Genomic DNA, 57,671 nt, shown 5'->3' with positions numbered 1-57,671 from the left:
CCAAATCCACCTCAATAGGAAATTTCTGCCTGGAAGCCTTAGTATGCTTTGTTTTGTAAATAATTCTTTCTTCCATTCCAGATTTCCCGTTATATAAAGCAAACTAACGAATTTTCATCAAATCGGTGTACTTATTTCTTTCAACAATTCATCTGACCTGACTATAAATTTTTGCGCAGATTTGATTTCACATTCCCAGATCCTGATGATTTTCCAACCCTTGGAAAGAAGCGTTTCTTCCGCTTTAAGATCATTTGATGTATTTGTCATAATCTTTTTAAGCCACCAGTCTGTCCTGGTTTTGGGTACAACGTAGTATTTACACCCCTCATGACCATGCCAGAAGCAGCCGTGTATAAAAATGACACTTTTGTATTTAGGTAACACTATATCTGGTTTACCAGGCAGATTTTTTACATGCAAACGATAACGAAAGCCGTTTTTATGGAGAAACTTACGTACAAGCATCTCAGGCTTGGTATTCTTGCTTCGTATCCGACTCATATTATATGAGCGTATTTCTTTAGAATGTACGTCAGCCATTTATCATTTCTTAAACCTATTAGTAAAGCAATAATTTTGGGAAAACGTTTTAAATACTAATTTTATTAGCTATATTTATACATGAGTTTTTGGAAAACATCCGGTTACACATATCGCAGCTTTACTGATCTTCCAGAGGATAAAATCGTCCTCTTGATTAATGCTTTTTCGAGGGAAGATATCATTGAATGGCTTAGCTGGAATGATCATAACGGTATCTATACTGATGAACAATCTTTGAAAGAATTTGGAAATGTAATGTCGTTAGAAGAAGGTATTGAAATTATATTTCGCCAGATTGAAGAAAATAGAAGTCCTGCGCAATAATTTAACGAGCTTAATTAGAGAAAAAATTACCGATTAAATCATATTACACATTGTTGAGTGAGTAAATATACTCGTCTGCTATTACTTTATATGTAACTAAAAGACTTAAAAAACAGGTCTTATCATTACATGAAGAGTAATTAATTTAGTAGCGTGACACTCATCTAAAGTCACTTTTTAATCGGTTTTTGAAGCTTATTGCCTTTATTCTTGCTTCTTCTGTCTCCTGTTCCTTTTGCTTAACCGCCGCTTCCGCCTGTGCTATGGCTAATTGTTTTGCTTCCAGCTTCTCAGTAATCCGTTTAATGGATTCCGGATTTCTGTGGTAGACCGTATCCGCCCAATAGGCAACATCCGGATGGCTTTGCCTGATCATTCTGAATTTGACGGAATTCTCGTTCATGCGGCCATTATCTTTCCATATACTAATTGCTACACCTGCTGAAATTGAACTGACCAAAATCAGGATTACCGCCGCAATAATGATTCCTTTGGATTTTTCCTGGAAATGATGATGGTGCCGCACTTTTATAACCTCCGGTACTCTATGGCTTAAATTTTCTATGGTTTTGATCTGATCGTTAATTTTCTCAACCGGGTAACTATGATTTACACGACTCAGCTCTCTTTTGATCACCTCAAATTGGCCGGTATAGTCCGGGATCTGCATTTTAGGAAATTCAATTTTTCGGTTTTCCAATTCCTGTACCTTGTTTACTGTTCGCTGCACCACTTCTTCAAGTTCTTCCAGGCGCTGTTCGTTTTTGTTACTCATAAGGACTTCCCTTGTGATATATTATGCTTTGCTTTCTTTTTCTTGGTCAAATGAAAATCAGGGGACTCCTCATACTTCTCGGATTGCAGGAGGTCAGATAGAATATTTACCACCATGGTTCTATTCCTAAGCTCTTGTACTTCAGTTTCTTCTTCATGATGGGATTCAATACTCTGCGACTGCCCCTTTGTTTGGATATTATTTAATTCAATCTGCCGATTGAGATTATTATAACTCAAGCTCCGGTCGATTTCCGATCCTTTATATTTCAACTCACCTTTATTGAATGAAATTCCCTGTACCTGATCTGTGCCGCTTTTGTATTTGAATTGAATGCCGATACCCTGCTGTTTTAAGAGGATTTCCAGGTCCGTCCAATTCTTAGTCTTCTGCGCTGCTCTACTAATAGTGTCGTATAATTCATATTTGATCTTATCTGCTCCGGTTAATCTGTGCCTGTTTACCTGCCCTTTACCTTTGGCCAGATAATAGCCATGTTTTAAGGTAATCTGCTTACATACTTCTACATTCCGCTTTCGCTGGTATTGATCTGATATTGTTTTTGCTTCATTGTTGACCCGATTATACACGATGTGGATATGCGGATGTTCCCTGTCATGGTGCTGTACTACCAGGCATTGGGTATTAACGATCTTCATTTTCTCCAGGTATTCTTTCGCACAGTCTGCCATTATATTGGACGTAAGCATGTTTTTATCCTGAACGCTCCAGCTTAATACGATATGTCCGACTGCTTGTCCAAGCTCCGGATTCATCTTCCGCTGCATATTAAAATCCTCGATAGTGTGTCTGATGCTATCTGTTCTGATCCCGTCCGCATAAAGGATTGTTACCTGCTCCCGTTGAAGATTATAGCGGATACATCCGCCAAAGCTTTTACCCGTCTTAACTTTTCCGATCATCCTTGTTCAGGTATTTCAATGTGTCATCAATTTCAGTAAGAATTTCCCTGCAACGCTTTTGTACAGACAACAATCCTTCTCTATGTGCCAGGTGTGTGATCTGGTTCAGGTTGTTTGCCATTCCTGCCAGCATCCGTAGGATGCGCAAATCTTCCGGTGTGAGCCGTGATATGACCTTTGCCCGCTTAGCTGCCTGCCGGAACCATGTGCTAGGAAGCATACCCGCTTCCTTAGCTTTTTCTTCAATCAGGAAGCGTTCCGTATCCGTAAGTCTTACCCGGATGTCATTGGATCGCCTAATCTTTTTAGGCGGCCTCCCGCCTTTATGTCTTTTCCTGATTTCATTAGTCTCTTCCATAATCGCTTTTCAATGTCTTCTCCTTTTGCGACCATCGGGAGCAAAGGGCAAGTTGGTTCCGGCTACTGCCGGAAGAGTTTTTGTGGAACAAAAACACAAACTTGCTCCCTGCACAAAACCAAATACAGTGCTGCTCATATTGAGTGATTTTAAAAGCCCGTCAAAAAGACCTGGCTCCCTTTGTAGTGATTGTAGGACGGTTCATAATTGATATAGCCATAACTGACCAGTTCCTTTAAGCATTTGTGATAAGTAGCTGTTGAGGCAAGCTTACTTAAACGCATCAGCTCTTTCCGGGTGATCCGGAAAGGAATGCCGAACCTGTCTTGTTCCCACATTGACAGCATTGCTGTATAAAGACAGATATGGGCATGCAGTAACCGGCTGTCTTGGGCAGCTTTGCCCAGGAAGCGGGATAGGATATTAAACTGTTCCATTGCCTTCCAGAATTTTAGTAATGTCCTGAGCCTTGTAATAGAAAATGCCTCCGATCTTGGTAAATCGGAGAGTTCCATTAATGCGAAGGTTCTGCAAAGTGCCCGGTGAGATGTTTAACAGCTTTCGTACATCCTGGCTTTTTAACCATTGCTTCGCCTGGGGCTGATTTGGCTGCAATACCTTTAACAGATCTTCCAATAATTCTGATTTAAACTGCTCTAAGTCTTCTTTGGTGATGATTTCTACTGACATAATGCTTTTCATTTATTTGTTGGCCAATATTCCGGATACCAGAAATTTATATTTGACACCTTGTTACTGAGGTGTTATATTTTTTTCTTCGGTACGCATTTACAATGTCAAACTTCCACATATTGAAATTGTAAACTTCACACCTTGTACCTGAGGTGGGTGTTTTTTTCATACGGCTGGTCCATTACAGGTTGATGCTCAAAAATCAGTATTCACTAAGTTTTAAATGCGCAAGGATCACGGTAGGTACGTGATTTTTGCCAATGGAATAGGAGGAGAGTCGGATATAAGAATTATTAAATAAAACATACCACTTGTATCGGAGGTGTATTTTTTAACCCCGAGATTTATGTCTAAATATTTAATGTTTTATATATTAAACATTTTACTTATATTTGTATATTATATAAAACATTAATGAAACAGAAACTTGTTCTTCTGCCTAAAGCACAAAGGGTTTTAAATGACCTGGGTGAAAATATTAAGCTCGCACGGCTAAGAAGGAAGTTAGGTACTAGTCAGGTAGCGGAGCGAGCTGGTATCAGCCGGGCAACGCTCTGGCAAATTGAAAAAGGAATGCCTTCTGTAGCGATGGGTGCGTACTTTCAGGTACTGTTTGTACTGGGACTGGAAAAAGACTTCTTAAAGCTTGGGGCAGACGATGAATTAGGGCGTAAGTTACAGGATGCGGGGCTGCTGGTTAAAGAACGAGCTCCTAAAAAGTAAGATCATGACAAAAAAAATATTCGTTTATGCAGACTGGCATGATTTACAGGAAACGGCTTTAATCGGGCTGCTGACAGCCGAAGCTGTCAGGGGCAAAGAAATATTTTCATTTGAATATACCCGTGAATGGCTAGAATCCCCGCATAGTCAATATCTTGATCCTGATCTGCAATTGTTTCCAGGGCGGCAGTTCCTCCGGCATGAAAAGCCAAACTTCGGGATGTTCCTGGATTCTTCGCCGGATAGATGGGGAAGGGTTCTCATGAAAAGAAGAGAAGCAATTATAGCCAGGAAAGAAGGACGCAAAGCCGAAACTTTATATGAATCAGATTTCTTGCTTGGAGTTTTTGATGGTAGCAGAATGGGGGGGCTCAGATTTAAAACTGAAGAGGAAGGACATTTTCTAAGCTTTGAGGAGGGTTTGGCTGCTCCTCCATGGGTGAATCTAAGGGATCTGGAATATGCAAGTTTGCAACTGGAAAAAGACGACGCCGATAGTGATGAGGAAGATCTGAAATGGCTGAATATGTTGATCTCTCCCGGCTCATCGCTTGGAGGGGCCCGGCCAAAAGCCAATGTAAGAGATAAGGATGGAAATTTATGGATAGCTAAATTTCCAAGCAATAATGATGAACTTGACATAGGCGCGTGGGAAATGGTTGTTCATGAGCTTGCCGCCAGTTCCGGTATAACAGTCGCGCCTGCCATGCTTCAAAAATATACAGCGAAGCACCACACATTCTTAATTAAGAGGTTTGACCGGATCGACCTGACAAACAGAATTCATTTTGCATCCGCCATGACCCTTTTAGGTTATCGCGATGGAGCAGACCATCAAGAAGGTGTTAGCTATCTGGACTTAGCCGCTCTTATTCAGCAGAGATGCGAAAACATAAATGAAAACCTTAAAGAGCTTTGGAAACGGATAATATTTAATATCATGGTTAGGAATACCGACGATCATTTACGTAATCATGGATTTTTACTTTACCCCAATGGCTGGGGACTTTCTCCGGCATATGATATGAATGCTGTAAGTACTGGAACCGGTCTAACATTGAATATTTCTGAAAACGACAACTCCCTGAGCCTGGAGCTTGCGCTGGAAGTGGCTCGGCATTTTAGAATTAAGCCAAAGGAAGCATCAGCAATGATCGATGATATGAAGAAAAGTATCTCAAACTGGCGGCAGATTGCTTCTCAATATAAATTATCCGGCCGGGAGCTGGACGCAATGTCGGAAGCGTTTTATGCGGAATAGTACCAGGCTTCGGTTCAGCCTATTACCAAACTTCTTTCAAACCGGTTATTTCGGTGCGGCGGTGCGATGTAATTTTCCGTATTGCGAGGTTAGCAGCTGTATGGAATTACCCTGAACCGCTACGTTGAACACATAATCGTAAACATCATCACTCAAGGCCTCTATCGGGCGCTTGATCCCGAAGGCCTCCACAAGCTCCAGGACAGTATTCGAATGACCGACTATCAAAACCGCTCCTCCTTTATGCTGCCGGAGCACCGATGCTGCGAAAGCCTCAAGATCGGCCGGGTCATACGTTTGGACGGTAAGACCGCGCGCATAAGCCGTAGGTTGTGCGGTTTGCATGGTGCGTTTGAACGGGGTAGAGTAAACGGCGAGCAACCGTTTCGGTCTCAGCAGGGCGGCGAGTTCCTTCGCCCGCTCTTGTCCGTCAATTGACAGCGGCGGATCGGGATCGGAAGGATTCTTCATATCTTTCTCGGCGTGGCGCACGATCCACACGGACGTCTGGGCCCGTGCGCTCAGGGTCATGAACGCCGACACCAGCAGGCAGAACATAAAAACTCGACGTTTGATCATAGAGGTGGTGTTTCAATCGGTAATTTAAGATAAAATCAGGATCGGGCAAACTTTAAAGAAGAAATGTACTCGCTGTTCCCCCTCTATAAATTGGAACAGGATTTCCTGAAGCTTGCGGTCAATGACGAGCTTGGTCGCAAACTCCAGGATGCAGGGCTGCGGGTTAAAACAACGCGCTCCTAAAAAGATAAATGGGTTAACTCCAACCTGAATGTTATTTAAAGATAAGATAATCGATCTTTATTCGATTATCTTATAAAATTCATACATTTGCATATGGATTTATACCAGGCCATCCGTTCATATGCTTCCCAGCCTTTAACGCATCAGGTTGTTGTTTCCTTGTTAAAGGGTTACAAAAGACCTAATGACAAGGTGCATGCTTTACTTAATGAAGGTGTACTTGAATCGGTAAAGAAAGGATTATATATCGCGGGACCGGCAATCAAGATGGCTAAGCCTGAACCATTTTTATTAGCGAATCATATATTGGGGCCAAGTTATGTCTCGGTGGATACGGCGCTTTCTTATCATGGCTGGATACCGGAACGGGTTTATGAAGTGGCATCGATGACCACTAAGGCAAGCAGGAAATTTACAACACCTTTGGGAGTATTCACCTATACACATTTGTCGTTACCATATTATGCCTTTGGCATCCGGCAAATCCAATTAGCTGATGAACAATATTCAATGATGGCTTCACCTGAGAAGGCGCTGTTCGATAAGATAATTACAACTTCCGGTTTAATATTAAGGAGTCGCACGCAGGTATTAAAGTATTTGCTGGAAGATTTGCGGATAAATGAGGATCGTCTGCGGGAATGCGACTTGCAGAATATGTCCCAATGGGTGCAGGATGCTTCCAAAGCAGAGAGTTTATCTATACTCGTAAAAACACTTAAGGACTTATGATAAAGGAATGGCTGGACACTTATAAGCCGGGCAATAAGGATGAGGCTACCCAGGCGCTTCGGGAGATCATGCAGGAGATCGCATTAGCCGGGCTGCACCGTGCCGGATTCTTCGAAAAGGCGGCTTTTTATGGCGGAACGGCTCTGCGGATATTCTACGGCCTGGATCGCTTCTCAGAAGATCTGGATTTCTCGCTTCTTGAAGTAAATCCTCATTTCTCGCTAAATAAGTATCTGGATGCTGTGATTGCTGAATTTGAATCGTTAGGGATGCAGGTATCCGTCAGGGAAAAGCAAAAGACGAATCTAACAAACATAGAATCGGCGTTTCTGAAGTCGGAGACCATTTGGAAGGAATTGATCTTAGAAGATATTATTCCGCAAAGCGGGCTGAATCAGAAAGCCAACATCCTGATCAAACTTGAAGTGGACACGGAACCACCGCTGGGCTTTGAAACAGAAGAGCGGTTGCTCTTGAAGCCTTTTTCATTCTATGTGAAGTGCTTTACCATCTCTGATCTGTTTGCGGGTAAAATGCATGCGCTTCTTTTTCGCAAATGGGGAACGAACGTAAAAGGCCGCGACTGGTACGATATGGAATGGTATATTAAAAAAGGTATCCCCTTGAATTTAAATCACTTCATGCTAAGAGCACAGGATAGCGGGGATTGGAAGAAAAAAGCTATCACAGAAGAAGAATTCAGGGAATTGTTAAGCGCCAGGATTGATACTGTTGATATGGACAGGGTAAAGGCCGATATCCGCCGCTTTATTCCGGATCAGAAGGTATTGGACATCTGGTCGGCAAAGTATTTTCATGATCTTAGTAAACACTTAAATATTAGCTCCGGCGAGACATGAAATAGCAGTACAACATGCACTATTATTTCAAATAAAATTGCCTGAAAGCTGTCTTTTCCGTACCTTTATTATACCCATTTGCAGCCCCAAAACTGCTTTTTGGTGAACATTTGGTGAACAGGCCAAAAATCAGTTTTGCAATTTATTGATTTTCAGTATAGTAGGAGGCGGTTCGATTCCCCTACGCAAACTCAACGCAGAACAATTTCCAATCATTTTAAATAAGGAGAATTGGACGTTTTGCTATTTTTATCGTGCTTATTTGTCTCCTGGTAATTTATTTTTAAAACAGTTATTTCTAATCTTAATATTTATGGACAAAAATAAGCAGCTTAATCTAATAGCTAATTTTTTTAGATTTATATTTTTAGTTACTTTCCTGGCATTAATTACCCTGGGACTTTTTGACTAATCTAATTTCTTTCACCATGATAACCTTTGGAAAAGGCGCCCTTAAAATCTTGATTACAAGAACTTAGTATCAACTTAACCTTAGGGACTTTTAAGTCCCTCTTCAATTCGCTTTAATATTTCTAATTGCTTTGCCTGGCTCACAAACAGAGTTGCTATTTGTTCTTCAAGCAGCAAATCAATTTTCTGATGTAAACTTCGGACTTCCAATTCAGCTTTGAGGTTAATCAGATAATCGTTTTCACTCCTTTTCCTGTCTTTTTCTTCTTTTCTGTTCTGGCTCATCATAATAATAGGTGCCTGCAATGCAGCAATAGCAGACAAAACCAGGTTCATCAGGATAAAAGGATAGGGATCAAATTCGACTTTACCGGGTGAGAGTGTATTGAACAAAATCCAAACCGAAAGGATAACTGAAAAAGAAATGATAAACTTCCAGCTGCCACCGAAACTTGCAACCTTGTCAGAAATGTTTTGTCCTCTGCTTAAAATTTCCTTAGGTTGATGCAGGAGATTTTCAACGATGAGTTTTTCTTCTTCAAAGGCTTTTTGAACTATTTTTTGAAGCTTGGTTAATTGTTCGTCTTCTGACTTATGAAGATTTTCTATCTCTGAATCCATGGTTGAAGTTTTATTTTGTAAGGTTCAAGGTGATGAGTAAAATAATAATTAAAATTCCAATCAGGGAAACCATAAAAAAATAATCGGCAATCGTTTCGAACCGTTTTTCTTTAATTTCATTTTGTGTTCTAATTGAAATAAATGAAAAGATACAGGAGCACGTAAGCAAGACAGCAATAACAGAAGTCAATTCATCAATGATGTGTGTTTCTATTTGGTTGGTGATACGCAAGGAGGTAATAACGAAAAGGCAAAATCCCAGGAGATTTGCTGAAGTGTTTAAAATGTGTTGGGATGTATAGTTAGCCATTTTAACAAATATAAATAAGCAGGCTAATAGCTAGGCAGAATAAGTATTTTTTTTTAAGATTTTAGAAAAAGTACCCAATGCTACTTAAGCCTATTCCGTACATTGCCGGGGATTTCAGAGATGGTGTTAGGATTCTGAAGGTTTTGCGGAAGTGATCAGGATAAAAACTTTCTTTTCATTTTATGAATTAGTGAAAAAAAAGTCCGCCTAATTACTAGAAATTAGTCTTAAGATTCCAGGCCTTCAGAATAATTACATTTATAATGTATTCTTATGAGATATCTCAATTTCCTCACTCCTTTTATTCGTGAAAACAGTAAAATAATTGCAGGTTTTATTTTTACCCTTTTTTTTCTCGCCCTGGCAATCTGGTTTATCAGGCATGAACAAACGGAACTTCAGCATGTTAAAAAGCTATTATTTACTGCAAAGTGGCAATGGGTTACCCTGGGAATATTTTTGAGTTTTATTTATGTTTTGATTCATGGCATGATGTATAAGTCATCATTTGCGTCGATAGGCAGCGCCATCTCTGTAGGGGATGGAACACTATTATATCTCAAGAGGAACTTTATCAGTGTTTTTTTACCTGCCGGCGGAGTATCTTCCCTTGCATTTTTCAGCGGCGATATCGAAGAAAAAGGAATTGCAAAATCCCAGGTCAATTTTGCTTCTTCAATTTATGGTTTCGTGGGGATTCTTTCTGTTTTGGTTATTGCTATTCCTGTTTTTATCTACGCGCTTTTTGAAGGGAGTATCGGGTATGGAGAATGGGTGGGCTTAATAACTGCATTTAGTCTTATTGGTCTGATCTATCACGTGTATAGGTCAGTCGTAAAAAACGGTTCGGCTTACAGGCTAATCATTAAACACATACCGGTTATTGAAGTATTCGCAGCGGATTTAAAAAACAATAGTATTGAAAGAAAGCATTTTATAAGAGCGTTTTTGTACAGTCTTTTAATAGAAGCGGTGGGTGTCATTCATATCTATATCGCAATGGTTGCACTTGATATTGATCCCTCCCTGGTCCATGCTATCATAAGTTATGTTATTGCTGTCGTCTTTTTAGTTATTTCTCCTTTTTTAAGAGGGCTTGGCGCGGTGGAAGCATCTATGACTTTTATACTCATGCGGCTAGGTTATTCGAGCTCTGAGGCTGTTTCTATTACCCTTCTTTACCGTTTTATGGAGTTCTGGCTTCAGTTAGCACTGGGAGCCATTAGTTTTTTATTTAAAATTAATAAGTTGTTAATGAGGGTTATACCGGCATTTTTATTAATGGCATTGGGTATTATAAACATCATTTCTGTACTCAGCCCCGCAATTCATGATAGACTGGTATTTCTTTTAAAATTCATGCCGCTGGAAGCCATCACGGTTTCTAATTATTTTGTTCTTGCAACGGGATTATTTTTATTGGTTACCTCAGCTTTTATGCTCAAAGGTCTACGTATGGCCTGGTATTTTGCTCTGTCGTTATGCATACTTTCCCTGATAGGGAATTTAACCAAAGCTGTGGATTATGAAGAGGCAGGCTTTTCAGCAGCGGTCATCATCATCCTGTTTATTTCCCGAAAAGAATATTACGTAAAACACAATCCCAGATTGAGATATATTGGTATAAAGACCACTTTATTGAGTATTGCAGGCGTATTGCTTTACGGTACCATCGGTTTTTATTTTCTGGATAAAGAACACTTTAACATTGATTTTAACTGGTTACAATCCATTAGATATACGCTTAAGAATTTTTTACTGATTGGCAGCAGTGAACTGGTTCCGCAAGACAGCTTTGCAAAGGGGTTTCTTTACTCTATTAGTGTAAGCGGTTTTTTTTCTATTGTGTTTTTAGTCTATACATTAGTGCGGCCTTATATTCTAAATAATACTATAGGTCAGGACGAACTGGAATGGGCAAAACTTCAGTTAAAGGAATATGGCAGCTCTTCTATGGATTATTTCAAAACATACAGCGATAAACTTATTTACCGGGCAGAAGGCTGTAAGGGTTTTCTAGCTTACCGGATCTCCGGAATTTTTGCCGTGGTTTTAGAATCCCCGGTAACTGATAAAGCCAGCGCCTGCCAATTTATCAAAGCTTTTGATAGGTATTGCTTTGAAAGAGGTTTAAAAAGTATTTATTACAGGGTTGCTGAAGACAAGCTTCATGATTTCCATTCTTTGGGTAAAAAAAGCTTATTCCTGGGACAGGAAGGAATACTAGACCTCCTTACTTTTACTTTAGAAGGCGGGAACAAAAAATCTATCAGGAATGCATTGAGAAAAGTTACAGACCAAGGTTTTCACGCAAGGGTTTATACCGCTCCGGTAAATGACGGCATTTTGCAAAAACTCAAATCTGTTTCGGATGAATGGCTTGCGGATACTGACCGGGAAGAAATTGTTTTTTCTCAGGGCATGTTTATTTGGGATGAGCTTAAATATCAAACCATCATTACTGTAGAAAATACAGAAGAAAAAGTGGTTGCCTTTTTAAATATCATACCTGATTATGTAAACGGAGAAGGAACTTATGATCTGATACGGAAAACTCCTGATGCTCCCAATGGGGTTATTGACTTTATCCTGGTGGAATTATTTAATTATCTGAAACTGCAGCATTACACCGCAGTAAACCTTGGGTTTGCACCTTTATCAGGAATCACTAAAGCTCATAGCTTTCCTGAAAGAACAATGAAGTTCGCTTATGAAAAAATACAGTCTTTTTCTCATTACAAGGGTTTAAGGGACTCTAAAGAGAAATTCTTACCCGCATGGTATAATAGATACCTGGTCTATGACCAGGATTATGATCTTTTGCAGGTTCCATCCGTCTTAACTCATGTAATTAAGCCTTAAGTGATGAAAACAATGTTGATTAGTGGATGGTTATTTATAGGCTAAAAGAGGCATGCAGGCATTAATTATAATATTTTCATTATTGATTGTCGGAGTGATTGTTTTATCCGCATTTAAGAAAAAAAGATCCCTTCCAATACCAGATATAGCTATTGAAAGGAAAATTCTATCCAGCTATGTTAGCTATTACCAGCAGCTTTCGGATGCCGAAAAAAATGAATTTGAACAAAGGGTATCTTCTTTTCTTGAAAAAGTTACAATAACCGGAGTAGAAACCATCGTAGAGGATACTGACAAGGTTTTTGTGGCTTCGGCAGCTATCATACCCATTTTCGCCTTCAAAAACTGGGAATATAGAAACATTCATGAAGTTTTGATATATCCCGGCTCTTTTGATGAAAGTTACGAACTTGAAGGACGGGATCGCAATGTGCTGGGCATGGTGGGTACCGGCCCCATGCAAAATGTAATGATATTATCGCAGTATCATTTGCGGAATGGCTTTTTAAACCACACAGATAAATCAAACACCGCAATTCATGAGTTTGTGCATTTAGTAGACAAATCAGATGGCGACACCGACGGTTATCCCGGTGCCTTACTACCGCATATATACGCCATACCCTGGCTTAAAAGAATTCATCAGGAAATACGATTGATACAATCGGGGCGGTCGGATATTAATTCTTATGGCGCAACAAATGAAGCAGAATTTTTAGCTGTGGCATCAGAGTATTTTTTTGAGCAACCGCACTTAATGCAACAAAAACACCCTGCACTTTATGATCTGTTGCAAGAAATCTTTCTTCCTGGAACAAATAAACAAAAGTAGATTTAAAAGCAACTGACTGGAAGAAGATGTAAGGAAAATCGGTCACTATTATTTGACAAATCCGCTTTGAATCATGACGCAAAAAGAAACAGAAATAATAAAACCTTCAACGCCAATCCAGACAACTGATATAATAACCGGTTTGTCTGATCCCGTTATTGCGACCCTTCGGCAACAATATGGCTATAATGAAGTGAAAGAAACACATACACCCGGAATATTGTTATTAGTCCGGAAATTTTCAGGACTAACTGCCTGGATGCTGGAAGGAACCATTGTTATTTCTTTCTTATTGAATAAAACATTTGATGCTTATGTAATTTTAGGCTTGTTGATTTTTAACGGTCTTATTGGTTTTTTTAATGAACTGAAAGCAGCAAAGACAGTAGCCGCCCTGCAGCAGCAATTGCAGGTAATGGTAAGGGTTTTGCGAAATAGCATCTGGCAACAACTACCTTCTAAAGAATTAGTGCCGGGGGACATTGTTCGTATCCGCATGGGCGATTTTTTAACGGCAGATATGAAACTGCTTGATGGAGAGTTAAAGGCCGACAAATCTGCCCTTACAGGTGAAACAGCCTTGATAGACGTAAGAGAAAACGATGCGATTTTTGCAGGCTCCATAGCCAAAGGCGGTGAGGGTACTGCAATGGTCGTAGCCACTGGTACACAAACATTCTTTGGTAAAACTGCAAAATTGGTCATGACGGCAAGCCACAAAATGCACATGGAAGAAGTAGTGGCTAAAGTAGTGAAACTATTGTTTATTGCTGTTATTTCCATTCTTGCTGTTACTACAGTTATCGGGCTGCTTGGCGGACAAAGTTTCCTTTCGATCCTTCCGCTTATTTTAATTCTTATGGTTTCTGCTGTACCGGTGGGATTGCCAGCTATGTTCACCATCAGCATGGCGAGGGGGTCAAAGGAACTCGCAGAAAATGGCTTACTGGTAAGCAGATTAAGTGCCACGGAAGATGCAGCCACACTGACAATACTTTGTATTGACAAAACAGGAACCATTACAAAAAATGAATTAACGCTGCAGCAAACAATTGCAGCAGAGAATTTTAAAGAAGATGATGTTATTCTGTACGGTACGATGGCTTCTGTAAAAGCAGATGAAGATGGGATTGACCTGGCGTTTATAGAAGATGCAGAAAAAAAATCGTTATTACCCAAAGATTACCGGCAATTAAAATTCATCCCTTTTAATGCAACAGTTAAACATACAGAAGCAACTGTGGAAGCAAATGACAGGAAATTTTCCGTTGCAAAAGGAGCTTATACAGCCATTAAAAAGCTATGTGGTTTTAATGAATATATAATGGATGCCATGGTTGATGAATGGGCACATAAAGGATTTAAAACAATTGCTGTTGCAAAGGCTGAAAATGAAACAGATTTTGAAATGGTGGGTATAGCAGCATTATATGATCCCCCGCGGCCTGATGCCCGGGTCATGCTTGCAGATATCAAAGCATTGGGTATTGATATAAAAATGCTTACAGGCGATGCCCTGCCCATCGGAAAAGAAATTGCCAGTCAGGTGGGAATTGGCAGTAATGTAGTTTCTATTGCAGATGTAAGGGCACAGTTTGAAAGGGGTGCCGGATATTCTGCTATACAAAGCCATAATGGTTTTGCCGAAGTGTTGCCGGAAGATAAATTTAATATTGTTAAAAATCTGCAGCAGCAAAAACACATTGTAGGAATGACAGGCGACGGCGTAAATGACGCCCCTGCCCTTAAACAGGCAGAAGTGGGTATTGCGGTAAGGAATGCCACTGACGTAGCCAAACAAGCAGCTAGTATAATATTATTAAAGGAAGGTTTGCAGCAGATTCTTGAATTGATAAAAGTGGGACGCAGTATCCATGTCCGCATATCTAATTATACTGTAAATAAGCTGGCGAAGACCATTCAGACCATTTTGTTTGTATGTGTTTCATTTATTATCACTAAAGAATTTGTTGTAGCCACTATTGACATGGTCTTAATGCTATTTTTGATCGATTTTGTGGTGCTGGCTCTTGCAGCAGACAAAGTAAGCTGGAGCAGACAACCCGCCAGCTGGGATATAAAACCCCTGATCAAAAAAGGGTTATTCCTGGGCCTGCTTTTATTTGCGGAGTGTACGATCTGGTTTTTTACTGCCAAATCGATGTTTAACATACAGGACGCGAATGTTTATCACTCATTGGGTTTTGCATGTCTGTTTTTCTCAAGCATCATTTCCATACTTGTAATCAGGACCGATAAACGTTTTTATCAGGAACCCATCAGTAAGTTATTGTTGATTGTGATTGTAGCTGATGTATTTGTAGTATTCATTCTGTTGGCTGCCGGCTTCCCCGGATTTGCCAGACTGCCGGTTTCAACCATTGCTGCCACCTTAGGTTTTTTTGTTTTAGCCAATTTGTTGGTAAATGATTCAGCTAAAATTTTATTTAATAAATTATTGAAACAAACCAATTAAGAATGATTTTTTTACTTTAGGTAAATTCATCATTTGAAGCCAGGTTAATGCTTAGCAGTTACTCAGGCTGCTAAACCCGATTCCATATATTGCCAATGATTTCAGTGACATAGGTTTTAAAATTTCAAGAGTGGAAGATTATAACATTTCAAGCAAACCTGGAAAGATCATTACCAAAACGGTCTGGATATTGTCTCTGGTAAGCTTATTTACAGATATTGCCAGTGAAATGCTGTATCCGGTGATGCCAATCTATTTAAAAAGTATTGGATTCTCCATTGTCCTGATAGGGGTTCTTGAAGGATTTGCAGAAGCGATTGCAGGATTAAGCAAAGGCTATTTCGGAAAGCTATCAGATAATTCGGGCAAGCGTTTGCCATTTGTTCAATGGGGCTACCTTCTGAGCGCTTTGTCTAAACCCATGATGGCAATATGGGCTTTCCCATTTTGGATATTTTCTGCCAAGACGGTAGATCGCCTTGGAAAAGGGATCCGGACGGGAGCCAGAGATGCGATGTTATCTGATGAAACTAAACTAGAAACAAAAGGAGCAGTTTTTGGATTTCACCGTTCTATGGATACATTGGGAGCTGCTATTGGCCCTCTGCTAGCATTGGGTTTTCTTTATTTTTACCCGGGCAATTATAAAATGTTATTTTATTTTGCTTTTATTCCTGGCATTATCGCAATAGGGTTCACTTTTTTATTAAAAGATAAAAATCCTGTTCCAAAGGCAAGCAGGATAAATACTTCTTTTTTTAATTTTGTGAGCTATTGGAAAAAAAGTCCGCCTCAATACCGGAAATTGGTCTTAGGGTTGCTTTTGTTTACATTATTTAATAGTTCCGACGTTTTCCTGTTGCTTAAATTAAAGGAAAATGGGTTAAGTGATATGGCAACTATAGGTACCTATATCTTTTACAATGTTGTTTATGCGCTGTTTGCCTATCCCCTGGGGATAATCGCTGACCGTTTAGGATTAAAGAATATATTTATAGGAGGCTTAATACTATTTGCTATAGTTTACATAGGAATGGCCTTCAACACAAATTTGTACCTTTTTTTTGCTCTATTCTTCTTATACGGGGTTTATGCTGCAGCGACAGAAGGTATTTCAAAAGCCTGGATTTCAAATATTACCGACAAAAGAGATACGGCTACGGCTATTGGCACATTTGCCGGCTTTCAAAGCATCTGCACCATGATAGCCAGCAGCGTGGCCGGGGTGTTATGGTTTAATTTTGGTTCAATGGCAACATTTATTACTACGGCTATAATAACTTGTGTTGTTGTCGTTTATCTTTCGGCATTAAAGACAGCAGCAGCCTAAAAAAGTGGTATTCCGATAATCTTTGTTATAATTTAATAAGGATTATGATATTTACTAACCGATGGGTGCCTGCCATAGCTATATATAGTTCGTGTGCTTATATTTTTACTTTAACAGGAAAATATTATTCAGTTCTTTGTATAAGTTAATGCAAAAGTATATCTTATTTAGGTAAATGAATACCAGGGTTGATGATGCAACTGGAAGGAATATGGATTTATCAATAGAATAGTTGGAAACAGATTTTAAAATGCTTACTGACAATGAAATCCTGCAGGCTATTTCTTCTAAGAATCAGGCAGCATTTGATAAGCTGTATATCAATTACTATAAGAAATTATATATTATTTCCTTCAAGTACACCCGTAACCAGGAACTGGCGGAGGAAGTCGTTCATGATGTTTTTATTAAAATCTGGAATCACTCCGGCAATCTTAATATTACCCAATCCCTTAGCAGTTATTTATCAAAAGCAGTGATAAATACTTCTTTAAATGTCCTTAAAAGTCAAAAAGGGCTTTTTGAAAACCAAGGGCGTTATGAGCGGGAAATGATTAATGAAATTGAAGAGGAGGCTGAAACTTTGGAAGAAAGACTTATCAATATTGAGCGGGCAATCCAGCTTCTACCTCCACAGTGTCAAAAGGTCTTACTGATGAGTAAGTATGAAAAACGGAAACAACAGGAAATTGCAGATCAACTTAATATTTCCATAAAAACAGTTAAAAACCATTTGACCTATGCCTACAAAAAGATTAAAGAAATTGTTGGAAATGGTGGAATACTAATTTTGATCTTAATTTTTATTCAATTCTTAAATAGGACTTTTTAAAACAATCATTGTCTATAGAGCGAGATGAGTAATTTAAATTTTAATGGGCAAGAATCTGACTTTCTGGAACTCATCACAGAGGAAATGGAGGGTACCATCTCAGCCGAGAATTCAATCAGGTTAAAAGAATGGCGGCTAAAGAGTCCTGACAATGAAACCTACTATCTAGATGTTATCAAGTTAAATGAGGAATTAGGTCTCTTAGAGCAATATAAAAACCTTAAACCCAATGAATCCTTAGAAGTTTTACATAAAAAATTGAATCTTGCTTCAAATTCTACCGTTGGTAATAACCCAAAAGTTGTAAATTTCTCTGCGCGGGGCTGGCTTAGGATTGCAGCTTCTTTTATACTGGTGTCAGCACTAGTATTTTACTTTATGAGTAGCAACGATAAAGTTTTACTCAAAGCTGGCTCTGTTCAAAACACTTATGAACTTCCAGACGGCACTAAGTTAGTTTTAAATGCTAATTCTGAACTCAGTTACTCCAAGAGCAATTTTCAGAAGGTTAGAGAGCTGGAACTTATAAAAGGCGAATGCTTTATAAATGTGGTTCACAATCCTGAAAAACCATTTTCGATTCATTATAAGGATTTAGAAGTTACAGATATCGGTACTAGTTTTAATGTTAAGCTTGCTCAAAGCCAAATTGACGTGGTAGTGAGCACCGGGCAAGTGAAGCTTCATATTGCAGGTAATGCATCAGAGACCATTTTAAATGCAGGAGACGCAGCATATTACCATATTTCTAAAAAATATATTAAGAAAGTAAAACTTCAGGATTCAAACTATAAAGCGTATACAGACCATGTTATTAATTTTAACGCTACAGCATTGCCAGAGGTGGTGAGGACGTTGGAATCCGTTTATCATCGGAAAATTATCATACAAAGCTCAAATTTAAATTCCCGGAAATTTACGGGTGAGTTCAAAAAGCAAAAAATTAAAGATGTTTTGAAAGTGATCGCTGAAACTTTGCAGATAAATATCGTTTCTAAAAATGGAGTATTCTACTTGGTATCTGCCAAATAACAGAAGCTATCTTTTTAATACGTAAATTTGAGGTGTATTGATATTTGACTTTCGTGCATTTTAACAAGTGGTTTAAAAATACGACCTTTATACTAGTTCTCATCTTCTCAAGCTTTGAAATTTCATTGGCTCAAGACAGTCTGTTGAATAAAATTGTTTCAATCTCATTCAACAGAATTACGTTAAATGAAGCGATTCAAGAGTTGCAGAAGGTAAGTCAGATATCATTTGCTTACGATCCTGCAATAATTCTCAATCGAAGAATTTCTGCACAAGCCTTTTCTGCACAAAAAGTAGAAATTATCTTACAGGTTATCTTTAATGGTACCGGTCTGCAGTTCAGGGAGGTGGCCAGCAGTATTGTTATTACCCGGTCTCCCGTTTCAATTCGTACGATAAATGGTATCGTGTATGATGCAGAAACGGGGGAGAATTTAATAGGGGCTACCCTGCAAATTAATCAAGTGAAGGGTGTCACTAATCAATATGGTTATTACTCCATTTCATTGCCAGCAGATGCTTATACCCTCACTGCATCATATATAGGGTATGAAACCAAAGTTCAGGATCTTAACCTTCAAAAGAATAATTATCTGAGCATAGGGCTAAAGAGGTCGACTTTTAACATGCAGGAAGTCTACGTAACTGCCCCCGCATCCGATTCTATAGAAACCCTAAATTCCGTTAAAAGCATTTCTCCATCTCAATTAAAGGGCATGCCATTCTATGCGGGGGAAGCAGATGTGATCAAAGCATTGCAAATGCAATCCGGAGTAAAAAACCCATCTGAAGGAAGTTCAGGTCTTTCGATAAGAGGCGGTAACCTGGATCAAAATCTAGTCCTGGTGGATGAGGCCCCTGTCTATAATCCATCGCACCTGTTTGGTTTAATATCTATCTTTAACATAGACGCGATTAAGAAGCTCCAAATCTACAAAGATTATATACCTGCAAATCTCGGAGGCCGACTTTCTTCGGTTATTGATATAAAGTTAGAAGAAGGAAATTTAAATGATTTTCATATCAAAGGCGGAATAAGCTTGCTTTCTGCAAGATTTGCTGCGGAGGGACCCTTTGTAAAAGATAAAAGTTCTTACTTGATTTCCTTCAGACGCAGTTTAACTGATCTGTATAATAGCGGTTTTCGGTTTTTTAATATAAATGCCAATTACTATGATTTTAACTTTAAGACTAACTACATTTTAAATAAAAGCAATCGGGTGTATTTCTCTGTCTATCAAGGATTTGATCATTTATTTACAGACAATAATTACTCAAACAATTGGAGTAATACCACTTCAACATTCAGGTTTAATCATATTTTTAATCCGAGGTTATTTGTGAACTTTTCTGCTATTTACAGCAATTATATCAATGCTCTGGATATTACCAGTTTAGCAACAATTAATAAGGAATGGCTCACAGGGATAAGGGATTTAGGGTTGAAAGGTGACTTTACATTTTATAAGCGTGCAGGCAATACTATTCAATTTGGGATATCCGGCACAAGGCATCATTTCAGACCCGGAGAAACTGCCGACTATATTTCAAATTTGAGCTTGAACAGATTCCGTGTGAACGATTATGGGGCATATTTCAATCAGGATAGGAATCTGTCTCCGGAACTATATTTAAATTACGGATTCCGGGCCGGGATATTTGCAGCAGAAGAGGAGAATAGAGTAAACAGGCTTGAAAAAAATAAAACGGTCTATAATTTCGAACCACGCTTACAACTTCAATACAGCTTCAATTCCAATCAGGCCTTAAAAATCTCTTATATGAGGAATTCACAAAATTTGCAATTAGTGCAAAATAATGAGATTTCATATTCGTCATTCGAGACATGGATACCAGCCAATTCAAAAGTGAAACAACAACAATCAGACGTTTTTTCAACAGCTTATACTCACCTGGTGAATAGGTGGTATTTCATTGAAGTCGGATTGTATTATAAAAAAATGTACAATCAGGCCGACCTGACAGATCATTCACAAATAGTTTTTAATCCCTTATTTGAGAGTAGCCTTCGATTTGGTGAAGGAACGGCCTATGGTTCGGAAATCACCTTCGCGAAGAAAACAGGGAGACTCACCGGGGAGTTGAGTTATATCTATTCAAGGTCGTTCAGAAAGATCATGGGAATTAATTCCGGGCTAAAATATCCGGCCATTTATGACCTGCCTAATGATTTTAAAATTAGTGGAAGTTATCATTTCAGCAATAGACTAACAGTCAGCACGTTCTTCAACTATAGTAATGGACGACCAGTAACTCTACCTGTGGGGTTTTTTACTGATAATGGTTCCAAAGTTCCTATATATGAAGGCAGGAACAGCTCCAGGTTCCCTGATTATAGCAGGTTAGATCTTGTTGCCGAATTAAAGCCAAAAATTAAAGAAAATGATGTTAAAAAGAAATTTCTAAGTATCTGGACTTTTGGGATATACAATTTGTACAGTCGAAGAAATCCTTTGTTTTACAGGGTTACACAACTTGAATCCCACAGAAATATAGGCTTTGAAGAATCATTTTCAGGAGTTATTCCTTCAATATCGTATAGTTTTAAATATTGATCATGACTTTAGCAAGGTTTTTAATATTGTATTTTGCAGTCATACTGGTTTCCTGTAAGAAGGAATTGATTGATAAGATCAATTTTAAAAAGGCTGCATTACAGTATGATTTAGTGATCGAGGGCGGCGTGAATTCATTTAGTAAAGAACAGTTTATCAGGCTTAGCAAACCTTCCTACAATGTTAGCGATAATGTTGCGGGCATAAGTAATGCAGAAGTTTATATTAATAGTGTAAAACTAGACGAAACCAGCACTCCGGGAATCTATTCGGTCATCTTGCTTGAAAATAAGAATTATGGATTTCCATATCGCCTTAAGGTAATTTATAATAATAACACATACTTTGCCGAAGACACACTGAAAAAAGTTACGCCGATTGTGTTCAGTAATTTAAATATTATTACTCAAATCCAAAATGACAACCTGGTGCTTTCTGTACCCAAACATATTTTCAGTTCTGTTGAACCTGGAAAACAATTTTATCAATTTAAGGGCGAAAGTGATTGGGATCCATCTAAACTGGCAGTTTCTCAAACTTATGCCTATACTCACATTTTCGCCCCGCCCAACGGGCTGTATCCACTTCTGGAGCAACGAACCAATGTAACACTTCTCCCGGCCGATTCGGTTAAGGTATATAAATTTTCAGTTTCTAATGCCTACCAAAGGTATTTGTTTAACTTATTTCAAGAAACTGATTGGAAAAATATATTCTCGGGCAACCCCGGCCTGATCAAGGGAAATATCTCAGGTAATGCCTTAGGCTACTTCTATTGTACGGATGTTGTATCGAAAAAAATTCTTGCCAGGGATTTGGAAAAATAACAGTTTCCCCCGATGTGAGACCTTTGCGGGCAACGGCTACCTTTCCTTTCTCCATTTCAACATTTTTTTTAAATCTTATAGGACTTTTTCAGAAAAGCTATGTCTTCTGGGTATAAAACTAAATCTCATTTTTCAATATCATAATATGCAACTTAAAAAATTGATATACCTGGTTATCATGCTGCCTTCCCTTGCTTTTGCCCAGAAAAGCACTATTAGCGGATATGTAAAAGATGCCGGATCTAAAGAAGCCCTGATTGGTGCGTCTGTCTTGATCCCCTCTTTGAAAACAGGAGCCAGCACAAATCAGTACGGATATTTCACCATTACTGTCCCTGATTCAGATACAATTTCTATTGTAATTTCCTATAGTGGATATCAGCCTTCGTTAAAACAAATAATGAGCCGGAAGGATATCCAACTTGACATTCTACTGCAACCTGCCTTGAATAGCCTAAACGAGGTGGTGGTTAATGCCAGTCGAAATCAGGACAATGTTAATAAAGCGCAAATGGGCGTCATTGATATACCTATCAAAGCGATAAAAGATTTACCTGTTTTATTAGGTGAGCGTGATATCCTTAAGACCATCCAGCTTTTGCCCGGGGTGCAAGCCGGCCAGGAAGGAACTTCAGGCTTTTACGTGAGAGGAGGTAACCTGGATCAGAATCTTATTCAGATGGATGAAGCTACCGTATATAATCCAAATCACCTTTTTGGTTTATTCAGCACCTTTAATGTGAACGCAATCAACAGTGTAAAATTAATTAAAGGTGGTTTTCCTTCCGAATATGGAGGTCGTTTAAGCTCCATTCTGGATATTAAAATGAAGGAGGGGAACAAAACAAAATTTCAAACTGAAGGTGGTATAGGACTAATTTCAGCGAATCTTACTTTCCAGGGACCCCTGCAAAAAAATAAATCCTCATTTATTATTTCGGGCCGTCGGAGCTATCTGGATCAGCTGCTAAAACAAGCTTCAAAAACAACCACTTATCGGTTTTATGATCTCAATGCTAAAATGAACTATGAGCTGGGTGAAAAAGACCATGTCTTTGCTAGTTTCTTTAAAGGTAATGATGATGCTGCGTATACAGGGGCAAATAGTTTAAACTATGGTACAAACTTCGGTAATACCACCGCAACCTTAAGATGGAATCATTTATACGGAAATAAAATATTTTCAAATACTTCCTTAATATATAATGACTATCATTTGCAATTAGGAACAGCGCAAAACAACTATTATCAGGTTTTGTATACAGGAATCAAAGATATCAATGCAAAAACTGATTTTACAGCCACATCAGGCAGTGATCATACCATCAAATTTGGAGCTAATTATATCTATCATACCCTATATCCCGGGGCAATGTCAGCTAAAATGTCTAAAACCGGGAAAAAGGTCGTTATTAATCCGGATAGTCTGACTAAAAGGCTATCCAATGAAGGGGCGTTTTATATAAATGATGATTATCAGGTTTCCAACCGTTTTTCGGTCAACTTCGGACTAAGAGTGCCGTTTTTCAGTGCCGGTACAAAAACATACTCATTTATCGAGCCTCGGTTAACCACTCGCTTTTCTATCAACGATCAAACCTCAATAAAGGCTTCTTACACACAAATGAACCAGTTTATGCATTTGGTTCCAAGCAGTACAGCTTCATTACCAGCCGATATTTGGTTAAGCAGCAGCTTGAAAATAAAACCGCAAACAAGCAAGCAGGTAGCATTAGGTTTATTCAAAAATTTTAAAGAGAATGAAATCGAAACCAGCGTAGAAGTATATTATAAAACGATGAATAACCAGGTATTATTTAAGGAAGGTACCCAGATTCTATTAAACACCAGTTTGGATGATATATTAACTTTTGGAAAAGGGAAATCTTATGGCGTTGAGTTTTTCGCAAAGAAAAATTTTGGCCGCTTATCAGGCTGGGCCAGTTATACCCTATCCAAATCTACCCAGCAGTTTCCGGATCTTAATTTCGGAAACAGTTTTCCGGCTTCTTTTGACAGGGGTAATAATTTATCCCTGGTTGCCAGCTATAATTTGACCAAAAACTGGACCCTGTCAGCCGATTTCGTTTACTACACCGGCAGACCGTACACCCTACCAGCCGGTAAGGTTTTAGTTAATGGCGATGGTTCGCTGTATGATAACTATTACTCCGATTACACCAGCAGAAACAATAGCAGGTTTTCTGCCTACAACCGCTTAGATTTCAGTGTTTCAAATAAAAAGCAGGTGAAGTTGTTCAAGAAATTCGCGTATGAAAGAGAGTGGTCTTTCGGTCTTTATAATGTATATAACCGGGCGAATCCATATTTCGTCTACTTAACTACCGATCCTGCGACCAAGCAACCACAGGCGAAACAGGTTTCATTACTCCCGATTGTACCTAGCATAAGCTTTAATTTTAAATTTTAATCATGAAACAGATATTTATTTTCTTTTCCGTTATCAGTGTTGGTTTTATCCTGTCCTGCGAAAAAAACATAACCGTAAGCCCGCCTGCCTACAACAATAAAGTAAGCATAACAGGGTTTATTGAACCCGACTCCATACCGGTCGTTTATTTTAATAGAACGGTACCGTATTTTGATAAAGCGGTTAAAAAAAATGAGCTGATGATCAGAAATGCGCTCATTACTATCAGCAGCAACGGAAGTACAGATAAACTTAGTTTGGACAGTGTTTTTGATAAGATAGATTGCCAGTTTGACTATTTTTATAACGGCCATAATAAGATCCTGGCGAATACTAAATATGACTTAACTATTATCTCCGAAGGCAAAACTTATATAGCAAATGCTGTTACCAACCTTTTTGCACCAGCTATTGATAGTGTTTCTTATGTGTCCAACTATAATGATTTGTACGGAGAACATGAGGGGGTTGTAACCTATTTTAAAGATGTTCCCAACCAGGTCAATTATTATCGTTATGAAATGATCAGATCTGCTGATACCAGTATCATGAAGGCCGAAGCCACCATTAAAAGAGCATGCTTAGGGAAAGATACAGTTACTGTTCATGAAATTGGAAGAGCGGTATTTGAAGATGTTGGCAAGGAGGGAAAGCAAATAACCATTATAGTAGAGCCTGCTTATTCTCATAAAAAAGGCACAAAAGGACGAATATTTATACAGAGCATCGATAAAAATGCTTATGTATTTTTCTCCCAGCTAGACCGTCAAAAGCTAGCCCAATTTAATCCCTTTGTTGAACCGGTTTTTTTACAAGAGGGACAGTTTGGCAATAAGGCGATAGGATTCTTTGCCGCCAAAAAGAATAGCAAACCAATAACCTTTACGTATCCTGAATAAATAATCTGCCGGATTTTATTACACCCTGTTCTAATTTTGTTGCTATGAATATCAAGTATTTGTTTTTGGACCTGCTTATCAGCTTTTACGCCGGGAGTATCGGTTCGGCTAATTCCATTTCAGATCAAATAATAGGCAAATGGATGTCAACTGCTGAAAATATAACTGTGCTGGTTTTTAAAGAAGGAGATCAATATAACGCTAAGGTTTTATGGTTTAATGACTCAGACGATAGAACCAGGCCAATGATCACACGTACTGATCAACAAAATCCTGACCCGGCTTTAAGAAACCGCAAAATTATCGGATTGGAGATACTTCGAAATTTAAAATTCAACGCCAGTATAAACCGCTGGGAAAAGGGAATAATTTATGATGTAAGAACAGGAAGAGAATGGAATTTATCTGCTTTACTTACAAAAAATGGCATGTTAGAGGTTAAAGGATTCTGGCACTTTGAATTTATGGGTCAAACCATGACTTTTAAGAGGGTGAAATAAACTAATTTAGCCGCATACATGGATATTTTCGTTAGTATTTCAGTTCAGGAGCTTTTAAATCCTGAGTTTTACATTGTTAAGGGCGGATTATGGATCGTGCTCCTGATAGTTTTTGCAGAGACAGGTTTGATGGCTGGTTTTTTCTTGCCTGGTGATAGCCTGTTGTTTGTTTCGGGAATTTACAGCAAAACCCTGGTCAAAAGTTTGCCCGGATATCAGTCGGGCTTTGATTTATTGGATCTATTCATATTAGTTTTACTCATTACTATTTGTGGCAGTTTAGGAAATTTACTTGGATTTTGGTTCGGGAAGCAAAGTGGCCAACTATTGTTTAAACGTAAGGATACTTTTTTCTTCAAGAAACGTCATTTATTGCAAGCTGAGACATTTTTTGATAAGCACGGCGCCATGGCTCTGATTCTTGCCAGATTTTTACCTATTATACGAACATTTACACCTGTAGTAGCTGGAGTGGTAGGTATGGAAAAAGTGAAATTTATTACTTATAGTATTTTTGGGATGATTCTCTGGGCAACATTTATGTTATTCTCAGGACGTTATCTGTATTTGCTATTTTTAAACCAGTTTGGATTCGACATCAAAAAGCACCTGGAAATTATAGTGCTGGGAATTGCTTTGATAACTACCCTACCGGTACTTTATAAAATTTTAAAAACGAAAGAGAACAGCTTAATATGATTCCAAAAAAATATCGGGTGAATAGCTAACTATAACTGATCAACTATTTGAAGCATCACCTCCTTCCAGTAATCAGATACATACGGAACCGCAGTATTTCCAAAACGTACTATAATCAGGTTTTTTTTGGGATAGATATATAAAAACTGACCGTATAAACCAATAGGGTAAAAGCTGCCGTATTCCTTAGGCCCCAATCCCATACCATATCCATAGGTAATTTTACTGCCGTCTTCAGTTGTCCGGTGAGTGGCATCTTTTATCCAGTTAGCCGGCACAATTTGATTTCCTTCCCAATTACCATTATTCAAGAGTAGCCGGGCGAATTTTGCGAAATCCAAAGTACGCGCATTCAGGCAGCAGAAGCTTTTTTCAATGGCAGTACTCGCATCAGAATCGGTACTCCAGTACGCCGGAGCCTCTGTTCCAATCCTTTTCCAAAGCTTTTCTTCAAGGTAAACGGATAATGTCTTACCGGATACCCGTTCCAGGATCAATCCTAATAAAGAGGTATTTTCGCTTTGGTAATTAAAATGCAGGCCGGGAGATTCTTCAATCTGAGCATTTAAAATTAGTTTTCTTAATCCTTCAGTGTAATAAAACTGACTTTGATCGGATAGTGGATTGATTGGGTTAGTGGTAAATTTTAACCCCGAGGTATGCTTCAATAAATTTTTGATAGTAATTAGCTGATAACCGCTCTTATTTTTCCATTCCGGTATAAAATCTGTGATAGATTGGTCAGGGCTTTTAATAAGCCTATCATTGATAGCAATACCAATTAACATGGCTACATAAGCTTTTGAGATCGAAAAGCTGGCGACCCGCGTTTCTTCACCTAATGTTTTTGCATAATACTTGTATAAAATACTGTCGTTCCTGATGATTACAAAAGACAGCGTTCTATGAAGCTTAACAAACTCATTAAGTGATACACCTGATGAATTAAAGGTTTTGTTTTCTACTTTAAGATTTTTGATTTTCGCTAAAGTATCCGTAGCCGTTTTAAAATTAAATATATCAGCTGTTTCTGAGGACCTTATTACCCGATGAGGAAATCTTTGTATGTCTTTATTACCCGGCAGATTATAAAAAACGGGCCTGAAAAGCGTACATGATGAAATAAGTAGACTCATCACAAGTAAAAAATATAAAAGCCGGGTATGTTCCATTCAATGTATACAATAACAACTGGTTCGAATGCATAAAATTCGATTTATCAATAATAACTATTAATTCTGTAGAGAATTTGAAGTACCTGATATGAAGCAACTGATGTAAAACCGTCACAAAACAGAGAAGGACGGCTTCGGGATATCGACCCCCTGATCCAGTCATACCATGCTTCAGAATTTCTACAAATTCTATTTCTTATATTTAACCTGCTTTGAAGATATTGATTATTGAAGATGAACCCTCTCTAAGGGAGAGTATTATAACCTATTTTACAGGTGAAGGGAATATTTGCGAGGCCGTTGCGAATCATTCTGCTGCGATTGAGAAAATACACCTGTATGATTACGATTGTATTTTGTTAGACCTTAATTTACCGGGGGGTGATGGTATGACCATATTAAGCGAGCTAAAGAGAATCAATAAAAAAGACGGGGTTCTGATCATTTCTGCGCGAAACTCCCTTGACGATAAGCTAGCTGGTTTAAACGTTGGTGCAGATGATTATTTAGTCAAACCTTTTCATTTATCTGAGCTTCAGGCCCGTGTAACCGCCATCGTGCGAAGAAAGAATTTCGATGGCAATAATTTCATTGTTTTTAATGAAATTAAAGTAAATACCGTATCCAAAAACGTTACAATCAATGGCCGGGTTCTAACCTTAACAAGAAAGGAATACGAACTACTGATTTATTTTTTGGCCAACAAAGGCAAAGTTATTTCAAAAACCGCAATCGCCGAGCATTTATGGGGTGATGAAATGGATCTGATTGACAGGCACGATTTTATTTACACCCATATTAAAAACCTTCGCCGGAAACTGATAGAATCAGGAAGCTTGGATTATATTAAATCTATGTACGGGGTAGGATATAAGTTTGGAGACTTATGAAACTATCAAGACGATACAGCCGGGTCAACTTTATCACCTCTTTAATTATTTTATTAATTACAGGTATTGCATATTATTTGCTTATCCATTTTATCCTTACCGAACAATTAGATAGAGATCTTGCTATCGAAGAAGAGGAGATCAGGGCCTATACCAAACAATATAAATCACTCCCGGCGGAAGCTAACTTTAAAGATCAGATAGTCCGGTATCATTTTGAACCACTGGCTTTTACGCGGATGTTTTCTGATACAGTGTACAACAATTTAAAAGGGCATGGTGAGGAACCAGGAAGGAGGTTAATTACGTCTGTTGTTTTATCCGGTAAGTTAGTCAGAGTGGAAATCATAAAATCTAAAGTTGAGTCGGAAGATTTGGTGCGGATTATATTTTATATTACCCTGGGTATTATTATTTTATTGCTGTCGAGTCTGACGCTCATTAATCGATTTATCCTTAACAGGCTGTGGAAACCATTTCATGTAATATTATCTCAATTACGTGTATTTAACATCTCAGATGGCCGGGAGATATACCAGGAAGACACCCGCATTGACGAGTTTGTTGAATTGAATACAGCTGTAACGGCATTGACCAGACGGATTAGAAAGGATTATGTTGATCTTAAGTCCTTCATGGATACTGCCTCCCATGAGATGATGACACCTTTAGCCGTTATTCATTCGAAATTGGACATCCTCCTGCAGACAGGAACTTTCACTCAAAATCAGGGGGAATTGCTTGAAGATATTTTTAACGGGATGAGTCGTTTATCCCGTCTTAATCAATCGCTGTTGTTACTGGCTAAAATTGAGAACAACCTGATCCAGGACAAGCATGCCATTTCCTTGAAAAAGTTGGTCATGCAAAAGTCCAGGCAGTTCCAGGAAATTTTAGAAGCTGAAGAAATTTCAGTCACATTAAACCTTGATGAGAAAGAAGTATTTATGAGTAAATACCTGGCCGATATTTTATTGAACAATTTATTTAGCAATGCGATAAGACATAATATAAAAAAGGGTGTCGTTATTATAGATTTGAACAGCCAATTTCTTAGTATCAGCAATACAGGCAGGACCGAACCATTAAATGAGGATAAAATCTTTCACAGGTTCAATAAAGATAACTCTTCGGAGGGAATGGGTTTGGGTCTGGCCATATCCAAAGAGATCTGCCATTACTATGCGTACCGGCTAACCTATCAATATCAGAGTGGCCAGCACAGGTTTAATGTCTTTTTCTAATAAAAATATCACTACAGATTCTCTACAGTTTTTAGTTTTAAATTTACTTCATCAATAAAAAATACAGTCATGAATTTAAAAAAAATCACAATGCCCTTAATGGCTCTGGCATTATCATTGATCATGCTTAGTTGCAATAATGAGAAGAATGAAAAAGACGAAAAGGATGAGGCTACAGAAACAACCCAGCAGGAAAAAATGGAAGATGACAAAGTTAATATCGCTGATCCTGTTACAACAGCTCTGCCTGCCGGTGAAATAACATTGGACAGATTGCCGGCTGGTGTAAAGGAATTTGTAGCTAAAAATTATCCCGGTTATGCCATGGTGAAGGCCGCATCTGACCCGCTTTGTAAGGGTGGCGACGCCATCGACGTAGCCATTTCTAAAACAGGTGCACCCAATTTATCGCTCATTTTTACCCCCGACGGCTCTTATGTTCAGCAAGAAGAAGACGTGCCTTTAACAACAGCCAGTGCAAAAATAAAGAATACTTTAAAAGCAAAATATGCTGACTATTCCGCGGGTACTCAAATCGAGAAACTAATTCTTGCAGATAATTCGGTTCAGTACCTGGTTGATCTAAGCAAGGGCAGTATCACTAAGGAAGTTATATTTACCACAGATGGTATGGTGGTTTGTGAGAACTGATTAAATCCTGAGTTGATGAGGCAGGAACTCATTTTTGATAGGCCAGGAACTTTAAAAGATACCAAGTTAATTTCTATGAAAATTGCGTTCATCATATTCTTAACAGGAATATCTTTCAATTGCTATTCCCAGAAAACCGATACCTTATCCATTTATTCAGATACGGTATCGGTTAAATCAAAACCTGCCTCTACTTTTTACAGATCAGCCCCCTACCTTGTACCCACATCTTTAATCGCTTACGGCATTCTTTCCCGGGAATCCGATCTGTTGCAGGCAGTGGACGGCAATGTAAACGCCGATTTAAGGGAGGATTATCCTCATTTCAGAACGCGTATAGATGATAAATTGCAGTATATGCCTGCTGTATCGGCTTATGCTCTTGGATTTATTGGGGTTAAGGGAAAGAATACTTTTTCAGACAAAACCGCCCTGTATTTTATATCGAATGCGATCATGGGGGTTTCTGTATACGGTCTTAAAATAAAAACCCGTAAATTGCGTCCTGATGGTTCTGATAACCGGGCTTTTCCATCGGGTCACACGGCTTCCGCTTTCGTTGCAGCAGAATTTATGAGGCAGGAATATAAAGACGTTTCTCCCTGGTATGGTATTGCTGCTTACACTATGGCTACTGCCACAGGATCTTTAAGAATGCTGAACAACAAGCATTGGTTAAGCGATGTGGTTATGGGGGCAGGAGTGGGGATACTTTCTACAAAACTGGCTTACGTCGTTTACCCGGTTATAAAAAGGAGCTTAGGGAAGGCCCCGACTTCAAAAGTAATGTTTATGCCATCTTATCAGCCGGGGACGTATGGTTTTTCGATGGCAGTCCGGCTAAACAAAAAAGCGGAATAGTGAAATTAAAAAAGGCGTTTCTCTTCCTTCTCTTAAATGGCTGCTTGTCAGGACTAGGCTTTTCAAGCTTTTCGCAAGAAAGAACAATTGAAGATTATATTAAAATGGGTACGGACAACAGTCCGTTACTTAAAGATTTTAATAACCAGATTTTAATCAACAAACTTGATAGTGCTATTATCAGGGCAAATTACAAACCCCTGGTTGGGGCTAATTCAACCGGAACATATGCACCCATTATCCGTGGTTACGGTTACGACCTGGCGATCTCTAACGGTAAGACTTTTAGCTCCTTAGTATCTGTAAATCAATCATTGCTGGGGCGAAGCCGAATGAACACTGCATTACGGGGTATAGGGCTTCTTTCTGACTCAGTAACAAATGCTGTACAACGATCTCAACAAGATATTCGCAGAAATATAATTTCACAATATATATCGGCCTATGCCAGTCAGAAGCAAGTTGAATTTGATCAAACAGTCCATCAATTACTAAAGAAGGAGGAAACTGTTCTTAAAAAGCTTACTCAAAGCAATGTGTACAGGCAAACAGATTATCTCACTTTTTTAGTCACTTTGCAGCAGCAGGAACTGCTAATGAAGCAGAACCAGATTATTGCTTCAAACAATATCGCTATCTTAAATTACCTTTCGGGCATAATAAGTACCGATTCTGTTAAGCTGATCGAACCCAAGCTAAATCTTAATGCAGCCCAACAGTTAAATAGTAGCATATTTTTACAGCAATTTCAGCTGGATAGTCTTCGAATTCAAAACTCCAGAAGAGTTATTGACTTAAATTACCAGCCAAGGGTTGGCGTTTATGCTGACGGCGGCTACAATAGTTCCTTTATTCAAAAGGCTTATAAGAACGTAGGCGTAAGCGCAGGCTTTACTATTTCCATTCCTCTGTATGATGGTAATCAGCGAAAACTGCAATACAATAAACTGGATATCCGGGAAAGGACCCGAAGTACCTACCGTGATTATTTCCTGGTACAATACCAGCAGCAACTTTCGCAGCTACGACAGCAATTGCAACAGCAAGAGAGCCTTTTTGATAAGATCAATGAGCAGATACGCTTTACGGAAAGTTTGATTACAGTCGATGGGAAGCTTTTACAAACAGGAAATATTACGATTGCTGATTATATCTTAGCTATTCGAAATTACCTGGATTCACAAAGTTTGCTCAGGCAGACCAATATAACACGGTTAGAACTTATTAACCAGTTAAACTACTGGAATCAATAAAATCAGTATGAGAAACAATTACCTTCTGGGTTTAGCTATCGCTTTAAGCTCCTGTAATTCCTCCGGTCCCAAAACTGAAATAGTTACGGAACCCCAAACGCCGGTAACAGTAACTACAGTTAAAAGGGAAAATCTGGAAGAATATGCGGAATTGAATGCGACATCCAGCTTCATGGAAAAAAGCGTCGTTAAAGCCGGAATAAGTGGTTATATACAATCGCAACCGATCCAAAAAGGAAAGTATGTTCAGGCCGGGCAAGTGTTATTTACCCTGATTACGAAGGAAGCAAGAGCTATCGGTAATACCATTAATAAGCTTGACCCAAGTTTTAAGTTCTCGGGCATAACAACTGTGCGTGCCAGTAAGAGTGGTTTTATAAGTGTATTAAGCCATCAAAAAGGGGATTTTGTGCCCGAAGGAGAGCAACTGGCGGTTATTAGCAACAACGCTAGTTTTGTTTTTTTGATGGATGTTCCTTATGAGTTAAGCAGTAATATCCGCAGTCAAAGCGCCGTACAGCTGACCTTGCCGGATGGGGAAATATTAAAAGGTTCAATTTCATCCGCTTTGCCTAGTGTCGATTCGCTTTCTCAAACTCAACGCGTTATTATAAAGGTTAATCCATCACACTCAATTCCTGAAAATTTGATTGCAAAGGCAAAAATTGTGAAGAATGCACATTCTCAGGCGGCCTCTCTTCCCAGAGAGTCTGTACTCGCTAATGAAACACAGGATAAATTTTGGGTGATGAAGTTGCTGAATGATACCATTGCAGTAAAAATTCTTGTAAAAAAGGGAATGGAAACTATCGACCGGATTGAAATAATAGAGCCCACTTTTAAGCCGGATGACAGAATAATCGTAACTGGGAATTATGGTCTTGCAGATACAGCCAAGGTAAAAATAGTTAAAAACTAAAGGATGAAGAACTTCTTTATCTCTTATAGAAATCCACTGACTGTTGTTTTAGTGCTCATCTTAGCGGGCGGCCTGTTTGCTTACAAGCAAATGAAAACATCCCTGTTCCCCGAGATCACATTCCCTAAGATAAAGGTAATTGCTGATGCCGGCTTACAGCCGGTCGATAAAATGATGGTTACGGTAACACGTCCATTGGAAAATGCGATAAAACAAGTTCCTGATTTAAAATTGATCCGGAGCATTACCAGCCGGGGCAGCTGTGAAATATCAGCCTTTATGGATTGGAAAGCTGATATTGATATTAGCCAGCAACGTATAGAAAGCAAAATAAGCCAACTCCGTAATACGCTCCCTCCCGGAGTTAGTATTGTAACAGAGAAGATGAACCCATCTATTTTACCTGTAAGCGGGTACACCCTGGAAAGCCATAACAAGTCGCCTATTGAGCTTAAGCAGATAGCTACTTTTACGATTAAGCCATTCCTTTCACAAGTAGATGGAGTTTCAGAAATTAGAGTTATAGGCGGTAAAACCAAGGAGTATTGGATAAAGCTGAACAGCCAGAGAATGAGCGCGCTTTCTATTACTCCGGAGATGATTGATCTGACGTTAAGGTCGACAAACTTTGTCACCTCTAACGGCTATTTATCCGATTATAAATTCCTCTATCTTACCATCACAGATGCAACAATAACCAATAAAGAGGATCTCCAAAACCTGATCATTTCAAATAAGGGCAAGAGGATAGTCCGGATAAAAGACATTGCTGAGGTACAAATTACAGAAGGAGTAGAATACACAAAAATAAATGCAAATGGCCGGGATGCGATTTTAATTGCAATAGTCAAACAACCGAATTCAAATCTCGTTGATCTTTCTTCCCAAATGGAGAAAAAAATAGAAGGTCTTCGCAAAATATTACCACCGGGGGTGAGTATTAATCCATATTACGTTCAGGCAGATTTTGTGAATGAGTCGGTTAAAAGTGTTACGGATAGTTTATGGATAGGTTTAGGTCTGGCTATTTTGGTGGCCATTGTTTTCTTACGATCACTTAAAGCCAGTGCAACCATACTGATCATTATTCCAATTACGCTGGCTCTCACCTTAATTGTATTATACGCCACAGGTGCTACCTTTAATATCATGACTCTTGGAGCCATTGCCGCAGCTATAGGGTTAATTATTGATGATGCGATAGTTGTTGTAGAACAAATTCACCGGACCAATGAAGAGCATCCGGATGAGCCAACTACCACACTTTTACAGAAAGCAATCGCTTACCTGTTTCCAGCTATGCTTGGTTCGTCTATTAGTACGATCGTGATTTTTATCCCATTTGCACTGATGACGGGAGTAGCGGGAGCTTACTTTAAAGTAATGACAGACACCATGATCATAACTCTGGTCTGTTCTTTCTTTGTAACCTGGATAGGCCTGCCGGTGGTGTATCTGTTATTGACAAAAAATAGCGGCAGCCATAAAATTGAAAGCAAAGAAACCTCCGTTCACAAGGTTAAAAACCAGGGATGGGTTTCCTTTTTTATTTTAAGGCCCTGGATCAGTACGGTTGCCGTACTGGTACTCATCGTGTCTATCGTGCTGATTTTACCCAGGTTACAAACAGGTTTTTTGCCCGCAATGGATGAAGGAAGTATTGTTTTAGACTATAATTCCCCGCCAGGCACTTCACTGGAAGAAACTGACAGAATGCTGCGTGAGGCAGAGAAAATCATCGTTAAAGTTCCTGACGTGGAAGCGTATTCCAGGCGTACCGGTACGCAAATGGGTTTTTTCATTACCGAACCTAACAGAGGTGATTATTTAATACAGCTAAAGAAAAACAGAAAAAAAACTACCGAAGAGGTAATTAATGAATTAAGGCAAAAAATACAGGCCTCACAGCCCGCCCTGACTATTGATTTTGGGCAAGTGATTACCGATATGCTGGGAGATTTAATGAGCTCTGTGCAGCCTGTTGAAATTAAAATTTTTGGTAGGGACAAGCAAAAATTGCAACAGTTATCTAAACAAGTTGCAGCTATTGTAACTAATATTAAAGGAGCAGCAGATGTTTTTGATGGGATTGTTATAGCCGGCCCTTCTATTAATATTAAGCCTAACAGTGCGGCGCTCGCTCAATATGGATTAAGTCCGGCAAGTTTCCAAACCCAGTTCCAAACAGCTCTTCAAGGCAATTTAGGCGGTGAAATTTTTGAAAAGGAGCAACTTTCCCCCATCCGTATAGTATACCCGGAAAGCAGAAAATTTGGTATTTCTAATATCGGTAAGATACCTGTGTTCTTGCCGAATGGCAGCATCATACCGATTACCCAACTGGCAGCTGTTTCAGTTAGATCCGGGGAAGCAGAAATTGAGCGGGAGAACCTGCAATCTATGGGCGTGGTTACTGCCCGGTTAGATAACCGTGATCTGGGTAGCGTGATAAAAGACATTCAGCTAAACGTGGGAACAAAAATACATTTGCCTCCCGGTTATCACATTCAATATGGTGGGGCTTATGCAGAACAGCAGCAATCCTTTAAAGAACTGTTCATCATATTGATTACATCCAGCCTATTGGTTTTTGGAGTTATTCTCTTTTTATTCAAAGAGTTTAAAATAGCCTTTCTGATACTTTTAGTTGCAGTTTTAGGGATTTCCGGAAGTTATCTGGCCCTATTCTTAACCAATACCCCATTAAATGTAGGAAGTTATACCGGCTTAATTATGATAGTAGGAATTATAGGTGAAAATGCCATTTTTACCTATCTGCAGGTTAAAGAATCATTACACACAAAAAGTGTTGATGAAGCGATCATCTTTTCTATTTCTACCCGTTTACGGCCTAAATTAATGACAGCGCTGGGAGCCATCATTGCCCTTTTGCCACTCGCCCTTGGAATTGGTGCCGGCGCACAACTTCATCAGCCGCTAGCTATTTCTGTAATTGGCGGCTTTCTTGTAGCATTACCATTGCTGTTGATTGTGTTACCTACTGGGATGAGGCTCGTTCAACGAAGCACGGAAGTTTTTGAAGCTGCTAACTAGGTTGTTCGTTTATTAAAGTTGCTAAGCGCGAAAGTTTTCAGAAAAACTCATTGAAAGGTAGCGGTAATCCCGTACTGGTACACCCGGATGAGCCATATCAAATATCAGGAAGTAGCGGCAAGCTACTTTGAACAAACCCATGGTGAAGCTTTGGAGACTTTATTGCGCATCCACCTTCAGAAAATCCTCAGATTTGGATATTATTTTGTCATAATACTTGAAGAAAGCTTTATTTTGCGGATTCTGTTTTCAATTACTTGTATTTTAATTCCAACTCAAATTTCGTTTGCTCATAAAACCCTGCATCTAAAGGACTTTATAAGCGACAGTGTGGTTTCCAGATACGGCAGCATTTTTGGATTTCACTTAAAGATCCTTGGCGAAACTTACAGAAAGAAATCGGCTGTAGGTATGCGATTACCGGTTATAAAAATATCTGACATTTTGAGCGGTTTAACGCCTACACAGCTCAGGGGTGGCAATCAATCCCGTTCACTACGGTGGATAATGTGATTCCATATTTATGTTCCTGAGAGTCCAATTAGGCTCCGAAGTTCTCGACTTGTTTTAATATATTGAACTTGAATATTATTTAACGCTCTTATGTTCACCAGACTTGGCACAGCTTTACAAGGGCTATCGTGGCAAAAGCCCTTGCAAGTTCTTAAAAATCATAATTTTATTCTTTTTCTCTGGCTGCTCATAGCCACCATTACTTCAATTAAGCAATACTTTCTTAATTCTTATAATAACTTCAATATTTATAAGTTCACCTTCTACCATGCACTCGAAGGCTTGAATTTATCTAAGGCATACCCGGCCGAGCATCTTGACACAAATCATTATGGACCTTTATTTAGCTTGCTAATTGTCCCCTTCGCCCTTCTACCCGATTTTCTTGGACAAGTAACTTGGCAATTGTCGAATGTCCTATTCTTGTATTATGCTGTTAAACAACTACCCCTCGATGATCGAAAGATCAGTTTTATATATTGGATAATTCTAAACGAATTGATTACCGCGATGCTAAGTTTTCAATTTAACATCTCGATCACGGCCATCATCATTCTTTCCTATGCGCTTATAGAAAAACGAAAAAATTTCTGGGCGGCTTTTTTTATATTATTTGGAACATTTATAAAACTGTATGGAATTGTAGGACTTGCATTTTTTTTCTTTGTCAAGGATAAACCAAAATTTGTCTTGTATTGCATTGTCTGGGGTGGCATATTATTTCTGCTACCCATGATATTCTTTACCCCGCAATACATACTTCAAAGCTATTTCGATTGGTATTCATCCCTCATGGAAAAACAGTCGCTGAATGCTTCCCTTACTTCCATGCAAGACATCTCCTTAATGGGTATTGTTAGAAGAATAAGCGGTATCGCGGCTATTCCTAATTTACCTTTCCTTGTTTGCGGCATATTAGTGTTTGCTCTACCCTATCTCAGAATAAAAGAGTACGGATCCAGCCTATTCAGGCTTCATTATCTGGCATCAGTTTTAATCTTTACCGTGATATTTAGTAATTCTTCAGAATCTCCTACCTATATTATTGCGTTTGCAGGAGTCGCAATATGGTTTGTTCTGCAATCTGCCTCCATAAAGCCGGTTTTCATATTTCTGTTTATTTTAGCACTGGTGCTTACCAGCCTTTCTCCGACGGATATTTTTCCGCGATTTATCAGAAATGAATACATCAGACCCTACTCGCTAAAAGCGTTCCCCTGCGTACTGATCTGGTTTGTGATATCCTATCAGTTAATGACGCAAAAGTTTTCCCTAAAAATTGGCTCTGTATGAAAAAGCTTGTGTCAATAGTCATTCCTGCACATAATGAACAGGATAATATTATCGAAATCCTCGAACGAATCGACAACGTTTTTGTCTCATCTATTTATAATTATGAAATTTTGCTGATCGATGATGGATGCACTGATAATACCTTATCGATTATTAAAGTAGCTGCTCAAGAAAAGCCAAACATTTTTTATATCGAATTGTCGCGAAATTTCGGACATCAGGTAGCCCTGAAAGCAGGCCTGGACTAGTCTAATGGAGATTGTGTAATTTCATTAGACGCCGACTTACAGCACCCACCTGAACTCTTTGGCGAATTGTTGGACTTCAGACTTCAGGTCAGATAAAAGAAGCACTGGAACTTGCAATCAGTAATGAAACTGTACGTATCGCTTCCATAGTATTCGTAGATGACTGGATCGACCGCGGTTATACGGATGAACAAGACCGTGGTCAAAAACTGAAAGCTGAAAGGAGGTGTGTACTTTTACATTAGTATAACATCAGAACAAATCATTTTTATTATATTCGGAAAAACCAAATATCATGTCAGAAAAAGAAACAGTCTACCAGTATACTAACGAACCGATAGTTCAGCGTGGAGGTGCCATTACCTCTGCAAATTTTCTGCCGAATGTATTTCTTTGGATGTTCATAGCATTAGGCCTGTCTGCAGGTTTTGCCTATTTCTTCTCCAATGATGAAGCCTTGCTCAGCATGCTGATCGACCCGATAAATGGAGGCAGAACCACTTTAGGTACGATTGCCATGTTCGCTCCACTGGCCTTTGTGTTGGTCATGTCCTTTGGAATGAACCGTCTTTCTTTCCCTGCATTGGCTCTGATTTTCGTTCTTTATTCTGCCGCAACCGGCATAAGCTTGAGCTATATTTTGCTTATTTATACCTCATCATCTGTCCTGGGCTGCTTTATTTCTGCATCCCTGCTTTTTGCCGTCATGGCTTTCGCCGGATACACTACCGAAACTGATCTGACAAAATTCGGCTCCATTCTGATGATGGCTTTGGTTGGAATTATAATTGCCAGTATCGTAAACTTCTTTTTGGGCAGCAGTCAATTAGATTATATCATCAGTTTTATTGGCGTAGCCTTATTTGTAGGATTAACTGCCTATGACATGCAGCGCCTGAAAAGAATAGCCGCCGGTATCGAATATGGTGATGCATCTGCCAATAAAATGGTAATCATGGGCGCCTTAACCCTTTATCTGGATTTTATCAACTTGTTTTTGATGCTGCTTCGCCTATTCGGAAGCAGGAAGTAAGTTGTGTTACCTGTTGGCGGTTATCTGTTAACAGGTAACTGATTTCAGGTAACTGATTTCAGGCAACTGACAACAGGTAACTGTTAACTCAATTTGCATTTCACCAAAATATCTTGCATTTTTGCACTGCTTATTCAGAAAGATGGAGGGATTAGACCCTGAGAAATCTTAGCAACCTGTGCTAATAAGGTGCTACATTCTATCCGCCCAAGGCGGAACAGATAAGTGAGAGTCAATAAATACCGACTTTTCGAAGATAAGCCGTTTTGAGTATCAAGTATCAAGAGCCAAGAATCTAGATAGGGACTGGAGTGTTTTTGTGCGTCCAGCCTGAAACCTGATACCTGATACCCAAAACTTGATACCTTATACTTGCTACTTGATACTAAATAATGATCAGAGAAGAACTTAAAAAAAGAATACTGGTAATTGATGGTGCTATGGGCACCATGATTCAGCGCTATCAGTTAACAGAAGAAGATTTCAGGGGCGAACGATTTAAAGATCATCCATGTGATGTAAGGGGCAATAATGACCTCCTGAACATTACCCGTCCGGATATCATTAAAGCAATCCATGCTGAATATCTTGAAGCTGGTGCAGATATCATTGAAACGAATACCTTCAGTACGCAACGCATTTCAATGGCCGACTATCAGATGGAGGATCTGTCGTATGAAATGAGTTTCGAAGGTGCACGAATTGCAAAAGAAATAGCCCATGAGTACACACTGAAAAACCCTGATAAACCACGTTTTGTTGCAGGCGCCCTTGGTCCCACAACAAAAATGGCTTCCATGTCGCCGGATGTTAATGATCCCGGTTATCGGGCTGTTACTTTTGACGAACTGGTAGATGCTTACTATGAGCAGGTTAAGGGCCTGATTGAAGGTGGGGCTGATGTATTGCTTTTTGAAACCATCACGGATACACTCATCACCAAAGCTGCCCTTTTTGCTGCCAAGAACTATGAGAATGAGAGCGGCAGAAAGATCGATATCATGATCTCTGGAACGATTACAGATGCCAGCGGAAGAACCTTATCCGGCCAGACCGTTGAGGCATTTTTAAACTCATTAAGTCATGCCAATTTATTGAGTATCGGACTTAACTGTGCATTGGGAGCTAAAGATATGCGTCCGCATATTGAAGAGCTTTCTCAAAAAGCAGCCTGTTTTATTTCAGCTTATCCGAACGCCGGACTTCCGAACGAGTTTGGAGCTTATGATGAACTGCCTCATGAAACTGCCCATTTGGTTGAAGATTTCATGGAGAACGGCTTTGTCAATATTGTCGGAGGTTGCTGTGGTACAACTCCTGAACATATTAAATGTATTGCCGAAAAAGCGGCAAAATTTTCTCCAAGGATACCTGCTTCACCTGAGCCTTATCTCCGGCTTAGCGGACTTGAGCCGGTTACCCTGACTCCCGAGACAAACTTTGTCAATATAGGTGAGCGTACCAATATCACAGGATCTCCGAAATTCTCAAAACTTATCCTTAGTGGTGATTTTGATGCAGCTCTTTCTGTAGCACGTCAGCAGGTTGAAGGCGGTGCTCAGATCATTGACATCAACATGGATGAAGGAATGCTCGACTCTGAAGCAGCAATGGTTAAATTCCTAAATCTGATTGCTTCAGAACCGGATATTTCCAAATTACCTATTATGGTTGATTCCTCCAAATGGACTGTGATTGAAGCCGGATTAAAATGCCTTCAGGGAAAGGGAATTGTGAATTCAATCTCTTTGAAAGAAGGAGAAGAGGCTTTTAAAACTTATGCCGGAAAAATCCGTCAATATGGAGCCGCAGTGGTTGTGATGGCATTTGATGAAGCCGGACAAGCTGATTCATTGGAAAGGCGTAAGGAAATCTGTAAAAGATCGTATGATATCCTGGTTAATGAGGTCAATTTCCCTCCACAGGATATAATCTTTGATCCGAATATTCTGACTGTAGCTACCGGACTGGAAGAGCATAATAATTACGCGGTTGATTTCATTGATGCCACCCGCTGGATCAAACAAAACCTTCGACTTGCCAAGGTAAGTGGTGGAGTAAGTAATATTTCATTCTCTTTCAGGGGGAATAATACCGTCCGTGAGGCCATGCACTCGGCATTCCTTTACCATGCAATTAAAGCCGGACTGGATATGGGTATTGTCAATGCCGGTATGCTTGAGGTGTATGAAGAAATCCCGAAAGATTTGCTGGAATTGGTTGAAGATGTATTACTGAACCGTCGTCCTGATGCCACAGAACGCCTGGTAGATTTTGCCGAAACTATTAAAACCAAGGGTAAGGTTATTGTGAAGGATGAGGCATGGCGTAATAGCAGTGTCGAAGAACGCTTATCCCACTCACTGGTAAAAGGCATCATCGACTATCTGGATGATGATGTTGAAGAAGCACGTCAAAAATACGCTAAGCCTCTTGAGGTTATTGAAGGACCCTTAATGGACGGAATGGGTATTGTAGGTGATTTGTTCGGTCAGGGTAAAATGTTCCTTCCGCAGGTAGTAAAATCGGCTAGGGTAATGAAGAAAGCTGTAGCTTACTTATTACCATTTATAGAGGAAGAAAAACTTAATAATGCCGACAGCAACCAGCGTAAAAATGCAGGAAAAGTATTACTGGCAACAGTAAAAGGCGACGTTCATGACATTGGTAAAAACATTGTCGGGGTTGTTTTGGCCTGTAATAATTTCGAGGTCATTGACCTTGGAGTAATGGTCCCTGCGCAAAAGATTATTGAAACAGCAAAAGCTGAAAATGTTGACATAATCGGCCTCAGCGGGCTAATCACACCATCTTTGGATGAAATGGTTCATTTCGCCAAAGAAATGGAAAGGGAAGGATTTACGATTCCATTGATTATTGGTGGTGCAACTACTTCCAGGATTCATGCAGCTGTGAAAGTGGCTCCAAATTATTCAGGTCCATCCGTACATGTTCTTGATGCTTCAAGAAGTGTAACGGTATGCAGTACCCTGATGAGTGATGAAAACCGTGGGGAATACATTACAAACATTCATAATGAATATTCAAAAGCAAGAGAGGCTCATTTAAATAAAAAATCAGATAAGCGTTTTAAAACAATCGCTGAGGCAAGGGCTGGCAAGTTCCAAATTGATCTGAATGCGGCTGTTGCACCAAAACCGACTTTCCTTGGAACCAGGGCATTTGTTGATTTTTCTCTTGAAGAATTGGTACCCTATATCGACTGGACGCCATTCTTCCATACCTGGGAATTGAGAGGAAGCTACCCGCGTATATTTGAAGATGCGTTTGTAGGTGCAGAAGCAAAAAAACTCTATGATGAAGCCAGAACTTTGCTGGATAAAATCATTGCAGATAAATCTCTGACAGCAAAAGGGGTGATCGGTTTCTGGCCGGCAAATTCTGTTGGTGATGATATCGAGCTATATACCGACGAGAGCAGAACTCAGGTTTACAGAACCATTCATACACTTCGGCAACAGGCAGAGAAAGCGGCCAGTGAGTCATATTATGCCCTTTCAGACTTTATAGCTCCAAAAGAATCCGGCATTGCTGATTACTGGGGTGGATTTGCGGTTACCACGGGTATAGGCTGTGATGAACTGGTTGCAGAGTTTGAAAAGAATTACGATGATTATAACAGTATCATGGTAAAAGCCCTGGCAGATCGCCTTGCTGAAGCATTTGCAGAGCGCATGCATGAACTGGTTAGAAAAGAATTCTGGGCCTATTCGAATGATGAATCACTTAGTTCTGAAGATTTGATTAAGGAAAAATACACAGGTATTCGTCCGGCACCGGGATATCCCGCCTGTCCGGATCATACCGAAAAAGCAACCCTATTCGAAATTCTTGATGCAGAAAATGCAACCGGTATTCGTTTAACAGAGAGCTTTGCAATGTATCCTACCGCAGCAGTCAGCGGTTATTATCTTGCTCATCCGCAATCACGCTATTTCGGATTAGGCAAAATCAGCAAGGATCAGGTAGAAGATTATGCCCTTCGTAAAGGGATGACAGTAGAGGAAACGGAGCGGTGGTTGAGCCCGAATTTAGGATACTAATAGTTATCAGTTAGCTGTTATCGGTTACCTGTAAGAGTTAGTAAATGGTATAAGTTATTGAGTTAACGGCATAAATGGCAGGAAATTGAGTTTTAGATGTAAATTATTCTAAATAATTCAATTTCAGGAATATGTTAAATTCAGGAAAACGCTACAATGATTTAAATGTGTGGTTAGAAGCAAGAAGACTTTCTAAAGATATTTATTCTGTAACGGCTGAATTCCCAAAGGAAGAACAGTTTGGCTTAATTAACCAAATGCGAAGGTCTGCGATTTCAATTCCTTCAAATATTGCTGAAGGATGTGGAAGAAATTATCCAAAGGATAGTATTCAATTCTTCTATATCGCAAGAGGCTCTATTTATGAATTAGAAACTCAACTGTATCTTAGATTTGACTTAGAATACATAGAAGATGTAAAACTTAATCAACTTTTAATATTAACTGAAACCACAAGGAAATTACTAAGTGGTTTTATTAAATATTATCAGCAAATAAAATAGGGACAACAATTATTCAACAGATAACAGGCAACTGATAACTGATAACTAATAGGAATGAAAATCACCGATCACATAAAAAACGCCAAGGGCAAAACACTTTTCTCTTTCGAGTTGCTTCCTCCTTTAAAAGGGCAGAGTATACAGGGTATTTATGATGCCATAGATCCGCTGATGGAGTTTAAGCCTCCATTCATTGATGTAACCTATCACAGAGAAGATTATATCTATAAGCAGCATGAAAGTGGCCTCCTGGAAAAGGTCTCATATCGTAAACGCCCGGGAACTGTAGCCATTTGTGCTTCGATTATGAACCGGTACAATGTGGATGCTGTGCCCCACCTGATTTGCGGAGGGTTTACTAAAGAAGAAACTGAAAACACCCTGATCGACCTGCAGTTTTTGGGTATAGATAATGTTCTGGTTTTACGAGGTGATGCCCGCCATGCAGATTCAGGATTTATTCCTACACCAGGGGGACATGCCTACGCAACTGAACTACTAGAGCAGGTGGCTAATATGAATAATGGGGTTTATCTTCATGAGGATTACGATACTGCCTATAAGACAAAATTCTGTATCGGTGTAGCCGGTTATCCTGAAAAGCACTTTGAAGCACCAAACATGAAAACAGACTTCGGCTTTCTGAAAAAGAAAGTTGAGATGGGTGCCGAGTTCATTGTGACACAGATGTTTTTCGACAATTCCAAATATATTGAATTTGTAGCGCTATGCCGTGAAAATGGAATAAACGTTCCAATTATACCAGGTTTGAAACCGATTACTTCATCCAAACAATTAATCAGCCTGCCGAAAATTTTCCATATCGATTTGCCGGAAGAATTAAGTGAAGCTGTTCAAAAGTGCAAATCTGAAAAAGAGGTTAGGGAAGTTGGAATTGAGCATATGATCGCTCAATGTAAAGAACTGATGAAAGTTGGAGCACCGGTATTGCACTTTTATACGATGAGTAATCCTGGTCCGACGAAGAGAATTGCTGAAGCTATTTTTTAAAAAAATCAAACAGACCGAATGATTTCCGAAATTCGGTTAAGTACTTGCTATATTTAATTGGATTATAGAAAATCCTCTTAAACAGCAGGTTAAAAAAGATTCATATTTCTATAGAAATATCCGTTTGATCAATCAGATCTACCGTTAGCTAATTTTCCTATACACTATTATAGAGTTTTTGTAAATTAAGCTAACGCTGACAGGGTTTAAAACCCTGTCAGCGTTAAGCCTTTTACCCCAGCAAATAAGCCTTAAACCTTTCAAAATCATTTCCAAGACTTGCAGAAATCCTTTCCTTGCCTTCAAGTTCCTTTACCTGTACCGGAATATCTATTTCGGCTGCAATCTCTGCAGGGAAAATATCGGGAAATTTACAAGGATGAGCTGTAGATAAAAACACACCCGCCACATCATCAGAAGTATGCTCAGTCATCCATTTCTTTAAAGCCAGCCAGGCAATAGCGGTATGCGGACACATGATATAGCCATGCTCCATGTGTACCTGCTTTATTGCTTCAAGGGTTTCTTCATCACTAAAACTATAGGCGCTTAGCAAATTTCCAAGCAAGCTTCGGTCTCCGCCAAACATATCCATAATCCTTACCCAGTTACTCGGATCGCCCACATCCATCGCATTTGACCAGGTCTGGACACTTGGCTTAGCCTTATACACTCCAGTTTGGAGGAAAACCGGCACTGTATCATTAACATTTGTTGCAGCCAAAAATGCCTTCACAGGCAGACCCATCTTCCATGCGAGCAAACCCGCTCCAATATTGCCAAAATTACCACTCGGGACAGAAAATACCACTTCCTTATACCCCATTCGCTGAATCTGTGCATACGCATTAAAATAATAGAATGTCTGTGGGATTAGCCTTGAAATATTGATAGAATTGGCAGATGTCAGGCGAAACTTCTCTTTCAGTTCAGGATCATTAAATGCCCGCTTTACCAGAGCCTGGCAATCATCAAAGGTACCATCGATCTCTATCGCACGAATATTTTGTCCGTTAGTAGTTAATTGAAATTCCTGAATCGGACTTACCTTACCCTTTGGAAATAAGATAGTTACCCTGACGTTAGGTACACCCAGAAAACCCAGTGCCACTGCTCCACCCGTATCTCCCGATGTAGCTACGAGTACATCTAACTGCTTCTCACCCTCCTTCAGAAAATAACTCATCACCCGGCTCATAAACCTGGCACCGAAATCTTTGAAAGCCAGTGAGGGACCATGAAAAAGTTCCAGAACGTTTATACCCTTCGAAATTTCAATAACAGGTGCATCGAAATTAATCGCATCATCAATAATAGCCTTCAGATCTGACTCAGGAATTGCATTATTCAGGATAGCTTTAGATACCCGGAAAGCAATTTCAGGCAGGCTATATTTGTGCAGATCTGCAATAAATTCAGGATCAAGCACCGGGATATTTACCGGCATGTATAAACCCTTATCTGCGGGTAAACTATTGAATACCCCTTCTTTAAAAGGAACTCTTAAATCTTTATTATTGGTACTATATAAAATCATTAATCTAAAATTATTGGCCCCTGAGCATTAATCGGCGACCTGTATGCAATACTTTCTGTATCCAGCCATCTGAAATGTGCCTGCAATTTTTCATTGATCCGGCGGGCATCATCATCATTTCTGGTAAATGTGAAAACTGAAGGTCCTGAACCTGAGATTCCGAAACTCAGCGCTCCATTTTCCATTGCAATTTCTCTTAATCTGTAAAAATCAGGGATAAGGATCGACCTCACTGGCTCGACAATCACATCCTTCATGCTCCTCGCAATCAGGTCTATGTTTTTGGTATATAAGCCGCTAACTAATCCGGCAACATTTCCCCACTGAACCACCGCATCTTTCAACAATATCTTGCTCCTTATGATCTGCCTTGCATCGCGGGTCGGCACATCTACCTGCGGAAAAACAATGGAGCAATAAAGTTCTTCTGGAAATGGAAGCTGAATAATATCGAGTGGTTCATAGCTGCGGATCAGGACAAAACCTCCAAGCAGCGCCGGTGCCACATTATCAGCATGTCCATATCCACAGGCCAGCTCCTCTCCCTTCATAGCAAAAGGAACCAACTCCATTTTTGTCAGAGGGCTATCCATCAGCATATTGATTGCAAATAAGCCAGCAACTGTACTGGCAGAGCTTGATCCCAATCCGCTGCCAATCGGCATTTTCTTATTCAATTCGATCTCCACTCCCACATCGGATCGCCCGATATGATTCAGAAAATGCTGCACGCTCACACTAACCGTATTCTTCGCCGGATCATAAGGCAGACGTCCATCATCACCACTTATTTTTGTGATAATTACTCCTGGTTCATCCCTGAAACGCATGATCACCTCATCACCAGGTGCATTCACTGCGAAACCCAATACATCGTAACCGCAAACCACATTGGCTACTGTTGCAGGTGCAAAAACTTTTACTGATCTATTCATACTTGTATACTGTCTCCTGAGAATCCCGCTTAAGCCGAACGATCAAAAATATTAAAATAATCAGGTGCTATCAGAATTTATTGGCACCAACATGAACAATATCTGCAAACACTCCTGCTGCGGTAACCTCCGCACCTGCACCCGGACCTTTAACTACCATCGGTCTTTCTTTATAGCGATCGGTAATAAATGAAATTATATTATCACTTCCCGATAGGGCATAAAAAGGATGCGTATCATCCACCATCTGGAGTCCGATCTTCACCTTGCCATTCTCAAGTTTACCAATATACCTGAGTACTTTCTTTCCATTTTCTGCCTGCTTTTTCATGTCTTCAAAAAAGTTGTTCTCTGCCTGCAATGTTCTGTAAAAATCATCCACAGTCTCAGCATTGAGGCATGATTCAGGAAGCATGCTTTCAATCTCAACATCTGCAGCTTCAAGCTCATACCCGGCATCGCGTGCAAGAATCAGCATCTTTCTCATAAAATCAGTACCGCGAAGGTCATCACGAGGATCGGGTTCAGTATAGCCCTTATCTTGAGCTTGCTTCACAATATCGTGGAATGTGATATCACCCTTATAGTTATTAAAAATGTAAGAAATAGTTCCTGAAAGTATCGCTTCAATACTCAGAATCCGATCTCCACTTATCATCAGGTCTTTTAATGTCTTCACGATAGGAAGGCCTGCTCCAACATTGGTTTCATAGAAGAAATCTACCCCATGCACTCTTGCAGTATCCCTGAACAGCTTGTACTGTTCGAATGAAGAAGAATTACCAATCTTATTGCAGGTTACAATAGAAATGTTTGAGCTGAATATCTCCTGGTAAAACTCAATGGGTTTTAAACTTGCTGTATTATCTGCAAAAACACAGTTTGGAAGGTTCATTGATTTCATTCTCTGTACAAAATGCGAAAGATCAGCCGGTTCACCCTCCTTCTGCAGCGTGTCCTGCCAATTTTCAAGTTCAATACCTTCTGCATCAAAAATCATCTTGCGGGTATTACCGATGCCGACAACTTTGATCTGTATTCCATTATGCTTTTGAAGGAAATCCTTGTGTTCCAATAATTGTTTGAACAAAGTGGTTCCAATATTTCCGGTTCCAAGACAGAACACGTGCAAGGTTTTATTTAATTCAACAAAGAAGGCATCATGAACCGCATTGAGGCCTTTATTCAAATCCTCCCTTGAGATCACAACCGAAATATTGTATTCTGAAGATCCTTGAGCAATTGCCCTGACATTGATTCCGTTACGTCCCAAGGCGTGAAAAAGCTTTCCGGAAATCCCCGGAGTTTGTTTCATATTTTCTCCTACGATTGCAAGAACCGAAAGACCCTGCTCAAAAACAGGTGCCTCAATCTTTTTAGCAAGCAGCTCCAGCTCAAATTCCTGCTCTATCAAATGCTGAGCTCTTGCCGCATCAGAAGGGTGTATTGCAAAAGTAATGCTATGTTCTGAAGAAGATTGGGTGATCAGAATAACATTGATCTGCTCACGTGCCAGCAAGGAAAATAATCGACCACTGAATCCTGCCTTTCCTACCATACCACTACCTTCAATATTGATAATACTGATATCATTAATTGAAGAAATTCCTTTGATTGCCAGGCCCGAATTTTCACAATCATGTTTGATCACAGAACCCGGAAATTCAGGTTCAAAAGTATTCCGGATTACAATCGGAATTTTCTTCATGAAGGCGGGGATCATTGTTGGCGGGTATATAACTTTTGCTCCAAAGAATGAAAGCTCCATTGCCTCGGTATAGGAAAGTTCAGGCAATGAAAATGCCTTTTTTACCATCCTGGGATCTGCAGTCATCATTCCATTCACATCAGTCCAGATCTCAATCTCCTCAGCATTCAGGGCTGAACCAAAAATCGCAGCAGTATAATCACTTCCACCTCTACCCAGCGTTGTTATTCTTCCCTCATCATTACTTGCAATGAAACCAGTAACAAACAGCATTTTACCCTTATTTGTATTGTAGCAGTCTCTGACAAGAAGTTCAGTTAGTTCCATATTCACACGAGCCTGTCCAAAAGAACTGTCTGTTTTAATGACATCTGCTGCATTCACATAAACATCCTCATCTGATTTCTGTCCGGCGATCTTACTGATCATAAATGTTGAACAACGCTCTCCATAACTAAGAACCAGATCCCTTGTACGCGGAGTCAATTCACGCAGGATCATCACTCCCTGCAAGAGATCTTCCAGTTCGTTGAACAGGATACGAAGCTTTGTAAATACCGGATTTTGTTTGGGTACGGCCAATAGTTCTTTGATCACATCAAAATGACGTTCTTCAAGCTCCTTCAATTCGTCACTGAAAGTTCCACCTTGCGCAGCCTTATCTGCCATTGACGACAAAAGATTCGTGACCCCACTCATAGCCGAAAGGACAATAACCGGATTCCCCGATTGCTTCTGTTCCTTTTCAATGATCTGTAATAATTTACTGATCGATTCAACCGATCCAACTGAGGTACCCCCGAACTTTAAAATTTTCATTAGTATATACTTGTTTATATTCCCGCATGTGCGGGATTCTTTGAATTTTTATAAAAAAAAACGCCTTCCCCTTTGTCGGAGGAAGGCGTTTTTGATGTTTTATGTTAAATTTACACCATACATTTACCTTCCCCAAGCATCAGCGTGGTAGTGGTAGTTGTTGTTGTGGTATAAAAAGTTATAATCATTTCTTTTTTATTGTGGCGTAAATAACGGTTTTAATTTTTGAATTCGCAAATTCTTGTGAATTTATTTTAAATAAACATTATTTTTTGCCAAAACGATAATAAATTGATTATATAATTATTGATAATGTAATCAAGGAGTATCTTTAGCGACTAAATGCAGGGACTAATTATAAAATCAACAGGAAGCTGGTATGAAGTTCAAACCGATGAGGGGAGGGCAATAAAATGCCGTATTAAGGGTAAGTTTAGAACGCTGGATATTAAAACTACTAATCCCGTAGCTGTAGGCGACCGTGTCACAGTAGAGCCGGAGCCTGATCAGGAAACCGGACTAATCACTGAACTTGAGCCAAGAAAGAATTATATTATCCGTAAGTCTGTTAACCTGTCAAAGCAGGCGCAGATCATTGCAGCCAATTTAGATCAGGCTTTTCTGATCGTTACCCTGGCTTCTCCCCGAACTTCACCTGGATTTATCGACCGCTTTCTGGTAACTGCCGAAGCCTATGATATTCCGGCGAAATTGATATTTAATAAACTTGACCTGTTTAGTGCTGAAGGTCTGGAGATTTTAAGCCAATACCAGTCCATCTATGAGCAAGCCGGTTACCCCTGTTATAGTGTATCGGCATTAAAAGCGACCAATCTGGATCAGTTAAGGGAACTTTTAAAAGATAGAGTTACGCTTGTCAGCGGTCACTCTGGTGTTGGAAAATCAACGCTGATTAATGCATTATTACCCGGTTATGAGCTCAAAACGGGCGAGATCTCTGATTGGAGCGATAAGGGAAAGCATACCACAACTTTTGCTGAGATGTTCAAGCTGCCTTTCGGCGGATATCTGATTGATACCCCCGGGATACGTGAACTCGGTGTTTTCGATATTGAGAAACAGGAACTCGGTCGTTTGTTTCCGGAAATCAGAAAGCTGATGGATGATTGCCGCTTTAACAATTGCAGGCATATCAATGAACCCGGATGCGCTGTTCTGGAGGCTCTGGAAGATGGCGAGCTCGAACCATCCAGGTATGATAGTTATTTAAGCATTTATAATAATAACGACACAAGAGCATAAGATGAGAGCAATAATTCAGCGGGTCAGCAGTGCATCATGCAGTATTGAAGGAAAGATCAGTGGAGAAATTGGTATGGGCTTTATGATTCTGCTGGGTATTGAAGATAGCGATACCGATGAAGATCTGAGCTGGCTGGCGCAGAAGATCAGCAACATGAGAATATTTTCGGATGAGAATGGTTTGATGAATAAAGCTTTGGCTGATGTTCAGGGGAATATTTTGCTTATCAGTCAGTTTACCCTGTTCGCCTCTACAAAAAAAGGAAATCGCCCCGGATTTACGCGGTCGGCAAAGCCAGATTTTGCAATTCCATTGTATGAAAAAATGATCCGCGAGCTGGGGCAGCTTACCGGGACAAAGATTCAGACCGGGGTTTTCGGTGCAGACATGCAGATCAGCCTGGTGAATGATGGACCGGTCACTATAATCATGGATACCAAATCAAGAGAATAAGTTTAAAAATAATTCTGATGACAATACAGGAAGCACAGGAAAACGTTGACCAGTGGATCAAAACAACCGGGGTTCGCTATTTTAATGAACTAACCAATACCGCTATCCTGATGGAAGAAGTTGGTGAGGTTGCCCGCATCATGGCAAGAAAATATGGGGAACAATCCTTCAAAAAATCAGATGAAGGACATGATCTTGGGGATGAACTGGCCGATGTATTGTTTGTTCTGATCTGCCTGGCCAATCAAACGGGTGTGAACCTAAGCGAAGCACTTGGGAAAAATATGGAAAAGAAAAATATCAGGGATGCCGACAGGCATAAGAATAATGAGAAGTTGAAATAAAGCTCCCCCCGGTGTTCAAAACTAGATAAGAACCACTGGAGTGGTAGATTTAATGGATTATGGGAGCAATAAAATGGTCCAGTTTTTAAACGCATCAAATCAATGAATTTAAAAATGAAGCGCTAAGCTATAGTTTTCAAACTAACCACTCAAAAATTTATTGAGGCTCTTCAAATTAATTTGTACTATTTTCCAATCAAGACTCTGCTACAGCCTTTTACTCATAAAAACATCTCATTAAGACAAGGTCTTTCATTTAATTCTACCTTGTTAAAGAATTTCAATGTCTTAAGGATGGGCAGATAAGCCGCAATTAAAAATGACCATGGCAAAGAATAAAATAATCACTGTAAAAGGAACAGAAATTACAATTATTCAATACAAAGACACCGATTATTTATCAATGACCGATATGGTCAGAAATTTTGAAGATGGGCTAGTGCTCATCGAAAAATGGCTTAGAAATAAAAACACTATTGAATTTATTGGTATTTGGGAGCAAATAAATAATCCTGTTTTTAATTCCCCCGAATTCGAGGGAATTAAAAACGAAGCAGGACTAAACCGCTTTTCACTTTCGGTAAAGAAATGGATTGAAAAAACAAATGCTATCGGACTGATTGCAAAAACAGGCAGATATGGAAGTGGAACTTTTGCGCATAAAGATATCGCTTTTGAATTCGGAAGCTGGCTAAGTGCAGAATTCAAGCTATACCTCATTAAAGAATTCCAACGCCTTAAAGAAGATGAAAACGATCGTTTAAAATTAGAATGGAATCTGCAACGGACATTGACAAAAATAAACTACCATATCCATACTGATGCCATCAAGGACACCCTAATTCCTGCAACTCTAACAAAAGAAAAAATAAATTTTGTTTATGCAGACGAAGCGGATCTGCTGAATATGGCATTGTTTGGCATAACTGCAAAACAGTGGAGAGATACGAACCCAAAACCGGAAGGCAATATTCGGGATTATGCAAATATTAACCAGTTGGTTGTTTTGAGCAATATAGAAAGCATCAATGCTGTCTTAATTCGAAAGGGTTGCAATCAAAGTGAGAGATTGAAACAGCTCAATGAAATTGCTATCTCCCAAATAAAATCATTATTGGGGATTAAAAATTTGAATAAGCTGAAATAGTATTTAAATTATACAATACTTTCTCAGCATTTTAATGGGCATAAGGCTGACAGGGTTTAAAACCCTGTCAGCCTTAATCAAATAACCATTTTAATCAACCTCTCACCATCAAGAACAGGAATCCCTTTGGTGATATTCAGGTTCAGGCAAAACTTAATATCTTCCTCGATGCCCAGCTTTTTCAAGCGCTCACTGTGCGAGGTTTTCTTCAGATAAGTGTTCAGATCATCCTTTGCCATAATATACAGGTCTTCGGAAGCGATACCTGCATCATCCAAAGCATAATTCTCCTCCCTCAGGTAATGAACTACCCCTCCTGCAAACAAAGTATCTTCAAGATTAACCTTATCCTTCCATCCTGAACATAGTAACAGGACATCATTGGGCTGAGTTTTTAGCCAGTCGCAGAGAGCTGAAAGGTTTAAAAAGGAACCTATCACAATTTTATGGGCTCCGCGCGACATGTTAATGGCGTGTGTACCATTGGTTGTAGTCAATACAATTGTTTTACCGCTAACCTTATCTTCAGTATATGAAAAAGGCGAATTACCAAAATCAAAACCATCTACTACCTCACCATTGCGCTCAGCAGCAAGCAGATATTCGGAATGTCTGTAGGATTCACAAGCCTCGATCGTTGCGACTGGAATGATTGATTCTGCCCCATTTTCAATACCATAGCAAATTGACGAAGTTGCCCTGAAAATATCAATTACAACAACAATACTATGTGTGAAATCATGAAGGTGAAGCAGAGCTGGTGTGAGACAAACTTCGAGGTTACGTTTTTGCATTCTTTAGAAAGGGCTGATTATTACTTAAAAGGCATTTTTACTACCCTTGCTAACACTTTATTATCTCTGATCTTTATATAAATATCTGTACCAACCTTTGAAAAGGCTGTTTTAACATAACCCATACCTATGCCCTTTTGCAAGCTTGGTGCTTGAGTACCTGAAGTTACTTTACCAATTACAGTGCCAGCTACATCCACGATCTCATAATCATGACGTGGAATACCTCTTTCGATCATTTCAAATCCAACCAGCTTACGTTCAACTCCATTTTCTTTCTGAGCAGCAAGATTTTCTGAATTGACAAAGTTCTTTGTGAATTTAGTGATCCAACCCAGACCAGCTTCTATCGGCGAGGTTGAATCGTCAATATCATTTCCATAAAGGCAGAAACCCATCTCCAGTCGAAGAGTATCCCTCGCTGCGAGTCCGATGGGCTTGATCCCTAAAGGCTCACCAGCTCTGAAAACTTCATTCCATATGTGTTCAGAATCTTTTTTATCAAAATATAATTCAAAGCCTCCAGCACCCGTATATCCTGTAGCAGATATCAACACATTCTCTATCCCGGCAAACACACCTTTTTTAAATGTATAATAATCCATATCAGCCAGATTAACTTCAGTTAAACTTTGGAGGGCTTCGGCAGCTTTAGGACCCTGAACAGCCAGTAATGTAGTCTGATCTGAAATATTCTTCATGTCTACAGCACCTTTGTTGTACTTTGAAATCCAGTCCCAATCTTTATCAATATTTGAAGCGTTTACAACCAGCATATAGGTTTTTTCATCTATTCGATAGACCAGCAAATCGTCAACTATTCCACCCTGCTCATTAGGGAGACAGGAATACTGAACTTTACCGTCAAAAAGTGTAGAGGCATCATTTGAGCATACCTTTTGGATAAGATCTAGTGCACCCTCCCCCTTCAGGATAAATTCACCCATATGACTCACATCAAATACTCCCACGCCATTTCTGACGGTTTCGTGCTCGATGTTAATCCCACTGTATTGAACAGGCATATTAAATCCGGCAAAAGGCACCATTTTGGCACCAAGTGCAATATGGATATCATTTAAAGCAACACTTTTCATTATTAAGGAGGTATTATTGATTGCGCCAAAAGTAATTAAAAACGATTAAAAGCTAAGCTATAATTTCAGGATAATCAATTCTGTTCAGAAAATAATGCAAGTGTAAGCTGAGGGGCACTGATCCGGAAAGTTTTGCGATGAAAAGGCGACAGTCCATGAGCAATAACCGCATTTCTATGCTTAATAGTTGGGTAACCTTTATTGCTTTTCCAGTCATATTGCGGATATTCTGCTGCCAAATTAAGCATGTATTCATCCCGGTAGGTTTTGGCAAGAATTGAAGCTGCTGCAATTGAATAATACTTACTGTCTCCTTTTATGATGCACTGATGAGTTAAATCCTCAAAGGACTTAAACCTGTTCCCGTCTACAATAATGAATCCCGGACGAATACTGAGTTGCCCAAGTGCAAGATGCATCGCTTTGATTGAAGCCTTCAATATATTGATCTTGTCAATTTCTTCATGATCTACCGATGCCACGGCAAAGGCTATTGCTTCCCGTTCAACCATATCACGGAGTTGAAAGCGGTCTTTTTCATTTATTTTTTTGGAATCGTTAAGCAGAGGATGCGAAAAATTTTCAGGCAAAATTACGGCGGCTGCGAAAACCGGACCGGCAAGGCATCCGCGTCCCGCCTCATCGCAGCCCGCTTCAATATGTTCATGCTGAAAGTACGGTAGAAGCATAATGTCAGTTTATAACGAAATCACTAAGATACCCTTATGGTTAATAGGGTAATATCATCTGAATCCATCTTCGCATTATTCAGACTTTGAATACTCCTTAAAATGTTTTCATTAAGGATATCGACCTCAAGATTACAGCTTTCCAGCAAATGAGAAACAAGCTCCTGATCAGAAATGTACACTTCCTCGTTCGGGCTTTCAACCAGGCCATCAGTATAATTGAAAACTATACTTCCAGAAGTCAGGATTTCCCTGCCCAGATTTATTACCGGAAGGATATCAAAAGCACCGATGATTGTTGTACCCTCTTTTAAAAATTTAACCTTTCCATCCATTATGAGAACCGAAGGGTTATGCCCTGCATTGACATACTGCAGTTCCCTTGTTTGCTCATTATAAAGCCCAAGAAATAAGGTCACGAAGCGTTCCCCGTTAGTATTTGAGTAAACGATCTCATTCAAACGCTCTGTCAGTTTAACAAGATTTCTCTCTACTGAGGCCCAGGCTCTTAAACTGGCCTGTAAATTTGCCATCAGCAAAGCAGCAGAAACCCCCTTTCCTGAGGCATCGGCGATACACCAGAGATACTCATGAGTACCTAACTTAATAAAGTCAAAATAATCGCCACCAATATTCTCATTTGGAAGATAGGTCGCACCAACCTCTACAGCACCCGTTTTAGGTAATCGCCTGGGGATAAGCATCCCCTGAACCTCAACAGCCAGCTCCATATCACGCTGTAAGCGTTCCCTACCTACCCGTTCTTTCAGGAGTTTCTTGTTTTCAAGGGCTACAACGATCACATTGATCAGAGTCTGAATGAAATTGAGATCACTGCGCAGCAGATTCTGACTGGTATCAAAATCTCCAACCAAAACGAAAGCCAAAAGCTCCTGATTGTGAAAAACCGGAACAAAATATTCGTATTTGTTTAATAAGGGATCATCGTGAGACTTCAAAGAAGTAATATTTCTGAAATCAATCAGGGTCTGGCAGGTTTGCTGCAATGTTTTTGCATTTTCAAATTCGCCTCCAAATCGTGTAGCACAGTAAAAATGTTCTCCTTCCTTGATTAAAAGGCGGATCTTCCCAATCTTTAAGTGGACATTCAGAATTACCTCGAGCATCTCGAACAAAACCGAGGAGGGACTGTTTATATTAATAGCCTGAGTAATTTCAAGCAAAGAGTTTAATTCAGCCTGACGTTTTAGCAAGAGTTGAATTAACTCACTTTCATCATTTACTGCTGATATGGGTTTTCTTTGCAAGACTATAAATTGAGGACTGCGACGTTTAAAATTAAGGAATTAATCCAAACTTACAATTATGAATCATCTTGCCGGGCTAGCTGAGAGCTTGCTGATATGTTCCTGGAGTCTTTATCTTCATGTTTAAGTGCTTCTAATCCCAACGCAGGAGGGTCCTCTTCTCAATTCTCAATTGTTTCACTCTCCATTTCCAATTCTCAATTCTCAATTCTCAATTCTCAATTCTCAATTCTCAATTCTCAATTCTCAATTCTCAATTCTCAATTCTCAATTCTCAATTCTCAATTCTCAATTCTCAATTCTCAATTC

Annotated in this window: 54 protein-coding genes and 1 riboswitch (1 of these 55 running past the window's edge); of the genes, 35 read left to right on the top strand and 19 right to left on the bottom strand. The window is 39.4% G+C overall.

The features are described from left to right. Both dcm and Q8M41_RS10245 read right to left on the bottom strand, forming a co-directional pair. On the bottom strand, positions 1–76 hold the 5' portion of the coding sequence (gene dcm, locus Q8M41_RS10250; protein ID WP_305365174.1) for a DNA (cytosine-5-)-methyltransferase. 1,163 nt of this gene lie to the left of the window's left edge; only the first 76 of its 1,239 coding nucleotides appear in the window; the start codon lies at positions 74–76; its stop codon lies beyond the left edge, outside the window. Positions 77–117: 41 nt separating this feature from the next. Continuing rightward, complete coding sequence (locus Q8M41_RS10245) at positions 118–543, bottom strand: very short patch repair endonuclease (protein ID WP_305365173.1); 426 nt, start codon at positions 541–543, stop codon at positions 118–120. A gap of 81 nt (positions 544–624) precedes the next feature. On the opposite strand from Q8M41_RS10245, the gene Q8M41_RS10240 reads away from it, so the two are divergent. After that, complete coding sequence (locus Q8M41_RS10240) at positions 625–870, top strand: hypothetical protein (RefSeq protein ID WP_305365172.1); 246 nt, start codon at positions 625–627, stop codon at positions 868–870. A 160-nt stretch (positions 871–1,030) separates the two neighbouring features. Here the strand turns inward: Q8M41_RS10240 and Q8M41_RS10235 are convergent, their stop codons facing one another. Genes Q8M41_RS10235 through Q8M41_RS10210 form a run of 6 tightly spaced genes read right to left on the bottom strand, consistent with a single transcriptional unit; the run spans position 1,031 to position 3,616 of the window. Beyond that, on the bottom strand, positions 1,031–1,645 hold the full coding sequence (locus Q8M41_RS10235) for a hypothetical protein (RefSeq protein WP_305365171.1): 615 nt from the start codon (positions 1,643–1,645) through the stop codon (positions 1,031–1,033). Then, on the bottom strand, positions 1,642–2,568 hold the full coding sequence (locus Q8M41_RS10230) for a relaxase/mobilization nuclease domain-containing protein (protein WP_305365170.1): 927 nt from the start codon (positions 2,566–2,568) through the stop codon (positions 1,642–1,644). Before Q8M41_RS10230 ends, Q8M41_RS10235 begins: the two co-directional genes overlap by 4 nt. Then, complete coding sequence (mobC, locus tag Q8M41_RS10225; RefSeq protein ID WP_305365169.1) at positions 2,552–2,926, bottom strand: plasmid mobilization relaxosome protein MobC; 375 nt, start codon at positions 2,924–2,926, stop codon at positions 2,552–2,554. The genes Q8M41_RS10230 and mobC overlap by 17 nt, the downstream gene beginning before the upstream one ends. Before the next feature lie 9 nt (positions 2,927–2,935). Next, positions 2,936–3,064: a hypothetical protein gene (locus Q8M41_RS10220; RefSeq protein WP_305365168.1), complete on the bottom strand. Its 129-nt coding sequence runs from the start codon at positions 3,062–3,064 to the stop codon at positions 2,936–2,938. 11 nt (positions 3,065–3,075) lie between these two features. After that, positions 3,076–3,363 (bottom strand): hypothetical protein, encoded by a 288-nt coding sequence (locus Q8M41_RS10215; protein ID WP_305365167.1) that lies wholly within the window; start codon positions 3,361–3,363, stop codon positions 3,076–3,078. Then, entirely contained in the window at positions 3,350–3,616 is a 267-nt protein-coding gene (locus tag Q8M41_RS10210) for a helix-turn-helix domain-containing protein (protein ID WP_305365166.1), read from the bottom strand. Before Q8M41_RS10210 ends, Q8M41_RS10215 begins: the two co-directional genes overlap by 14 nt. Before the next feature lie 417 nt (positions 3,617–4,033). Here Q8M41_RS10210 and Q8M41_RS10205 point away from each other — a divergent pair, with 417 nt between their 5' ends. Both Q8M41_RS10205 and Q8M41_RS10200 read left to right on the top strand, forming a co-directional pair. Next, a complete protein-coding gene (locus Q8M41_RS10205; protein WP_305365165.1) occupies positions 4,034–4,342 on the top strand; it encodes a helix-turn-helix domain-containing protein in 309 nt (102 codons plus the stop codon). 4 nt (positions 4,343–4,346) lie between these two features. Then, complete coding sequence (locus Q8M41_RS10200) at positions 4,347–5,603, top strand: type II toxin-antitoxin system HipA family toxin (protein WP_305365164.1); 1,257 nt, start codon at positions 4,347–4,349, stop codon at positions 5,601–5,603. Positions 5,604–5,648: 45 nt separating this feature from the next. Here the strand turns inward: Q8M41_RS10200 and Q8M41_RS10195 are convergent, their stop codons facing one another. Further along, on the bottom strand, positions 5,649–6,182 hold the full coding sequence (locus tag Q8M41_RS10195) for a histidine phosphatase family protein (RefSeq protein WP_305365163.1): 534 nt from the start codon (positions 6,180–6,182) through the stop codon (positions 5,649–5,651). A gap of 276 nt (positions 6,183–6,458) precedes the next feature. Between Q8M41_RS10195 and Q8M41_RS10190 the strand changes: the two genes are divergently transcribed. Both Q8M41_RS10190 and Q8M41_RS10185 read left to right on the top strand, forming a co-directional pair. Then, positions 6,459–7,097, top strand: coding sequence for a hypothetical protein (locus Q8M41_RS10190; RefSeq protein ID WP_305365162.1), 639 nt, complete (start codon positions 6,459–6,461; stop codon positions 7,095–7,097). Beyond that, positions 7,094–7,957, top strand: a complete 864-nt coding sequence (locus tag Q8M41_RS10185; protein WP_305365161.1) for a nucleotidyl transferase AbiEii/AbiGii toxin family protein — start codon at positions 7,094–7,096, stop codon at positions 7,955–7,957. Before Q8M41_RS10190 ends, Q8M41_RS10185 begins: the two co-directional genes overlap by 4 nt. Positions 7,958–8,449: 492 nt before the next feature. Here Q8M41_RS10185 and Q8M41_RS10180 read toward each other — a convergent pair whose 3' ends face one another. Both Q8M41_RS10180 and Q8M41_RS10175 read right to left on the bottom strand, forming a co-directional pair. After that, positions 8,450–8,989: a DUF1003 domain-containing protein gene (locus Q8M41_RS10180; protein ID WP_305365160.1), complete on the bottom strand. Its 540-nt coding sequence runs from the start codon at positions 8,987–8,989 to the stop codon at positions 8,450–8,452. A gap of 10 nt (positions 8,990–8,999) precedes the next feature. Further along, positions 9,000–9,299 (bottom strand): hypothetical protein, encoded by a 300-nt coding sequence (locus Q8M41_RS10175; protein WP_305365159.1) that lies wholly within the window; start codon positions 9,297–9,299, stop codon positions 9,000–9,002. 273 nt (positions 9,300–9,572) lie between these two features. Here Q8M41_RS10175 and Q8M41_RS10170 point away from each other — a divergent pair, with 273 nt between their 5' ends. From Q8M41_RS10170 to Q8M41_RS10115, 12 genes are all read left to right on the top strand, one after another. After that, the gene (locus tag Q8M41_RS10170) at positions 9,573–12,161 is read left to right on the top strand and encodes a phosphatidylglycerol lysyltransferase domain-containing protein (RefSeq protein ID WP_305365158.1); all 2,589 of its coding nucleotides are present in this window, start codon (positions 9,573–9,575) and stop codon (positions 12,159–12,161) included. 52 nt (positions 12,162–12,213) lie between these two features. After that, complete coding sequence (locus Q8M41_RS10165) at positions 12,214–12,993, top strand: zinc-dependent peptidase (RefSeq protein WP_305365157.1); 780 nt, start codon at positions 12,214–12,216, stop codon at positions 12,991–12,993. Positions 12,994–13,066: 73 nt separating this feature from the next. Further along, a complete protein-coding gene (locus Q8M41_RS10160) occupies positions 13,067–15,469 on the top strand; it encodes a plasma-membrane proton-efflux P-type ATPase (protein ID WP_305365156.1) in 2,403 nt (800 codons plus the stop codon). 130 nt (positions 15,470–15,599) lie between these two features. Continuing rightward, a complete protein-coding gene (locus Q8M41_RS10155; protein ID WP_305365155.1) occupies positions 15,600–16,799 on the top strand; it encodes an MFS transporter in 1,200 nt (399 codons plus the stop codon). Positions 16,800–17,031: 232 nt separating this feature from the next. Beyond that, positions 17,032–17,631, top strand: a complete 600-nt coding sequence (locus Q8M41_RS10150; RefSeq protein WP_305365154.1) for an RNA polymerase sigma factor — start codon at positions 17,032–17,034, stop codon at positions 17,629–17,631. Positions 17,632–17,655: 24 nt separating this feature from the next. Next, complete coding sequence (locus Q8M41_RS10145; RefSeq protein ID WP_305365153.1) at positions 17,656–18,663, top strand: FecR family protein; 1,008 nt, start codon at positions 17,656–17,658, stop codon at positions 18,661–18,663. Positions 18,664–18,716: 53 nt separating this feature from the next. Further along, on the top strand, positions 18,717–21,239 hold the full coding sequence (locus Q8M41_RS10140) for a TonB-dependent receptor (protein ID WP_305365152.1): 2,523 nt from the start codon (positions 18,717–18,719) through the stop codon (positions 21,237–21,239). 2 nt (positions 21,240–21,241) lie between these two features. Next, positions 21,242–22,066 (top strand): hypothetical protein, encoded by an 825-nt coding sequence (locus Q8M41_RS10135; RefSeq protein ID WP_305365151.1) that lies wholly within the window; start codon positions 21,242–21,244, stop codon positions 22,064–22,066. A gap of 145 nt (positions 22,067–22,211) precedes the next feature. Then, a complete protein-coding gene (locus tag Q8M41_RS10130; protein WP_305365150.1) occupies positions 22,212–24,497 on the top strand; it encodes a TonB-dependent receptor in 2,286 nt (761 codons plus the stop codon). 2 nt (positions 24,498–24,499) lie between these two features. After that, positions 24,500–25,396, top strand: coding sequence for a DUF4249 family protein (locus tag Q8M41_RS10125; protein WP_305365149.1), 897 nt, complete (start codon positions 24,500–24,502; stop codon positions 25,394–25,396). A gap of 44 nt (positions 25,397–25,440) precedes the next feature. Beyond that, on the top strand, positions 25,441–25,896 hold the full coding sequence (locus Q8M41_RS10120; RefSeq protein WP_305365148.1) for a DUF2147 domain-containing protein: 456 nt from the start codon (positions 25,441–25,443) through the stop codon (positions 25,894–25,896). Positions 25,897–25,914: 18 nt separating this feature from the next. After that, entirely contained in the window at positions 25,915–26,595 is a 681-nt protein-coding gene (locus Q8M41_RS10115; RefSeq protein WP_305365147.1) for a DedA family protein, read from the top strand. A 29-nt stretch (positions 26,596–26,624) separates the two neighbouring features. On the opposite strand, the gene Q8M41_RS10110 is transcribed toward Q8M41_RS10115, so the two are convergent. Further along, positions 26,625–27,731 carry a serine hydrolase gene (locus Q8M41_RS10110; RefSeq protein ID WP_305365146.1) on the bottom strand — a complete coding sequence of 369 codons (1,107 nt, stop codon included), beginning with the start codon at positions 27,729–27,731 and terminating at the stop codon, positions 26,625–26,627. Positions 27,732–27,982: 251 nt separating this feature from the next. Here Q8M41_RS10110 and Q8M41_RS10105 point away from each other — a divergent pair, with 251 nt between their 5' ends. The 14 genes from Q8M41_RS10105 (at position 27,983) to metF (ending at position 45,307) form a co-directional block, all read left to right on the top strand. Further along, positions 27,983–28,660, top strand: a complete 678-nt coding sequence (locus Q8M41_RS10105) for a response regulator transcription factor (protein WP_305365145.1) — start codon at positions 27,983–27,985, stop codon at positions 28,658–28,660. After that, a complete protein-coding gene (locus Q8M41_RS10100) occupies positions 28,657–29,904 on the top strand; it encodes a HAMP domain-containing sensor histidine kinase (RefSeq protein WP_305365144.1) in 1,248 nt (415 codons plus the stop codon). Before Q8M41_RS10105 ends, Q8M41_RS10100 begins: the two co-directional genes overlap by 4 nt. 69 nt (positions 29,905–29,973) lie before the next feature. Continuing rightward, on the top strand, positions 29,974–30,555 hold the full coding sequence (locus tag Q8M41_RS10095) for a hypothetical protein (protein WP_305365143.1): 582 nt from the start codon (positions 29,974–29,976) through the stop codon (positions 30,553–30,555). 15 nt (positions 30,556–30,570) lie between these two features. Continuing rightward, positions 30,571–31,416: a phosphatase PAP2 family protein gene (locus Q8M41_RS10090; protein WP_305365142.1), complete on the top strand. Its 846-nt coding sequence runs from the start codon at positions 30,571–30,573 to the stop codon at positions 31,414–31,416. Next, positions 31,416–32,669, top strand: coding sequence for a TolC family protein (locus tag Q8M41_RS10085; RefSeq protein WP_305365141.1), 1,254 nt, complete (start codon positions 31,416–31,418; stop codon positions 32,667–32,669). The genes Q8M41_RS10090 and Q8M41_RS10085 overlap by 1 nt, the downstream gene beginning before the upstream one ends. A gap of 7 nt (positions 32,670–32,676) precedes the next feature. Then, positions 32,677–33,588 (top strand): efflux RND transporter periplasmic adaptor subunit, encoded by a 912-nt coding sequence (locus tag Q8M41_RS10080; protein WP_305365140.1) that lies wholly within the window; start codon positions 32,677–32,679, stop codon positions 33,586–33,588. Positions 33,589–33,591: 3 nt separating this feature from the next. Continuing rightward, positions 33,592–36,642, top strand: coding sequence for an efflux RND transporter permease subunit (locus tag Q8M41_RS10075; protein WP_305365139.1), 3,051 nt, complete (start codon positions 33,592–33,594; stop codon positions 36,640–36,642). Positions 36,643–36,729: 87 nt separating this feature from the next. Beyond that, entirely contained in the window at positions 36,730–37,155 is a 426-nt protein-coding gene (locus Q8M41_RS10070) for a hypothetical protein (protein ID WP_305365138.1), read from the top strand. Between the two features lie 90 nt (positions 37,156–37,245). Beyond that, positions 37,246–38,448, top strand: coding sequence for a glycosyltransferase family 87 protein (locus tag Q8M41_RS10065; RefSeq protein WP_305365137.1), 1,203 nt, complete (start codon positions 37,246–37,248; stop codon positions 38,446–38,448). Then, complete coding sequence (locus Q8M41_RS10060; protein WP_305365136.1) at positions 38,445–38,696, top strand: glycosyltransferase; 252 nt, start codon at positions 38,445–38,447, stop codon at positions 38,694–38,696. Before Q8M41_RS10065 ends, Q8M41_RS10060 begins: the two co-directional genes overlap by 4 nt. 295 nt (positions 38,697–38,991) lie before the next feature. Further along, complete coding sequence (locus Q8M41_RS10055; RefSeq protein WP_305365135.1) at positions 38,992–39,729, top strand: Bax inhibitor-1/YccA family protein; 738 nt, start codon at positions 38,992–38,994, stop codon at positions 39,727–39,729. 127 nt (positions 39,730–39,856) lie between these two features. Continuing rightward, positions 39,857–39,957: riboswitch (SAM riboswitch) on the top strand. A 161-nt stretch (positions 39,958–40,118) separates the two neighbouring features. After that, positions 40,119–43,793 carry a methionine synthase gene (metH, locus tag Q8M41_RS10050; RefSeq protein ID WP_305365179.1) on the top strand — a complete coding sequence of 1,225 codons (3,675 nt, stop codon included), beginning with the start codon at positions 40,119–40,121 and terminating at the stop codon, positions 43,791–43,793. A 131-nt stretch (positions 43,794–43,924) separates the two neighbouring features. Next, positions 43,925–44,296, top strand: coding sequence for a four helix bundle protein (locus Q8M41_RS10045; RefSeq protein ID WP_305365134.1), 372 nt, complete (start codon positions 43,925–43,927; stop codon positions 44,294–44,296). Between the two features lie 54 nt (positions 44,297–44,350). Beyond that, a complete protein-coding gene (gene metF / locus Q8M41_RS10040) occupies positions 44,351–45,307 on the top strand; it encodes a methylenetetrahydrofolate reductase [NAD(P)H] (RefSeq protein WP_305365133.1) in 957 nt (318 codons plus the stop codon). A 232-nt stretch (positions 45,308–45,539) separates the two neighbouring features. Here metF and thrC read toward each other — a convergent pair whose 3' ends face one another. The 3 genes from thrC to thrA form a co-directional block, all read right to left on the bottom strand. After that, a complete protein-coding gene (gene thrC, locus Q8M41_RS10035) occupies positions 45,540–46,844 on the bottom strand; it encodes a threonine synthase (RefSeq protein WP_305365132.1) in 1,305 nt (434 codons plus the stop codon). Continuing rightward, on the bottom strand, positions 46,844–47,779 hold the full coding sequence (locus Q8M41_RS10030; RefSeq protein WP_305365131.1) for a homoserine kinase: 936 nt from the start codon (positions 47,777–47,779) through the stop codon (positions 46,844–46,846). Before Q8M41_RS10030 ends, thrC begins: the two co-directional genes overlap by 1 nt. A 70-nt stretch (positions 47,780–47,849) precedes the next feature. Further along, positions 47,850–50,306: a bifunctional aspartate kinase/homoserine dehydrogenase I gene (gene thrA, locus Q8M41_RS10025; protein ID WP_305365130.1), complete on the bottom strand. Its 2,457-nt coding sequence runs from the start codon at positions 50,304–50,306 to the stop codon at positions 47,850–47,852. A 342-nt stretch (positions 50,307–50,648) separates the two neighbouring features. On the opposite strand from thrA, the gene rsgA reads away from it, so the two are divergent. From rsgA to Q8M41_RS10005, 4 genes are all read left to right on the top strand, one after another. Next, entirely contained in the window at positions 50,649–51,569 is a 921-nt protein-coding gene (gene rsgA / locus Q8M41_RS10020) for a ribosome small subunit-dependent GTPase A (protein WP_305365129.1), read from the top strand. Between the two features lies 1 nt (position 51,570). After that, positions 51,571–52,023 carry a D-aminoacyl-tRNA deacylase gene (gene dtd, locus Q8M41_RS10015; RefSeq protein WP_305365128.1) on the top strand — a complete coding sequence of 151 codons (453 nt, stop codon included), beginning with the start codon at positions 51,571–51,573 and terminating at the stop codon, positions 52,021–52,023. Between the two features lie 17 nt (positions 52,024–52,040). After that, entirely contained in the window at positions 52,041–52,367 is a 327-nt protein-coding gene (locus Q8M41_RS10010; RefSeq protein ID WP_305365127.1) for a nucleotide pyrophosphohydrolase, read from the top strand. 319 nt (positions 52,368–52,686) lie between these two features. Beyond that, positions 52,687–53,514, top strand: a complete 828-nt coding sequence (locus Q8M41_RS10005) for a KilA-N domain-containing protein (RefSeq protein ID WP_370870472.1) — start codon at positions 52,687–52,689, stop codon at positions 53,512–53,514. 77 nt (positions 53,515–53,591) lie between these two features. Here the strand turns inward: Q8M41_RS10005 and Q8M41_RS10000 are convergent, their stop codons facing one another. From Q8M41_RS10000 to Q8M41_RS09985, 4 genes are all read right to left on the bottom strand, one after another. Next, on the bottom strand, positions 53,592–54,308 hold the full coding sequence (locus tag Q8M41_RS10000; RefSeq protein ID WP_305365125.1) for a 2-phosphosulfolactate phosphatase: 717 nt from the start codon (positions 54,306–54,308) through the stop codon (positions 53,592–53,594). Between the two features lie 20 nt (positions 54,309–54,328). Further along, complete coding sequence (gcvT, locus tag Q8M41_RS09995; protein ID WP_305365124.1) at positions 54,329–55,405, bottom strand: glycine cleavage system aminomethyltransferase GcvT; 1,077 nt, start codon at positions 55,403–55,405, stop codon at positions 54,329–54,331. 74 nt (positions 55,406–55,479) lie between these two features. After that, positions 55,480–56,094, bottom strand: a complete 615-nt coding sequence (locus Q8M41_RS09990) for a ribonuclease HII (RefSeq protein WP_305365123.1) — start codon at positions 56,092–56,094, stop codon at positions 55,480–55,482. Positions 56,095–56,117: 23 nt separating this feature from the next. Next, positions 56,118–57,362: a PP2C family protein-serine/threonine phosphatase gene (locus tag Q8M41_RS09985; protein ID WP_305365122.1), complete on the bottom strand. Its 1,245-nt coding sequence runs from the start codon at positions 57,360–57,362 to the stop codon at positions 56,118–56,120. Positions 57,363–57,671: the final 309 nt, after the last annotated feature.

It is taken from the genome of Daejeonella sp. (genome assembly GCF_030684675.1).
In the GTDB taxonomy this organism is placed as follows: Bacteria; Bacteroidota; Bacteroidia; order Sphingobacteriales; family Sphingobacteriaceae; genus Daejeonella.
Note: the sequence above shows the minus strand (reverse complement) of the source record. Positions and strands in the feature narration are given on the sequence as shown.

Bases quoted from the DNA above. Each gene is read 5' to 3' on its own strand.
- Q8M41_RS10245 (WP_305365173.1), bottom strand. From the start codon at position 543: ATGGCTGACGTACATTCTAAAGAAATACGCTCATATAATATGAGTCGG.
- Q8M41_RS10240 (WP_305365172.1), top strand. From the start codon at position 625: ATGAGTTTTTGGAAAACATCCGGTTACACATATCGCAGCTTTACTGAT.
- Q8M41_RS10235 (WP_305365171.1), bottom strand. From the start codon at position 1,645: ATGAGTAACAAAAACGAACAGCGCCTGGAAGAACTTGAAGAAGTGGTG.
- Q8M41_RS10230 (WP_305365170.1), bottom strand. From the start codon at position 2,568: ATGATCGGAAAAGTTAAGACGGGTAAAAGCTTTGGCGGATGTATCCGC.
- mobC (WP_305365169.1), bottom strand. From the start codon at position 2,926: ATGGAAGAGACTAATGAAATCAGGAAAAGACATAAAGGCGGGAGGCCG.
- Q8M41_RS10220 (WP_305365168.1), bottom strand. From the start codon at position 3,064: ATGAGCAGCACTGTATTTGGTTTTGTGCAGGGAGCAAGTTTGTGTTTT.
- Q8M41_RS10215 (WP_305365167.1), bottom strand. From the start codon at position 3,363: ATGGAACAGTTTAATATCCTATCCCGCTTCCTGGGCAAAGCTGCCCAA.
- Q8M41_RS10210 (WP_305365166.1), bottom strand. From the start codon at position 3,616: ATGTCAGTAGAAATCATCACCAAAGAAGACTTAGAGCAGTTTAAATCA.
- Q8M41_RS10205 (WP_305365165.1), top strand. From the start codon at position 4,034: ATGAAACAGAAACTTGTTCTTCTGCCTAAAGCACAAAGGGTTTTAAAT.
- Q8M41_RS10200 (WP_305365164.1), top strand. From the start codon at position 4,347: ATGACAAAAAAAATATTCGTTTATGCAGACTGGCATGATTTACAGGAA.
- Q8M41_RS10195 (WP_305365163.1), bottom strand. From the start codon at position 6,182: ATGATCAAACGTCGAGTTTTTATGTTCTGCCTGCTGGTGTCGGCGTTC.
- Q8M41_RS10190 (WP_305365162.1), top strand. From the start codon at position 6,459: ATGGATTTATACCAGGCCATCCGTTCATATGCTTCCCAGCCTTTAACG.
- Q8M41_RS10185 (WP_305365161.1), top strand. From the start codon at position 7,094: ATGATAAAGGAATGGCTGGACACTTATAAGCCGGGCAATAAGGATGAG.
- Q8M41_RS10180 (WP_305365160.1), bottom strand. From the start codon at position 8,989: ATGGATTCAGAGATAGAAAATCTTCATAAGTCAGAAGACGAACAATTA.
- Q8M41_RS10175 (WP_305365159.1), bottom strand. From the start codon at position 9,299: ATGGCTAACTATACATCCCAACACATTTTAAACACTTCAGCAAATCTC.
- Q8M41_RS10170 (WP_305365158.1), top strand. From the start codon at position 9,573: ATGAGATATCTCAATTTCCTCACTCCTTTTATTCGTGAAAACAGTAAA.
- Q8M41_RS10165 (WP_305365157.1), top strand. From the start codon at position 12,214: ATGCAGGCATTAATTATAATATTTTCATTATTGATTGTCGGAGTGATT.
- Q8M41_RS10160 (WP_305365156.1), top strand. From the start codon at position 13,067: ATGACGCAAAAAGAAACAGAAATAATAAAACCTTCAACGCCAATCCAG.
- Q8M41_RS10145 (WP_305365153.1), top strand. From the start codon at position 17,656: ATGAGTAATTTAAATTTTAATGGGCAAGAATCTGACTTTCTGGAACTC.
- Q8M41_RS10135 (WP_305365151.1), top strand. From the start codon at position 21,242: ATGACTTTAGCAAGGTTTTTAATATTGTATTTTGCAGTCATACTGGTT.
- Q8M41_RS10130 (WP_305365150.1), top strand. From the start codon at position 22,212: ATGCAACTTAAAAAATTGATATACCTGGTTATCATGCTGCCTTCCCTT.
- Q8M41_RS10125 (WP_305365149.1), top strand. From the start codon at position 24,500: ATGAAACAGATATTTATTTTCTTTTCCGTTATCAGTGTTGGTTTTATC.
- Q8M41_RS10120 (WP_305365148.1), top strand. From the start codon at position 25,441: ATGAATATCAAGTATTTGTTTTTGGACCTGCTTATCAGCTTTTACGCC.
- Q8M41_RS10115 (WP_305365147.1), top strand. From the start codon at position 25,915: ATGGATATTTTCGTTAGTATTTCAGTTCAGGAGCTTTTAAATCCTGAG.
- Q8M41_RS10110 (WP_305365146.1), bottom strand. From the start codon at position 27,731: ATGAGTCTACTTATTTCATCATGTACGCTTTTCAGGCCCGTTTTTTAT.
- Q8M41_RS10100 (WP_305365144.1), top strand. From the start codon at position 28,657: ATGAAACTATCAAGACGATACAGCCGGGTCAACTTTATCACCTCTTTA.
- Q8M41_RS10095 (WP_305365143.1), top strand. From the start codon at position 29,974: ATGAATTTAAAAAAAATCACAATGCCCTTAATGGCTCTGGCATTATCA.
- Q8M41_RS10090 (WP_305365142.1), top strand. From the start codon at position 30,571: ATGAGGCAGGAACTCATTTTTGATAGGCCAGGAACTTTAAAAGATACC.
- Q8M41_RS10080 (WP_305365140.1), top strand. From the start codon at position 32,677: ATGAGAAACAATTACCTTCTGGGTTTAGCTATCGCTTTAAGCTCCTGT.
- Q8M41_RS10075 (WP_305365139.1), top strand. From the start codon at position 33,592: ATGAAGAACTTCTTTATCTCTTATAGAAATCCACTGACTGTTGTTTTA.
- Q8M41_RS10070 (WP_305365138.1), top strand. From the start codon at position 36,730: ATGAGCCATATCAAATATCAGGAAGTAGCGGCAAGCTACTTTGAACAA.
- Q8M41_RS10065 (WP_305365137.1), top strand. From the start codon at position 37,246: ATGTTCACCAGACTTGGCACAGCTTTACAAGGGCTATCGTGGCAAAAG.
- Q8M41_RS10060 (WP_305365136.1), top strand. From the start codon at position 38,445: ATGAAAAAGCTTGTGTCAATAGTCATTCCTGCACATAATGAACAGGAT.
- Q8M41_RS10055 (WP_305365135.1), top strand. From the start codon at position 38,992: ATGTCAGAAAAAGAAACAGTCTACCAGTATACTAACGAACCGATAGTT.
- Q8M41_RS10045 (WP_305365134.1), top strand. From the start codon at position 43,925: ATGTTAAATTCAGGAAAACGCTACAATGATTTAAATGTGTGGTTAGAA.
- metF (WP_305365133.1), top strand. From the start codon at position 44,351: ATGAAAATCACCGATCACATAAAAAACGCCAAGGGCAAAACACTTTTC.
- thrC (WP_305365132.1), bottom strand. From the start codon at position 46,844: ATGATTTTATATAGTACCAATAATAAAGATTTAAGAGTTCCTTTTAAA.
- Q8M41_RS10030 (WP_305365131.1), bottom strand. From the start codon at position 47,779: ATGAATAGATCAGTAAAAGTTTTTGCACCTGCAACAGTAGCCAATGTG.
- thrA (WP_305365130.1), bottom strand. From the start codon at position 50,306: ATGAAAATTTTAAAGTTCGGGGGTACCTCAGTTGGATCGGTTGAATCG.
- rsgA (WP_305365129.1), top strand. From the start codon at position 50,649: ATGCAGGGACTAATTATAAAATCAACAGGAAGCTGGTATGAAGTTCAA.
- dtd (WP_305365128.1), top strand. From the start codon at position 51,571: ATGAGAGCAATAATTCAGCGGGTCAGCAGTGCATCATGCAGTATTGAA.
- Q8M41_RS10010 (WP_305365127.1), top strand. From the start codon at position 52,041: ATGACAATACAGGAAGCACAGGAAAACGTTGACCAGTGGATCAAAACA.
- Q8M41_RS10005 (WP_370870472.1), top strand. From the start codon at position 52,687: ATGACCATGGCAAAGAATAAAATAATCACTGTAAAAGGAACAGAAATT.
- Q8M41_RS10000 (WP_305365125.1), bottom strand. From the start codon at position 54,308: ATGCAAAAACGTAACCTCGAAGTTTGTCTCACACCAGCTCTGCTTCAC.
- gcvT (WP_305365124.1), bottom strand. From the start codon at position 55,405: ATGAAAAGTGTTGCTTTAAATGATATCCATATTGCACTTGGTGCCAAA.
- Q8M41_RS09990 (WP_305365123.1), bottom strand. From the start codon at position 56,094: ATGCTTCTACCGTACTTTCAGCATGAACATATTGAAGCGGGCTGCGAT.